The following is a 55,808-nucleotide window of genomic DNA, read 5'->3' as shown; positions in this document are numbered from 1 at the left end:
GGGCGGTTCAGGTCAAATGGTCGAAGTCTCCTCGCGCCCAAGCAGCGTGCCGTTGGGCGGAATCGTGGAGAACCGCCTTGGCTCCGGACGCGATTACATTATTGAAGTTGCCGTAGATCCTGTCGAACTTGAGCTCTCCGAGCTGCGCGGCGATTCGCAACGCCACCGCGCCGGATAGCGGCAAATGATTCGGGTAGCTGCGCATGAAGGCGATGGAGCGACGGTCCGGATTCGGGAACACGCTGTCGCCGGTGAGCAGAACTCCTCTGCCGGCCGCTCCGGCAGCCCAGTGCACCACTGCGCTGCCGGAGAAGTGCCCCCCGGTCTGGTGCAGTGTCAATCCTTCGGCGATGGTTTGACTGCCGGACCAGTATTCGATGATCGGATCATTGCGCCCCAGCCATCGCCGGTCTGCGTCCGCCACAAGGACAGGGACGCTGCCGAGCCGGTGCGACCATTCGACCTGCACTCCAAACATGTGCGGATGGCTAGCGGCGATCGCCAGGACCGGGCCTCGCTCGAGCACTGCGTTCACGGCGCTGTCATCGACATATCCGACCGGATCCCACAGCAGCGAACCCTTTGGTGTCACCACAAGCTGAGCGGTCTGGCCGATCCCGACTTTCGGCTCCGTCCTGATCCCGATAAGTCCCGGCTCGTTCTCCTTCAACAAGATCTGCTGGCTTTGCCGTGCCAGCGCGTCCAGTGTGAGCCACTTTTGTCCGTCCTCGGGCACGTACTGCCGCTCATCGGTGCAGATCGGGCAGAGTTCCGGGGTAGGTTCGTCGCGTTCGACGGCGCAGGTTGCGCAGATCAGCATGGTGGTCCCTTCCAAGCGTCTTGTGGCCCGCTTTCCCGCCTTCTTCACCTTCGGCCGCAGGCTGGCGTGCCCAGACTATGGCATGCCAAAGTCTCCTAGGAAGAGAGATCCTTGAGGTACCGAGCCAAGCTCGGTGGAGAGCCGATGCTTGCCGGGGATGTTTAGGGCAGACTGGTGGCGTGAACGGAATCCAGTGGGTGCTGCACGTCGATCTCGACCAGTTCATCGCGGCGGTCGAAGTGCTCCGGCGGCCGGAGCTTGCGGGCAAGCCGATCATTGTCGGCGGTCGGGGCGACCCCACGGAACGGGCTGTGGTGTCCACCGCATCCTACGAAGCCAGGGCGTTCGGTGTGGGTTCCGGAATGCCCCTACGCATTGCGGCCCGGAAAGTGCCCGACGCCGTGATCCTGCCCGTCGATCAGGAAGCTTACCTCGCGGCGTCTGAAACGGTAATGGCCACCCTGCGCGCGCAGCCCGGCGCCACCGTGCAGGTACTGGGTTGGGATGAAGCCTTTGTAGGCACTGAGACAGAGAATCCGGAAGCCTACGCCCGGCAGGTGCAGGCCGCTGTCCTGGAACGAACTCAGCTGCATTGCAGCGTGGGCATCGGCGACACCCTGGTCCGGGCCAAGGTCGCCACCGGTTTCGGCAAGCCGGCCGGCGTCTTCCGTCTCACTGCCGGGAACTGGCTCGACGTCATGGGCAGTCGGCCCACCAAGGACCTGTGGGGCGTCGGAACCAAAGTGTCCGGCCGGTTGGCGAAACTCGGCATCAACACAGTCGCCGAGCTCGCGGCGACCGACGCCCAGGACCTGGTCCCGGAGTTCGGCCCCAGGATGGGTCCCTGGTACGCGGAGCTCGGACGCGGCGACGGTGCAAGCGTTGTGGACGACACCCCGTGGGTTGCCCGTGGGCATAGCCGGGAGACCACCTTCCAGCGGGACCTGACCGAGCCCGCCCAGGTGGTCGACGCCGTGAGGGAGCTGGCAGCGCGTGTCCTTGAGGATGTTGTGGCCGAAGGACGGCCCGTCGTCGGGCTGACCCTGAAGGTTCGGTACGCACCGTTCTTCACGAAGACGCACGCGAAGAAGATTCCCGAGACATTCGATCGGAACGAAATCCTGGCGCGGGCCTTGGACCTCGCAGCCGGAATCGAAGCGGACCGTCCGATCCGACTCCTGGGCCTGCGGGCCGAAATGGCAATGCCCGACGATGCCCGAAAGGGACATACGCCGACGCGCGGCGGTTGGTGACGGCGTTTTATGGCAGTCCGTAGACCCTGCGGGCGTTGTCCCGCGCGACAAGCTCCACAACGCGGCGGGCATCGGCCTCCGACCACTCGTCATCGTCAATCCACCGGCCGAAGATGGATGTGATCGCGTTGCGCCACAGCCGCGCGCCGAGGTAGTGGAGTTCAGCCGGGCCGATGGCATCGGACGAGTAGAGGATTTTAGTGAACGGGGCGAGTTCGAAGGAGCGCGCGATGAGGCTCCGGCTTCGGACTCCGACGTGGTTCACCGCCAAGCCGACGTCGAGGTAGACGTTGTCAAAGGCCTGGGCGAGATAGCCGGCCTCACGCTCGAACGGGTAGCAGTGCAGGAGCAGGACGGGGACCTTGCTGGCCTCCACCGACCGGAGAAAGTCGAGCAGAAGCAAGGGGTTCGCCTGGTCAAGGTCCAGCTCCCGGTCCCCGAACCCGACGTGGAGCTGGAGTGGAAGCCCGAGTGAGATGGCGCAGTGCAGGCCGAAACGGATGAGGGTAAGGTCGTCAAGGCGCACCGCCCCACCGGAGTCGATCCGCTGCCGCCACAGCTTCGCGGACTCAGCTACCTCGCGGTCGGCCGGCCGGGTGAGGTCGTGCTTGAAGCCGGCCCGATAGGCAAGAACCGACTTCGCCCCCACGACAATTTGAGGATGGTTGGCCAGCAGCCCGGTGAACGCGTCCACGTAGCCGCCCGGATCATGGTCCGATTGGATCAGGGTTTCGGCGAGGGTTTCCAGGCGAACGATCTCGTGGACCGTGGCCCCGGTAATTTCCGCCATTCCGGGTGGATCGAGCATGGCACCGGTCTTGAAGCCGGCATCGATTAGCCAGTGACTGACTCCGGCTGTCCGAGTCATCCGTCGGCTGATTTCCAGTTCGCCGAGTTCGCTGCGGCGGCGCCAGTAGAGCTCCGCCGTGACGTGCCGGGGCAGGTCGATGATCTCGGCGCACCAGCGGCGGAGGGCGAAACCCAGCTGGGAGTCGTAGGCCGCCGACGGTTCTGCGAGGAGTTCGCTGTTGCCCTCGTTTAACGAATTCTGAAAGCGTGCTTCGTCGCCGTCGACTGCATACGCGCCGTGCACGTGATGGTCGATGAGCCGCACGGCTTCGACAAATCCGGCGAACGACTCCGCCATCAGATCGACCAGGCCAGGCGGAAGAGGGCCGCGAGTTCCTTGGGGTCCCTGGCCCCGTGCGTCTCCTGCTCATGGCGCCGCACCGCAACGGTGGCGTCGACCACCTCGTTGCCCAGCAGCCTACGGGCGTACGCGGAGTTGTCCAGGGCCGTGATGATGGCCGCCGGTGAGTCCGAGACGGTGCCGATCCCTGCGGCCTCCCTTTCGGCCGCGGTGAGGCGGCTTGGGTCGCCGGCGACTTCATCGGGCAGGCGGCTTCCAATGGCAATGCCCTCGAGTGCGAGGGCCAGGATGGCGGCGGATGCCAGGTACACGTTGGCGGACGGGTCAATGACCTTGACTTCGACGCTCGCCCCGTAGGGGTTGCCCGCACCGCCTTCGACGAAACGGACGGATGCTTCACGGTTTTCCAGGCCCCAACACAAGAAGGCGCCCGACCATGCTCCGGGCGCCAGCCTGATGCCGGACAGGATCGAACCGGTGAGCACTCCCTGCACCTCGGGAAGCCCTTGGATGATTCCGCCGATCGCGGCCCCGCCCTCCTCGGTGATGCCATGCGGACCGGCACCGCCGCTGAAGAGGGGCGCCCCGCCACGGGAGAAGGAGAAGTGCTGGTGGGCGCCATTGCCGACCGAGCCGGGGAAGGGCGCGGGAGAGAAGGAGGCCTGCAGCTTGTGCGCACGGGCCACCCGACCGACAATGATCTTTGCCAGCACCACAGTGTCCGCTGCTTCGAGCGGCTCCCCCGGCGCAAGGGAGATCTCAAACTGGTTGCGGCCGTATTCAGCGTGAAGCTGTTCAACCTGAACACCCGAATCGTCCATGGCGGCCAGCAACTCGGCCAGGAATTGCTCCCGGTCAAGCAAACCGGTCAGCCCATACGGAGCCCAGGGGGCGTCGTCGAGCGCCGTCCCGTCGGCGGCCACGAGAACGAACTCCAGCTCGTGGCCCACCACTGCCCGATAGCCGGCGTTCGCGGCCCGCTCCTGGACGCGGGCCAGCGTGCCACGCGTACAGGCCGGATCCCGGCTCCCGTCCTGAAGGAACATGTCCGCGGGCGCCCACGCCAGGCCTCCGCCGAGACTGCGCACCCCGTTGGGATCGATCCTCAGGCGCAGGTCGCCAACGGCGCTGATGCTGTCCGTGAAGGCGATTCCGCCGTCGATGCAGAACACATGCCAGACCGGAGCGGCACCCATGCCGGCCCGGTGGAACGAGCCAAGCCGGGCCACCGGGACACTCTTGGCAAGCGTGATTCCGGCGGCATTCACCACTGATCCGATGACCAGTCGGACGCCGGCCTCTTGGAGTCGGCCCGCTGCCTGATCCAGGCCGGACGCGTCGAGAGCAGGGAAACCCGAACCATCGCTCATACGGATATTCTGCACCTTCGTCGACACCGCTGCAGGTTCCTCGACGACGCGTCGTCGTTGTGGTTTCTAGCCCGCCAACCCGCCGCTCTCAGGATTTGTCGGTCGGCGTGAAGGTCCAGGTTCCTGCGTGGACCCGGAAGTCACGCGACGCAGGTCTGTCGATCGAAGCCGTGCTGGAACGCACGACGGCGGGTCCCGCCGTCGGCCCCTGGATTCCGTAGGTGCCGGCGGGGAGCCGGACGGTCGCCGTGACGCCGGCGGGTACCGTGCATTCTTGCTGGGTTCCCGCGGCGGTCCGCCGCCACGCGGCGTTGATGGTGCCGTTGGGTAGGGGGAGCCTTCCCTTGGCGTGCTCGAGCCTGCAGTCCGGCGGTTCGATCAGCAGCTCGCTGCCGCCGGGAACAGTCACGCGCACGCCGAGCAGGGACTCCAGGATTTCCTTGACTACAGAGGCGGACCAGGCGTGGGACTGGCTGTAGTCGGTGCCGTCCTCCAGTTCCCAGGCTTCCCAGGTGAAGCTGGCGCCTTGGTCGAGGAGCCGCGCCCAGCCGGGCTGGCCTGGGTTGGTGAGCAGGTCAAGGGCGGCGTCCGTGAGGCCTTCGGACAGCAGGGCCCGCACCAGCCGGTGCACGGTCATGGGTCCCTGGCGCATGCCCTGGCCGGCGATCCTGTGCGCATCGGCACCAGCGTGCGCAGGATCGGTGATCCCGAGGGACAGCGGGAAGGACGTTGCGTGCTGGGAGGCGTGGGCACTGGGTGTTCCGTCGGCGTGCAGTCCGTCCACCATCACGCCATCCACGCGCAGGCGGATGCGGATGGTTTCCGCGAGGGCAGTGGCATGGCCGGCGTACCGCACGGCTGCGTCCTCCTGGCCGGCGACGCTGCAAAGCCGCGCCGTGGATATGAGGGCCGAGTAGGCCTGGGCGTTGACGGTGGTCTTGACAGCGCACTGCATGTCGTAGCCGAAGCGGCCGGGGGCGGGCCAGTCCACGATGCCGTGGAGGTACGGGCCGGAGCCGCCGCCGAGTTCGGTGACCAGACCCGCCGTCGGGCCTTCCGTCGCGAGATACCGCAGCGCGTAGTCGGCGGTGTTCCGGAGGTGCGGGAGCAGTTCCGTCACGAGCGCGAGGTCTCCGGTCCGCAGGTGGTATTCCTCGGCCCATTCCGGCATCATGAGCGAGAAATCGGGGATGTCCCTTTTCCCGTCGCCGTTGGGGTAGACCGCGTTGTACCGCCCCCGGTCCTCGCCGGCGGTCCAGTAGCGCGCCGCCGACCAGCCGAACTCCCGCAGGGCCTGAGCCGTGTAGGCGTGCTCGCCAAACAGGGCCATGGTGGCGTAGGAGATGTTGACGGCGTCGGCCAAAAACTGGCCTTTCTCCCGCGTGGGCGTATCCACGAACTGCTCCTGGACCCCGTACAGTGCCGAATCGCGCAGCAGCCCGAACACGGCATCCAATGTGGGGTCCGAGCTGCTGAAGCTCCCCTCCTGCGGGTGCCGGCCATGGACGACGACGGCGCCCACCCGGGACAGGTCCGACGCCTCCACGCCGGGCACTTCCAAGTACCGGAAGCCCAGGTGCACGCTGGCGCGGAACTGCTGCGGGCCCTCGGCTTGGGTATAGGGGAAGGACATGTCGGTGTTCTGGCTGGCCGTTTTAGCCCTGTCCACCCTGCCGTCCGCGTCCAGGGAGTAGCCGGCCCTGATCGTCACGGTCCGCCCGGCCACGCCGGCGCGGAAGTCCAGTTCCGGGCGCGCCGGGATGACCCGGCCGAAGTCCGCCACCAGCGTTCCGTCGGCCGCCTTCACGAAGGCCTCCGGGGCAACAAAAGTCCCGGACAGGAAAGTGCGCCGGGGGTGCAGCGCCGGAAATTCCGGGACAGGGTGGGGGCCGTAGCTCAGGGCCGGCGGCCCGTCCTGGCAGGCCTCGAGGGCTGCCGCGGCCTGGCCGTCGAGGTGCTCGACGGGATCGCCTTCGTCGTTCCGGTAGCCCGCCTGGCGATATGGGGCCTCGGTGGCTGTCCAGTCCGGGCCGGAGCTAAAGATCTCGCGGCGGTCGTCGGTGTAATCAACGCTGAGGCGGACCAGTAGGCCGGGAAGGCTGGCGGCCCTGCCCTGGCCGGGGCCGTACCAGTGCAGGAGGGCCGTGAGCGAAACCTCCGCGGGCTGCTGCTGGACGGGCTCTGTCGCTTGGCCGGGCCGCGAAGGTGAGTCTTCCGGTGTGCGGGCTGCGAGGAGCGCGGTGACGTCGGCGGCGTCGTAATATCCCTCGCCGGGGTAGCTGAAGGAGGTGGTGCGGAGGCAGGAGGTGCCATTCACGGCAAGCTGGGCGTGATGGCTGGCTGCGGCGAAAAGACGCGCACGGGCAACCGAACCGGTGAGCCGGATAGTGGTGCGGAAGAGCGTCCATTCATCGGGCTGCCGGTGAGCCGTGGTGCACGCCCAGTGGCTCAGGACGGCACGGGCTTCCTCCGGTCCGTCGTCGAACCTGTGGTCCAGGAGCACCATGCAGCTGATGGCATCCGCGGTGCGTGTGGGAGCAGCGTCAGGTGTTAGCCTGGCTGCGGTGACGCGCAAGGTGGCGTACTCGGCCTGGCTGCGGGGTCCCTGGTGGAGTGCCAGCGATCCCTCCATTCCGGCAGGGGAGGGTTCAGCTACGGTAAGCAGCTCAACGCCGTCGAGGCTAACGCTGATGCTGACGCCGTCGTCGGTGACCGTAAGGTCCTGCCACGTGCCCGGGAGCAGGTCCTTGCCGGGCAGTCGCTCCTGGCTGGCCACGGCGTCGCGTTCCAGCTGCGCGCTGGCCAGGACTTCGGTGTCGGGAGTAGCAGGGGCGGGGATTTCCCAGGCCGGGGCACGGCGGAGCACAACGCTGCCCGCCGTGTTCAGTTCCAGCAATAGTCCTGTGCCTGGGCCGCTGCTGCGGAGAAGCAGGCCGGCCCACCCCATCACCGGCCGGAGTCGAGCCGCCAGAGTGAACTGCCGGACGGGCCTGCAAGGGACGGGAAGGTACGGCGAGCCCGCAACACGAAGGGCACCGTTCAGGACGTCCAGCGGAGCCCGACCGCCTGCCGCCCCGTGGATCCAGTGGGCGCCCCACCCGCTGTCCGAAAGTCCGGTACTGAGAACCGCCGCGTCGGACCAGGGGCCGGGGTTCCCGGCGGCGTCACTCACGCGTACACGCCAGCTGTAATCCGCGTCCTGGGCCAGGCCAGGTCCACCGTAGGGGATCCCGGATTGGCGCGACGACGGGACGGGCCCGGAATACCAGACCTCGGCGCCTGCCGCGTCCTCGACGGCGATGTCGTAGCCTGTCTGCCGGGCAACGGCGGGCCCGGCGCCCTCCGGCTGGCTCAGTTGCCAGCCAAACACCGGATACCGCGACGCCGTGAGGCAGGGCGAGAGCCCGTCGGTCAGCAGGCCGGCAGCCTGGAGTTCGCCCTGGCACGTAATGGGAGGGATTGCTTCGGTGGGGGAGAGGCCCATCAGGTAGCGGTTCCGTACGATGGGCGAACCGGCTCGGCGGCGGTGCCCGATGGTGTTCTCAATGGATCTCCGTTCCTGCCCGCTACTACCATGAGCGCCGTGGATCCGCGGCAATCCAGAAAACGCTTTCTGCGATCCAAGTCTGGACCATGAGTGAGGGCGAGTCAAGGAATGTAACGATTCAAAGAAGCCGCCGCAGGCGTCCATCAGCTTCCTTAGGGTTTGCGCGGCCCGGGCCCGGGCACGAACAAATCATGCGGCGGAAACTTTCGTGCAACCTTGAACGTGCACTCTGTGAGAGCGGAACGCTTCGGAAAGGATGCGACTCATGACCATGAGTGAAGAAACTGTTGTGGGCACCTGCCATGAACTCGCTGCCGGGGATTTCATCGTCGCCCGGCACAAGGGTGCCCTCGTTCACCGCGGATGCGTGACCGAGCGGGTCCCGGACCACGGCCTGTTCTGGATCCTGGACGAGCTGACCGGCGGGCGGCGTTTGCTGGACATGGCCGACCTTGAGATCGCCCTCGTATGCAGCGGCATCACCGCACCGAAGGCCCCGGACACTGAATCGGCCGCCGCCTGACGAAGGCAGGGTTCTATGAGCTCGGCACGTTTAGTGAGGGCCTCCCGCGGTTTTTGGACCAGAGGCTCACTTTGATGCACCACCGGCGACGTCGGCCTGGTCCGGTCTCCTAGGGGATTTCCTGGTGCCGCGTTGGCGTCCCGATGGTCTGCGTTGATGCTGGCGGAGAGCGAGCAGCGGAAACAGGAGTACCGAGAGCATTCCTGCTCCAACGAGTGCCGATGCGATTCCGCCTGAGATCAGCCCCTCGTCCCGCCCGATGCCTGTCACCGCTACGATAATCGGCAATCCCGTTGCCCCAAACAGCATGACGGCCCGCTTATTGGCTGGGCTGGAGTTGGGGGGAGCCGCGAGCAACGACGGCAGGCCACGGATGATCAGCAGGAGGAGCAGGAACAGCGGTACCAGCCCGAGAGCGGCCGGGCTTGCAGTGAGGGCGCGTAGGTCGAAGTCTATTCCGGTGTCGATAAAGAAGATCGGCACCAGGAACCCGAACGCGATGGCGTCGATTTTTGTCTCGATGACCTTCCGGTCCTGTTCGGGAGCGCGCGCGATGGCAACCTTCCAGAGGACTCCGGCGGCAAATGCACCCAGCAGCATGTCGAGTCCCAGAACCATGCTCAGCACAACGAGCACGCTGAGGATAAACATGATGGACCGGACGGCGAACTGGCCGCTGGTGTGGAGGGTCCTGGTGACCTGGGAGTGGAGCAGTGAGTGCCGTGCGCGGGAGGCGAGATAAATCGCCAGGCCGGTCAGGAGAACAAACCCGAGAAGTACTGCTGTTGCCGGTCCCAACTGCCTGCCACTAAAGAACAGTGAGATCGCAACCAGAGGACCAAACTCACCGGCCGCACCCAGTGCGGTGACCGCGATGCCGATCGGGGATTTCGATTCGCCGGCGTCGCGAAGGATAGGCAGCAGCGCGCCCAAAGCTGTGGAGCACAATGCGACGCCGATGATCACGGCAGCCTCCGGTGTGGGGGCCAGGAGGAGGCCAGCACCAATGCCTGCCGCCAAGGAGATTACCCAGCCAGCAGACGCACGGTTGGCGGGCCGGCCGCGGATCAGGGCGAAATCAATCTCGTTGCCGGCAACGAAGAAGAGCATGGCCAGCCCGAATTCGGCCAGCGTATCCGTGAACTCGGTGGACTGTATCCACCCCAACAGGCTGGGGCCGAGCAGGATTCCGAGGACAATCTCGAACACCACGATCGGCACCTTAACCACACGGTCAAGAAAGCGGGCCGCAAGGGGCGCAGCGACAGCCAGCAAGGCGATCAGAACCAATGAAGTGGACAACCCTTGCATCAGCGGTACCTCCGGCACCTCGGCTGCTTCCTAGGAAAAGTATTCCAAAGCTACCGCCACCGTAGGCGGTGGCGCCATAACAGCCAACCGCCAAATGCCCCAGCAGGACCACTCAGCATCGGAACTGGTACCCCAGGCTGGATCACCCCCGGGACCGTACTGTTGTCGCTCTCGGCACATACGTGGGGTGAGACCCGCGTATATTGGCTTCGGGCTAATTATGAGACTGGGGGACAGATGCGGCTTCGTTCATGGGTGCGCGCCAAACAACGGGCACTGGCAGCGGCAACAACGTTTTCCGCAGTTGGACTGCTTGTTGCAACGGCAGTTATCCACCCGGGGTTCACCAGCACGCATGTAGACCTGAACGACGGCGGTGTGTGGGTGACCAATTCCGGCAAGAACCTTGTGGGCCACCTGAACTTCCAGTCGAAAACCCTGGACGGCGGCCTCATGGCAGCCAGTGGCGACTTCGATGTCCTCCAGCACAGCAGCAGTGTGCTCGTCTCGGACCGCGGCAATGCCTCCTTGGGCAGGGTCAAGGTCTCCAGCGTCACTCTCGAACAACCCCAGCAGCTTCCGGGAACCCCGGTCCCGGCCTTCGGGGTAAAAGCGGTTGCCCTGGCTGATCCGAGCTCGGGCCGTCTCTGGGTGACGCAGAGCAACATGCTGGGTTCCATCGACTACGACACCCAGGAACCCGTGGTTACCGACGCCCAGGGAATCGTCGCGACAGTCGGAACTGACGACGTCGTCCACGCCGCGGATCCCGCACGCGGGGAGGTGACCTCCCTCAGGGTGAATGCAACCGGTGGAGTGGACTCCCGGGACTCCGTCCAATACGGGGCCATCCGCGACGTCGAGGACCTGCAGATCGCCGCAGTGGGGGACAAGCCAGTCCTATTCGACCCCGGGAACGGAACACTCCACCTTCCCGGCGGCCGCCAGGCGCAGTTGCCCGACGCCAAGGACGCAAAACTGCAGCAAAGCGGGCCCTCCGCCGGCTTCGTCGCCGTCGCCACGAAGACGGGCCTCATCAAGCAGCCTCTGGACGGCTCGGCCGCAACCATTGTCGAACTCGGAACCTCCGGAACCCCTGCCACTCCGGTCCACGTCAACGATTGCGTCTATGCGGCCTGGTCCGGCGCAGGCAAATACCTCCGCGAATGCACGAACCCCGCCAATAGCAGCAGGGCCGACATCCCGGGCGCAAGTGCCCGGTCCAACCTCGTCTTCCGGGTAAACCGGGACCTCGTGGTCCTCAACGATGTCACCACGGGCAACATCTGGCTGGTCACCGAGAACATGAGGCTTGTAGCCAACTGGGACGACATCATTCCGCCGCCGGACAAGACCGAGGACCAGGACGAACCGGCGGCTGATGACAACCCGGTGAATACCCTCCCGGACCGCACCAAAGAGAACCGGCCGCCCTCCGCTGTTGACGACCAGTTCGGAGTCCGCCCCGGCCGGACCACCCTCCTGCCGGTGCTGGACAACGACTCCGACCCCGACGGCGACGTCCTCACCGCGCAGGTCCAAGGCGACAACCCCGCCGTCGGAACCGTGCAGGCTGTATACAACGGAACCGGTCTGCAAGTGAAGGTTCCGGCCGATGCCACCGGAACGTCGCAGTTCCAATACCAAGCCAGTGACGGCCGTGGCGGGACCGCCGGCGCCAAGGTGACCTTAACCGTCAAGGACCCTGCCAGCAACGAGGCGCCGAAGCAAAAAAGGGTGCCCACGATCATTCTGGAACAGGGCAAGAGCATCTCCCAGAACGTCCTCACCGACTGGATGGACCCCGACGGCGACGACCTGCTGCTGCTGGGTGCCCGCGCCACTAGCGACGGCGACCAGGTGCGGACCCGGGCCGACGGCCTCCTGACGTTCCAGGACGTGGGGGCAAGCCTGGGCAAGAAGGACGTGGCAGTCACTGTCTCCGACGGCCGTGACCAGTCCGAGGGCACGGTGGTTGTGGACGTCCGCGCCAAGGGCAACCTTCCGCCGAAGGCCAACGCAGACCACGTTTCGGGCGTCGCGGGGCAGGACATCCTGGTCTCTCCGTTGAAAAATGACACGGATCCGACCGGAGAAGGACTCCGGCTGACCCGCGTGGCAGGACCTCCGGAACAGGCCATCACCCCTGATTACCAGGCCGGGACATTCACCTTCCGTGCGACAAACCCTGGAACGTACTACGTGACGTACCTGGTAACGAACGGACCGGACAGCTCTGAAGGGCTCGTCAGGATCGACGTCAACGCCGCCGGAGGAGAGGGCGAGCCGGTGGCCGTCGCGGATCTGGCGCTGCTGCCGGTGGGCGGCGAAGTGCTGCTGGACGCTCTTGCCAACGACTCCGACCCGGCCGGCGGCGTCCTCGTCATCCAATCCGTGGGCCTGCCCGGGAACTCAGCGGTCTCGGTTGCCGTCCTGGACCACCACATCCTGCGCATCACCGATGTCCGCGGCCTCAGCGCGCCCACCAGCCTGACCTACACAGTGTCCAACGGCGTTGCCTCCGCCACCGGCGAAGTCACCATCCTGCCCATTCCGGCGCCCGCCAAACTGGTCCCGCCCGTGGCGGCCCCGGATGAAATCACCGTCCGGGCGAACGACGTCTCCACCATCGCAGTCCTCGCCAATGACTCCCACCCCAATGGCGCCAAGCTTCAGCTCAAGCCGGTCCTCGTGCAGGGAATCGACCCCGCCCAGGGCCTCCTAGCCGTATCCGGGGACGTGCTGCGATTCAAGGCAGGCGGAGCAGGCGGAACGGTACACGCCATCTACGCAGTCACCGGCCCGGACGGGCAGGAAGACTCGGCGCAGGTCACCATCCACATTCGGGGAGAGGGCACGAACTCCAGGCCGCTTCCCCAGCATGTCACCGGTCGGGTCGTTGCCGGCAACACGACGAGGATCGCCATTCCCTTGGACGGCATTGATCCCGACGGCGACTCGGTCACCTTGGTGGGACTGGAGCAGGCGCCGCGCAAGGGAACAGCGGTGGTGGGCGCCAGCTACGTGGAATACACGGCGCCGACGAACGCCTCCGGGCAAGACAGCTTCTCCTATGTTGTTGAGGACCGGTACGGGGCACGATCCACAGCGCTGGTGGCGGTAGGCATCGCTCCCGCGCCTGGATCCAACCAGAGTCCGACGGCCGTTGAGGACAGCATCACCGTTCTCCCGGGCCGCCACGTCGCAGTGGACGTGCTCGCCAATGACTCTGATCCCGACGGCGACAACGTCACCCTCGCAGCCAACCGGCTGGAAGCTGCCGCGGAATTGAAGGCCGACGTCATCGACGGACGGGTGCAGCTCACTGCCCCGTCGCCTGCGGGCACCTCCGCGACGGCGATCGTCAGGTACGAGATCAGCGATGGCCGGGGCGGCACCGCCGTCGGCACCCTTAAGGTCCAGGTGCGCAGCGATGCCGCCGCCCTGGCGCCCATCGCACGGGACGACCGCGTGACGTTCGCCGAGACCCTGGGCAAGACCGTCATCGAAGTTCCCATTCTGAAGAACGACGAAGACCCGGACGGGGTGGCAAGTGAACTGCGGATAACCTTCCCGGAGGGCGCGCCTACGGCCGGCATCTCAGCCCCGGGCAAAGTTTCCGTGCGGCTCGCGGACCAGCCGCAAATCATCGCGTACACCGTCACGGACATCGATAATCTCAGTTCGACGGCGTTCATCCTGGTTCCCGGCCTCGAAGGGCAGGCACCCGCGCTGCGGAGCACTGCCCCGCTGGAAGTCCTCAGCGGCCGGCAGCTGACCCTGAACCTCCAGGACCTGGTGGTTGTCCGGCCCGGCAAGAGTCCACGCATCACCCAAGACTCGAAGGTACAGGCTGTCGCTTCCAACGGAGCGCCGCTGGTGAAGGACGCCACCACCATCGTGTTCACCTCTGCGGACGACTACACCGGCCCGGCGGCTGTTTCCCTCGAGGTCACCGACGGCGCCAGCGTCGACGACCCTGACGGGCGCACGTCGGTACTCACGATCGGCATCACGGTCCTGCCCGACCCCACCCGCAACCATCCTCCAACGTTCCCCTCGAGCATCCTTGAGGCAGCAGTCGGCGAGGACTCCAGCCTGGAGCTGCGCGACGTTGCCTCCGACATCGACGACGGAGACAAGGACAAGCTCACGTTCGCGCTGCAAGGCACGCCGCCTGCCGGGATCAAGGCCGCCCTGGACGGCAGCCTCTTCAAGGCCACCGTCGATGGCGCAGCCAAGGGCAGCACACTCTCGGTCCCGGTCACCGTCTCGGACGGGCGCAGCGCCCCTGTTGCGAGTGCCGTGAACGTCCGGGTGGTTGCGTCCAAACGTCCTCTGGCGTCGGCCAACGACGACGTCATCGCCGGTGCCCGGGCCGGACAGTCCCAGCGGGTACAGGTGCTGGACAACGACATCAACCCGTTCCCGGAGGCACCGCTGAAAATCCTCAGCGCCGCCGTCGAAACCGGAACCGGTACGGCCACTGTGGACAGTGAGGCAGTCACTGTCACGCCCGCAGAGAAGTTCGTGGGCACCATGGTGGTCCGCTACCGGGTCCAGGACAAGACCCAGGACGCCGAACGCGAAATCGACGGCCGCATCCGGCTCACGGTCAAGGACAAACCGGATGCTCCGTCGACGCCGACGGTCGGCGAGGTGCGTGACCGCACCGTTGTCCTCAACTGGTCGCCTCCCGCCAACAACGGTGCAGCGATCACGGGGTACAAGGTCAGCGGCAGCGGAGGGTTCTCCCAGCAGTGCCCCGCCACCACCTGCACCCTCACGGGCCTGACCAACAATGTCGAATACACCTTCACGGTGGTGGCCACGAATGAAGTGGGCGACTCCGCGCCGTCTCCTGCTTCCGCGCCTGCCCGCCCGGATGCCAAGCCGGACACCCCGGCAGCTCCGACGCTCGTTTTTGGCGATCGGTCCCTCACTGTGAACTGGGTTCCGCCAAACAGCCCCGGCTCACCGGTGGAAAGCTACAACCTGGAGATCTCACCGGCGCCACCCGCCGGAAACATCCGGGCAAGCAACCTCACAGGCACGTCCTACCACTGGTCGGGCCTGGAGAACGGGACGCCCTACCAAGTCAGGATCCAAGCCTCCAACAAGGCGCCGGACCCCTCGGAATGGAGCCCCTATTCAGAGACGGTCATCCCTGCCGGTGTACCCGGCGCCCCGGGCAAACCGACGGTCACCCGTTCCACCTCGGGCGGCTCGGAATCGATCATGGTGGTGTCATGGGCTCCCGCGGCGGACAACGGAGCCTCCATCGACACGTACACCGTGAATGCCTTTCAGGGAGGAACCAGCGTTGCAAGCAGAACGGTGTCCGGCAGCCAGTTGAGCGTGCCCGTGACAGTCAGCAACTCCACCAGCGATTACTCCTTCACGGTGGTGGCCAAGAACAAGGCCGGCACTTCGGCGGCCAGTCCGCCGTCGGACCCCCGCCGCGCATTCGGCACTCCCGGTGCCGTTCCCAGTGTCCGTGCCGATCCGCTCGACAACGCGGTGCAGCTTTCCTTTGGGGCGGCCGCCGGCAACGGCGCAACCCCGAGCTACCAGTACCAGGTCAACGGAAGCGCCTTCCAAACCGTGCCCTCGGACAGGGTCATCCGCACAGGCGTGCCCAATAACGGCAACTACACCATTGGCGTGCGGGCCGTGAACAGCATGGATGGCGCAACCTACGAAGGCCCGGTCACCAACTCCAATGCGGTGGCTCCGTACGGCCAGCCGCACGCCGCGAGCATCAACCCCGTTACTGTCACCACGACGGTGAGGTTCGATGTCGGCGCCGTGGTCAACAACGGACGCCAGGTCGTGGCGCTGGAATACCAGTCGTCCGACGGGAAGTCGGGCTCGCTGGGCGCCGGGGGAGGATCCGTCACCACGGGGAACGGGTACGACCAGTCCATCTCCATCACAGTCACCGTCGTAGACGACCTCGGACAGCGCACGGCTGTGTCGGCGACCGGAAGCACGGCTCCCGCGAAGTACCTCACGGTGGACAACGGTTCAGCCAGCCCCGGCACCTGTGAATGGCCCACAAACGGCACTTCAGCTTCAGACACGCCAGCGAACTGCGCCGCCGGAGGCGGAACGTTCGTGGCCCAGGGCTCCCGGGTGCAGGTCCAATGCGTGACCACCGGTGCCTCGTACACCATCTACGACGGAACCACCGGCCAGCCCACGGGGGCCACCAGCAATGTTTGGTACAAGGTGATCAACAACCTCTGGATCCGCCCGACCGACGGACCCGTGGATTCGGGGGTCCCCGCCTGCTGATGCAGCTTCCGGACCGCGATGGCGTCGCCCGGCAGCTCAGTGGCCGGCGTGCATCCGATCGCGTGCGCAATTCACAACGGCGGACAAGTCGAGCCCGTAGGTCGGCCCTTCCCCGGAACCGTACTCCTCGAGGCGGGACGCGCCGCGTTCGAAAAGCCGGAGCGCGCCAACGCTGTTACCCCGGGCGGCGTGGGTCAGCCCGACGCAGATTTGGGCGAGTCCTTGCCAGAGGTTGCGTTCTTCGGCTGGCCCGGCTTTCCAGCGGGCCTCGAGTACCTCATGGGCGGCGAAGGCCCGGCCGGCTTCCACCAGGCTCCGGGCTGAGACCAAAGTCTGCGCCGGAGGCAGCGGCTCTTCCGAGACCGGTTCGACGCCGGCGCTTCCGTAGGGCAGCGGCCGCCCCAGCGCGTCACGCGGCCGGGCCTGTCGCGGACGCCTTGAAGCGTCCCGATCCCTGTCACCGGTCATTGCAGTTTCCGCCCTGAGCTTCCCTGGACTTTACGAACCTTCATACGCCCATGCTACGACCCGGCCCACTGGAGGTCTCCGACCCCGCCGGATCAAGGACACCTGCTGCTCCGAAGTCGAAGGAGATGTTTAGGCATGGGATGCCATGAAGGCACTGACGGCGGCCTGGGCTTCTTCGCCTGCCGGTCCCTGCCAGAACAGGTGGCTGGGCGCCTACAGCTCGACGAGCACGGCACCGGGGATGGTGTCCGCATAGTCCTCAGCGTGGGCGAAAGCGACACCGGCATCCTGGCGTGAGCCGGTCACCAAAGTCGGACGGCTGGTCCGGGTTTGGACCAGCCGTCGGTAAGGGGCACGATCGGGTCGGGCCTGGTGCAGATCGTGTGAAGGGCCTGCATGCCACCGAAGGAGGCTTGTCCCCGGGCCGGTACATGACTTAAACAGGTCCAACCCTAAGGTGCTCGTCTCGAGCCCCACCATGGGAGCGACGGTCAACGCATTCTTTTCACCAGAATCTAGCTTCCGGGATCCCTTGGTTCAGCGACATGGGTTGTCTCTCCCTCCCGGGCTGCGAGGCCGCGCACGATCGCCTGCAGTTCTGTACGCAGTGTGTCGGTGTCGACGTCCGCGTTTGCCAGGACTGAGCGCTCCAGGTCGCGTGCGTCTTCGCGTGCCGAAGTGCCGGCGGCGGTGATGGACACGACCTGGCTGCGGCGGTCGGACTGGCTGCGCTGGCGAACGACATACCCGTACGCCTCCAGGCGCATGAGGGTCTTGCCGATAGTTTGGGCCTGCACCCGGACGATCTGCGCAAGTGAGGCCTGGGTCATGGGGCCGCTAGCCGCCAAGACGTCCAGCGCGATCACCCCGGCATGGGTCAACCCGATATCGCCCAGCTTCTCGTTCCACGCGTGCTCGACGAGCCGCGCGGCGGTCGACAACAGGCGGCCTGTGGGCCAGATTCTGATATCAGGCATAGGCGCAGTATAGAACCCGGCGGGTCTGTATGGGGGTGCCTTTCGTGTGGTGCAGCCAAAGTGGACATGAGAAGCCCCGTCGATGGGGGACCGGCGGGGCTCCGATGAACATTCCGTGAACACACTGGCGGGGAACGCGGGGGTAGGAGCCCGCAAATTTCCCCTGCCTGCACCGCATATCTGCAACGCGGCTAGGTCCGCCATGCGATTGGCCGCCTGGGATGGGTAACCCTTCGGCCTGCATCGGAGGTCTCTGCGGCAAAAGCTTTCGTGGACCTGGGAAGTTGGTCATTTGCCCGTGGTTTCGTGGGCCACACTTAGCACGTGCGTACTTTTGGTGTTGAGGAAGAATTTTTGATTGTTGATCCCCGCGATGGCGGTCCGCTGCCGATAGCAGGCGAGGTCCTACGCCTTCATGATTCGGGCCGTGCGGCCGAGGCTCCTCCCTCGTACCCGATGCTGGCTGTTGAGCTCCAGCAGGAACAACTCGAAGTAATCACGGGACCGCACAGTCGCCTGGGCGGGCTGGTCGCCGAAATACGCGCCGGACGCTCCTACGCAGACGCGCTGGCACGAAAAGCAGGCGCGAGGATCTCTGCCCTTGCCACGTCCCCGCTGCCGGTAACGCCCCGGTATACCCGCAACGACCGGTACGACGCCCTTCTGGCAAAGTTTGCGCTGACGGCACGGGAGCAGCTGACGTGCGGATACCACGTCCATGTTTCCGTCGGATCGGACGAGGAAGGCGTCGCCGTCCTGGACCGGATCCGGTCCTGGCTCCCGTCGCTCATCGCATTGAGTTCGAATTCCCCGTTCTGGAACGGCACCGACAGTGGTTACGCCAGTTTCCGCACGCAGGCCTGGAATCGGTGGTCCACGGCCGGTCCGACCGATGTGTTCGGCTCGGCAGATGCCTACCACTCGCTGGTGGAGCGTCTGTCGGGCACCGGAGTCGTCGCCAGCCCGGATTTTGACGCCAGGCTGTCTGCCCGATACCCAACTGTGGAGATCCGTGTGTCCGATGTGTGCCTTGATGTCCGGGACGCCGCCCTTATCGCGGCTCTGGTACGGGCATTGGTGGAGACCGCGGCCAGGGAATGGGAGGCCGGACAGCCGGCGGACACGGTTCCTACGGCGATCCTGCGACAGGGGGCCTGGCTGGCAAGCCGGTTCGGTATCGACGGGAACCTGCTCCATCCACTCGCGCACAAGCCAGACACCGCCAGAAACGTTGTTGATGCACTTTTTGACCACGTCCGGGACGCCCTCGACGCGACCGGGGACACTGCCTACGTTGAGGAGTCCCTGCACCGACTCCTCAATCAGGGCACCGGCGCCACGCGGCAGCGGGAGGCGTACAGACGCAGCGGCAGCCTCGCAGATGTGGTTGCCCACGCCACTGGCGTCACCCACGATGAAACCGACAATCAGCACGTCCGCGGGGAACGGTTCTTCAGAGACGCAGAGAACGCCGACCGACGTTCCGACCTGGTGGCCCTCTCGCGCTGATGTAGCTGTCCCGGGCGACCTGCTGCACGGCGTCGTCGATGGGCTGGTCATCGTCGCGGAAGAAGCGGCCCTGCCGGAAGATCGGTTCGGCTTCGTCGTCGCCGAGTGCCCATTCGTTGAAGCCTTGGGACGTGTCGCCGAAACTCATGCAGCCCAGGGCGATGCGGCTTTCAGGCCGGACTGGCCCAGGCGTGTGCACTCCATATCTCAGCCCTCGATCCCGGTGCTGAGGCTGAGGTCCCGCCATTGCTCCAGCTCCGCGCGCTGCGCCTCAGCAACGGCGGCGAACGCGCCAGACGCGTCCTGTCCGAGCACTAAGAGCGACGGCGGGTTCGGACTTTCGACGACCGCCAGGATGGCTTCGGCGGCCTTCGCCGGGTCGCCCGGCTGGGTGCCGTGCATCGTGTCGTTCTCCTTGCGCCGTTTCCCGGCCGTCTCCGCGTAGTCCCCGATCGGTGTCGCCGACTGGGTCAGTGAGCGCCCGGCGAAGTCCGTGCGGAACGCGCCCGGCTCGATGACGGTGACGTTGATTCCCAGCGGCTGCAGTTCCTTGTGGAGTGATCCGGACAGGCCCTCCAAGGCGGCCTTGGTGGCCGAGTAGTAGCCGGAGCCGGCCGGTGAGATGCGTGCTCCGATGGAGGAGATGTTCAGGATGGACCCTGACCTGTTCGCACGCATGCCGGGGAGGACTGCCTTGATCATGTCCACCGCGCCGAGAACGTTTGTGTCGAACAATTGCCGGATGTCGGCGTCGTCCGCTTCCTAAACCGCACTGCGGTAACCGTAACCGGCATTGTTGACCAGAACGTCGACGCTTCCGAAGCGCGTCTGTGCCTGCTCGACGGCCGAGCTGATCTGTGCGTTGTCGGTGACATCGAGGGGCAGGGCCAGCGCCGTGTCGGGGAAACCGGACGCGATGTCTTCCAGCGTGGCAGCGTTCCGGGCGGTGACGACGGCGTTGTGTCCGTGGGCGAGGACGGCCTGGGCGAGTGCCCGGCCAAGTCCGGTGGAGCATCCTGTGATAAGCCATGTAGCCATTTGTGTATTCCTTTCGTTGGAACGGGTGGTGGCGCGTTACGGGCGGACGGGGGCGGGGCCGCCGGTGAGGGTGATGTCGGGCCCGAACATGGAGCCGAAGCCGGTCGGGGCGTCCTCGTACTGCGGCACGCCGACCCGGCTGATGACGCCGCCGGGTCGTAGTACGCCAAGTGCCTGGTCATAGGCGGGGCGGTGTCCGACGCACTCGAGCACGGTGTGGGTGCCGTCGCCGATGACTGTGACAGTGGTCCGATTGGCCAGAAGCCGCCGTGGCGGCAGGAGGTCTGCAGCCCGTCTCGGCAGAAGTCGCAGGTGCCGTCGGACCAGGCGAATGGGGCGATGAAGAAGTTACCCTCTTTCAGGGTCGAGACGTCCATCCCGGTCTCCTCGACGACGCCGATGAACTCGTGGCCCATAGGCGACCCTTGTTGGGGCTTGGGCATGCTGTGGTACGGGTGCAGGTCCGAGCCGCAGACGCAGGACCGCACAATGCGCACCAGCGCGTCGGTCGGGTCCTGCAGCAGCGGGTCGGGCAGCTGAGACCGCGACCAGGACACCGACGCCGAGGGCACTCCCGATCTGGTGTGAGGTGTTGACCAGTCCGGATGCAGCTCCGGCGTCCTTGGCGCTGGCGCCTGCGATGCCGGCAGAAGTGAGCGGGGCGAAGGCGAGGCACACCCAAGAGGTCCTGTGGCCCTACTCCAAGGAGACGCCAACAAATAGCATTGCATCATGGAACAGCTGCAGGAGACGAGCCCTGACGAACCGGTCTTGTCTGCCACCACGGTTTTCGCCAGCCTCGCGGAATTGAGGGACGCCCCCGGCTATAGCCCAAAGGCAATAGCCGAACGGCTAACAAACTCGCTGGGCTCGGATGCTGCCGCACCCCTGCTGGGCGTCAGCGTGGAAGTTCTGGATCGCTGGATATCGGGCCAGGATGCGCCGGATGCGGACGGCCGGCTCCGGCTTGCGGACCTGGACGCCCTTGTAGGGCATCTCCACAGTGCTTTCACGCCGGCCCAGGCCATGCACTGGATGTGCAGCCCGAACGTGCAGCTGGGCTCCAGACCAATTGATGTTTACCGCATTCGGGGATCGGCGCCAGTAATCGGCGCCATCCGTGCCCACGTCCAGGATGCTTTCGGCTGACTGGCCTGCAGCGATCGCGGGTCCGGCATCCGCTCACCAGTGACCGGTGCTGGCGAGGATGTAGTCGGTGGCGGCGGGCCCGGTCATGGTCAAGTGGTTGTGCCTGGGGTTGATGCGGTGTTGTTTGAGGGCCGCCCAGAGCGAGCGGGCCGGCTCTGGCGTGGCCTGATTTAGCAGGCACCAGCTGGTGTAGAGGCCGTAAAGTTCGTCTTTGCCCAGTCCGGTATCGGTCTCCCGCTCCGTGATGAGGGATTCCCGGAGGAACCGGTCAAAGTGGGTTGAGGTCATGTCAGTTCCTTTCCTGCCTGGCATCGGATGGCCCGGATGGGCCCCAGTTGAAATCCCGCCCTCAGGGCTGGGGGCCGTAGATAAAGTCCTTCGCATGGCTGACGGCTTTTCTGAAGGCGTCATTGCGGAGGGAAATTTGCTCTTGAGTACTTGCCTGTCCGTTTTCGGTGTAGGCGGTGAGCCCGGGCCGCAGCACCCAGATGTCCCCGTTCGGAGGGAGGTAGAAGACCCCGAAGGAACGGTGACGGGGGTCCTCGGTCCAGATGGGGACTACGGCGAGGGCCGCGCCGGTGTCCGGGTTGATCCATTGGGCCCGCGGCAGGGGTTGCTCGTGCACTTCGGGGTCAAGGAACGGTGCAGTACCTTTTCCCCAGCGTTGTTCGAACCGTTCGTAGAATGCCGGCAACAGCTGGCTGTCGTACGGGCGCCAGGCGCTCATGATGGACTCCTTCCCGGATAGGGCGGCTGAGTGGGGAGCGGTGCCGGTCAGGTTCATGACAGTTTGTTCCGGATGGCGCGGAACCGGGCCGGTCACTGTGGATGCTCAAGCTGTCCGTGCCGCCACGGGATGGTCCCCGATCTGCGAAGGGCCGGGGGCCATCCCTGTGCGAGGCGTCTCCGGTCAGGCGTTGATTTCCTGGCGCCGGTTCTTGTTTGTTTCGACCTCGATCCGGCGGGGTTTTGCCTTTTCGGCCATCGGGATCCGCAGCGTCAGCACTCCGGCGTCGTAGCCGGCTTTCACGGCGTCGGCGTTGAGGGCGTCGCCGAGGATGAGCTGGCGGCTAAAGACTCCGCGGGGACGCTCTGCGGCAATGAACTCCGTATTCTCGGCCGTCGGGCTTTTGCGTTCGGCCCTGACAGTCAGGACATTTCGTTCGACGTCGATGTCCACCGAATCGACGTCCACTCCGGGCAGGTCGAACGCAACAACGAATTCTTCCCCTTCCTGCCAGGCGTCCATGGGCATCGCGGCCGGCCTGGCCGTCGTCCCGAGGACCTGCTGGGTGAGCCGGTCGAGCTCACGGAACGGGTCGGTTCGCATCAGCATGTCTTCCTCACTCCTTACAGATCGTGTATGACTCATATTTCCCTAGCCAGATTATCTGTCGTGGCTGGGATAGATTTTTTATAGCACCCGTGTGAGACTGTTGCAAGAGGGTATTTTGGGTTTCAAGGAGGGGCCGATGGCGCAGGACAGCGGCAGGGTCACGGGGGTTTATGCCATCTCCGTGGCGGCTGAACTGGTGGGGATGGGGCAGCAGAACCTGCGCCTGTACGAGCGCAAAGGGCTGCTGGAACCGGGGCGGACCGTTGGCGGAACCCGCCTGTACAGTGAACAGGACTTGCTGACACTGCGCCGGATCAGCACGCTCCTCCAAGAGGGGCTAAACCTTGCCGGCGTCCGGGCAGTCCTCGAACTCGAATCCGCCAACCGGCACCTGGAACGCGAACTCGCTGCAGTCAGGGCACGGCGCAAGCGCTGACAGGGCTCGGGGGAATTCGGCGGTACTGTGAGGCGCATGGAAATGCGCCTTGAAGTTGTGCAGGTACCGGTAGCCGATGTTGACCGGGCGAAATCGTTCTACACCGAGAAGCTGGGCTTTGTTCTTGATCACGACGTTGAGTACATCCCCGGGATGAGAGTGGTACAGCTGACTCCGCCAGGTTCGGCTGCTTCGATCGTGATTGGTACGGGGATGACCAGTATGACGGCGGGCAGCCTCGAGGGGCTGCAGCTCGTCGTTTCCGATCTGGGCGCTGTGCGCGCCGAGCTCCTGCGCCGCGGCGCCGACATCAGTGAGATCCAGGATATGGGCGGTGTGCAGTTCGCCTACTTCGGGGATCCGGATGGGAACCGCTGGGTTCTCCAGGGCGCAACACCTCCTGAGGTCAGGGACGCACACCTGGATGGATCCGCGTCCTAGGGCGTCAGACGGCCTGCGCCCCGTGGCAAAACTCGAACTCGCGGACCAGCGTGTTCCCTTTCGCCACGTCAGGGTTGGACGTCGGTGGAAGGCGGCGAAGCCGGCACGATGCTGCGCAGAGTCTTCAATGCGGCATCCAATCCCGGCCCGGTCTGGCCCTGATCGCGAAATTGTGTGATGGACCCGGGGCGCCAGCCCAGACCCTCTTCGATTTTGCGCCGCACCTCCTCCCCGGGCCACCGATGACCCTTTTCAAAAAACCGCAGGGTTTGCGTCCGAAGCCCCGCAAGGAGAGCGAAGTCCTGTTGGGAGTGGCCCAGTCGGAGCCGATGCTCCCGGACAAGCTCTCCTATTATTTGCAACGCCCTCGCGTCGTTCATCCCGGCGATCCCCCTTTCGCGCTTCAGCGGGTCGTGACGCACCACGGTTGATGTCCGCTGTTAGCGGCCGGACTGCGTGCCGCAGGCGATCCGCCCGCTGCCCACCACATCATCGTAAGCCGGACCCTTGCCATATGCTAAGGGTGCTGATTAAATCATGCACATAGCGTCACTACGACGCTGATGTTCCAATCGGAAGGAAGTGCGTCATGGGAATTCTCGGGTTCCTCCTGCTCGGCCTGATTGCGGGAGCCATCGCCAAAGCTGTACTTCCCGGCAGGCAGGGCGGAGGCTGGGTAGTCACGCTGGTTCTGGGCGTCGTCGGAGCGATCCTCGGCGGCTGGATTGGTTCACTGATCTTCGGCGGAGGCCTTGGTGACTTCTTCGACCTTCGGACCTGGCTGCTGTCCATTCTCGGCGCTGTGATCGTGCTGGGGATCTTCGGCGCCGTCACCCGCAGGAGCCGCGTCTGACCCCCGGCAACCCGGCCGGGCTCCGCGATCGCATCGACGCCTTCCTCTCGTATGACGAAGCCGTGCCGGTCGGCCACGGGCCCGGCAGCCGGGCGTCGACCCTAAAAACCCGCTAAGACCCGGCCCTACCGAATGGGGGACCGCTGTACTGGCGGCGACCTTCGGCGGGCAACACCACTTGCCCGCTTACGTGGATCCGCTCCAGTCCGATTACCAGTTCAGCATCCTCGCCCCAAGAAGCCGGAGTCCGCGCTGAGGGTCTGGTGCTGGCAGCCTGACGATGGCGTCACCGCCCCCGGCGTCCGGTGACGGCAGCACTTTCATCGCAGCACGGCGGCTACCGCACTGATCTCGACGAGCGCGCCGGGAACGCCCAGCCCTGCAACACGCGCGCCGGTCACCAGAGCCGGTTCATCGGACGCAAGCTCCGATGCGATCGCCCCGTACGCCGCTGCGAGGTCGACGCCGTCGACGAAGAGCACCGTCCACTGGACGACGTCGCCGAGGGTCGCGCCGGCCGCGGCGAGGGCGGTCCTCGCGTTCTCGAGGGCGCGGGCGGACTGCACGGCCACGTCCCCTGCTCCGACCAGTGAGCCGTCGACGTCGACGGAGTTTTGACCGCCAACGTAGATGGTGGTCGCTCCGGGCGGCACGATGGCGACGTGGCTGAATGCCGGGCTGGAGAAGAGCCCTTGGGGGCGGATGCGCTGGATGGGTGCCATGCCCGTATGATCTCACGGACAGCCGAAACCGGGGCCGCCCGAGTGGACTCGCGATGGCGCCCGGTGATGATTCTTACTCGTACTCTGCAGCCGCCCGCTTATACGACGCCGAGACCCGGCGGTAGACCGGGGTCAGGAAGGCCAGCAGCGCTGCCGCGATCATGATGATCCCGGCGATGAGGAACACGAGGGCGACGCCGCGGGAGTTGCCTTCGCCCAGCAGCGGGGCCAGTTGGGCGGAGCCCTCAGCGGACCGCGCGTACGGGATGATCCAGACCTGGGCGATCGGCGCGATGAGGAAAGCGGTGATCGGCGCTGCCGCGGACTCGAACGCCATGGCGAACCCGAACACCCGGCCTTGCCGCTGTAGGGGCACCACCTGCTGGATGACCGTCTGCTCGGCTGCCTCGACGAAGGGCACCAGGACCAGGTATAGCCAGATGCCGGCGATGTACAGCCACGCCCACTCCCGCAGCGTGAACACCGCACCGAGGACGCCCATGACGATCACCGCGATGAGCATGGTGCGCAGTGGGTTGGACCCGAGTCCGAACTTGCCGATCAGCGCACCGCCCACAAGGAACCCGGTAGAAGCAACAGCGAAGAAGGTGCCCCACAACTCCACGGGGAACATCTCCAGGCCATATGGATCCATCAACGCCATGTAGACGCCACCGATGAAATTGTTGAACGTGGAAAACAGGATCAGCGCGAACAGCCCGGCAATGGCCAACACGGCGGCGAGCGAACCGCGCAGGTCAAAGCCGCCGTGTGCATCCGTGGCCGCCGCGCGCACCTCTTCGGGCATGCGCAAGGTGAGAAGGTGCGCGAAGGCCAGCGCCGTGAGCACCAGGGCGACGACGACCGTCCAGCCCATGCCCAGCAGCCCGACCGACAACCCGGACAGCACCGAGGTGACGATCAGCATCAGTCCCTGCACCATGCCCACCAGCCCGTTGGCATTTGCCCGCCGGTCCGGCTCGATGAGGATGGTGACCGTGGTGGACAGGGCGATGTTCCGCATATTTTCCACCACCGCACCGACCAGGACGATCACGGCGAAGATCCAGAACCACGGCTGTGTCAGGTCCAGCATCGAGGCGGAGGGAGTTAGCAGGAACATCACTCCGGACAGCACGAACATCACCAAGGTAAAGCCGGCGGCGAAGCGCATCACGGCCAGCTTGCGGTAGCGGTCCACGAAGGTGCCGAAGCTGATGCTGGAAAGGGCGATCAACAGCATGTACGCGCCGCCGATCACTCCGGTGGCGATCACGTTCCGCGTTTCCAGGTACACCCAGAACGTCAGGGCGAACCACAGGTAGCTGGTGGTGATGTTGGCCAGGGCGGTGTTCACCAGGATCCCGGCGAACGTGCGGGACCGCTGCGCCGGAGTGCGGAGGGAGGTGTCTACGGCGCCGGGATCCCCCGCGCGAGGGGCCTCGCCCTCCTCAACCTGCGCTGAGGTGACGGCCGCGTCCGCAGCGGCCCCGGGCGGGGCCGGTTCCTGCTCGGTCATGCGTCCCAGTTTACTGACAACTGACGGACGCGGACATGGTGGCTGCGCGGTAGGGAAGTATGCACAAAGGAGTCGAACGTCAGCCCGCGGCACGGGCGCAAGTGATGAAGTGATCGACCAGCAGTCTGCACTGTTCCAGGAAACACGCGGCCAGCCTCCGTCAAACAGCAGCCACGGCTATGAATTACTGTGCCTGGCGTAGTTCCCCCAAACTCAAGGACCAAGGACTGGGGGGACCTGGACCTGTCCGTTGTGCGGCAGACCATCGCTAACCTCAGCTGGGCATAACCATGGGCCACGTCCTCGATCCGCGGGTCAAGTATGGGCTGCACTGCACAGGTTAGGCCAGCGTGCTGTGCGACCTCTTGCGGGGTCCATCCAGTGTGCTTTAGCCTGTGGGCTCAGGCCAAAAAGAGCCTGCACAACTGGGGGTGTGGCATGACTGAAATAAATGCAGTGCTGGCAGGGCTGACGTTCGAAGAGCTCGAGGAGATCAAGGCTCTGGGGCCCGGGGGACATCTGGGACGGGATCTGATCGCGGCCGTTGACCGTGCTGCCGGAGGTCCGGATGCCGGGAGGGGGTTTTACGTCCTGGACGGCATGGTCAATGGTAACGGCGGACAGTTCCACGTTCTCCGCAATGACGTCAGTGACCGTATTTTCCAAACGCAGACAGCCCAGGGCTGAAGCTGGCCGGCCCTCCCTGGCCGCCTCCAAAGGGCGGCCAGGGAGGTCCGCCAACTGATGTGGGGGAGAATGCGTTCATGACCAATGACGATCTTCGGCCTGTCTACTTCCTTTCGGACAGCACCGGCATCACCGCGGAAACCCTCGGCAACACCTTGTTGACGCAGTTCCCCGCTAATAACTTTGACCGCATCACGGTCCCCTTCATCACGACCGTCGAACAGGCCAGGACGGTGGTCGGCACTATCGACAAACTGGCCGCCACCGGCCCCCGGCCGATCGTCTTTTCCACCGCTGTCAGCAGCGAGATCCGCCAGGCGCTGGCCACGTGCCAGGGCATCGTCGTGGACCTTATCGGGACGCATGTCGGACAGCTGGAGGAGGCCCTCGGCTCAGCTGCCAGCGGCGAACCGGGCAGGGCCCATGGCCTGGGCAACGCTGAGCGGTATCAGTCGCGGATGGCCGCGGTCGAGTACGCCATGGAACACGACGACGGCCAGAGCCTGCGCGCGCTGGAAAAGGCGCAGGTCATCCTGGTGGCGCCGTCCCGCTGCGGAAAAACACCCACAACCATGTATCTTGCGCTGCAACACGGAATCTTCGCCGCGAACTTCCCGCTGGTGGACGAGGACTTTGAGCGGGAGGGGCTCCCCAAGCCGCTGCGGCCTTTCGTTGAGAAATGTTTCGGCCTCTCCTCGAACCCCCTGCGCCTGAGCCAGATTCGCACTGAAAGGCGTCGCGGCTCGCCCTACGCGTCGCTGCGGCAGTGCGGCTTTGAGCTCCGTAGCGCCGAGCAGCTGTATGTCTCCCACCGGATTCCGTACCTGAATTCAGCCACGGTGTCCGTGGAGGAAATGGCGGCCACTATCCTGCAGCGTATGAACCTCAAGCATTAGGGAAAATTTTCACAAACTCGGTGTGGCGCAGATCATGTGGAAAGAGCGCTCCAGACCTGTCAGTGTGGACAGGATTCGCGCCCACCAACCGGCCATCGCCGCGAGCGGGGCGGCACATCTGCATGCCATCATCTGCAAAGGAGCAGTAACCATGACGACAGACATCCTGTGGTTCTCAGAACTCGGACTCAAGGACCTGGACCGGGTGGGCGGAAAGAACGCCTCCCTCGGAGAGATGGTGCAGAACCTGACCTCTGCCGGCGTCCAGGTCCCTGACGGCTTCGCCACGACAGCGGACGCCTACCGGACCTTCCTTGCAGACTCCGGCCTGGACCAGAAGATCGCCGACCGCCTGGTCGGCCTGGACACCGACGACGTGACGGCCCTGGCGGCCGCGGGCAAGGAGATCCGCGCGCTGATGCGCGAGACGCCCTTCCTGCCGGACTTCGAAACGCAGATCCGGAACTCATACCAGCAACTGGTGGACAAGCACGGGGGCTCCGAGGACCTCTCCTGGGCCGTCCGTTCCAGCGCGACGGCGGAAGACCTGCCCGATGCCTCCTTCGCCGGGCAGCAGGAAACCTTCCTGAACGTCCGCGGGATCGAGAACATCCTGGTGGCCATCAAAGACGTCTTCGCGTCCCTCTACAACGACCGGGCCATCGCCTACCGGGTGCACCACAAGTTCGAGCACGCTGAGGTGGCGCTGTCGGCGGGCGTCCAGCGCATGGTTCGTTCCGACGTCGGCGCCTCCGGCGTTATGTTCACCATGGACACCGAATCCGGGTTCCAGGACGCCGTCTTTGTGACCTCCTCCTACGGCCTCGGCGAGGCCGTCGTCCAGGGTGCAGTCAACCCGGACGAGTTCTACGTCTACAAGCCCGCACTGGAGGCTGGCCGCCCGGCCATCCTCAAGCGTGGACTGGGCGAGAAGGCGCTCCAGATGACCTACACGAACAACCGCGAAATCGGCCACACCATTGACTTCGTGCCGGTGGAGGCTTCCCTGCGGAACCGCTTCAGCCTCACGGACGACGACGTCGAGCAGCTCGCCCGCCATGCCGTCGCCATCGAGAACCACTACGGCCGCCCGATGGACATCGAATGGGGCAAGGACGGGATTGACGGTGGCCTGTACATCCTGCAGGCGCGCCCGGAGACAGTGCAGTCCCGCCGCGCCTCCGGAAGCCTGAGCCGTTTCCGCCTCAACGGGTCCGGCCGGGTCCTGGTCGAGGGCCGCGCCATCGGCCAGCGCATCGGCGCCGGAAGCGTCCGCATCCTCACGTCGATTGACCAGATGGCCGCGTTCAAGACCGGCGACGTCCTCGTCGCGGACATGACCGACCCGGACTGGGAACCGATCATGAAGCGCGCTTCCGCCATTGTGACCAACCGCGGCGGACGCACCTGCCACGCGGCGATCATCGCCCGCGAACTGGGGATTCCCGCCGTCGTCGGCACCGGGGCCGCCACCGACGTGCTCGCCGACGGACTCGAGGTGACCGTCTCCTGCGCAGACGGCGAGACCGGCGTCATCTACGAGGGCCTCCTGGACTTCAGCGTCGAGGAAACCGAGATCACCCAGCTGCCCGAGGCCCCGGTCAGGGTCATGATGAACGTCGGCACCCCCGAGCAGGCGTTCACCTTCGCGCAGCTGCCCAATCACGGAGTGGGCCTGGCCCGGCTGGAATTCATCATTAACCGCCAGATCGGCATCCACCCTAAGGCACTGCTGAACCTGGACAGCCAGCCGGCCGACGTGGCCACGGAAATCCGGGAACGGATCGCCGCGTACGGCAGCCCGCGCGACTACTACATCAAGCGCCTGGCCGAAGGCGTGGCGACGATCGCCGCCGCATTCGCGCCGGAACCGGTGATTGTGCGGATGTCCGACTTCAAGTCAAACGAGTACGCCAACCTGATCGGTGGACCCGCCTACGAGCCGCACGAAGAGAACCCGATGATCGGCTTCCGCGGCGCCTCCCGGTACCTGGAGCCGTCCTTCCGCGATTGCTTCGACCTCGAGTGCGAGGCACTGTCCTTCGTCCGTAACGAGATGGGGCTCACCAACGTCAAGCTGATGATCCCGTTTGTGCGGACCCTCGACGAGGCCCGCGGCGTCATTGAGCTGCTGGCCGAAAACGGCCTCACCCGCGGCGAAAACGGCCTCGAGGTGATCATGATGTGTGAGATCCCGTCCAACGCCCTGCTCGCCGCCGAGTTCCTGGACTACTTCGACGGATTCTCCATCGGTTCCAATGACATGACGCAGCTGGCCCTGGGCCTGGACCGGGATTCCGCGATTGTCTCGGGCAGCTTTGATGAACGCGACCCCGCCGTCAAGAAGCTCCTCAGCATGGCCATCAAGGCCTGCAAGGCGCGCGGTAAGTATGTCGGCATCTGTGGGCAGGGGCCCAGCGACCACGCGGACTTTGCCCAGTGGCTGGTCGAGGAAGGCATCGATTCAGTCTCCTTGAACCCGGACACCGTTGTGGATACCTGGCTCCGGCTCGCCGGCGCAGCAGGTGTAGCCGAGGTCGGGGCAGCAGTCGGCGCAGACGCGAACTGACTCTCTGAGCCGAACTGAGTGCCCGCCCGGGGAAACCCCTGGGCGGGCACTCCCGTTAGTTCAGTGTGCAGTCAGGCCGGGGTTATGTCAGGCGCGTCTTTGTCAGCTGGGCCGTTCTCTGCCCAGTGACGCGCGGCGGTACCATCCGGTGGTTGGCTTCGTGAGCTTGCTGCTATTGGCACAATTCCGGTTACTGCAGTGCGACGGGATTTCGTCCTGCGGCCCTTTGGCGCCCGGCCCCTCGTATTTCAACCTTTCCAAAACCACGGCTGATCCACACGCGGCACAGATAAGAATTGACCGCATGGTTATTCGCCGCCTGTTTCGGCCGCGCAACCCCTTCGGCGGATAGCGTTTGATTCGCGGATGCCGTCTTTGGCCTTGTCTTCCATATGTCCCCCTGAGTTGGCCTGCGTTTAGCGTACCGCGCTCGGGGCCGGGCACGCCCTCCACTGCATAGCCACGCCATGGCAGCGGCCGGACGGCGGCCCGGCATTGGGCGCAACCCCGGACAGCTCAGCGGATCCCGCTGTCAACAATCAGTGTGATTTGAACAGGATTGTCCGAGACGAGCACGGCCTCGGAAGCTGTTGACGCATAGCCGCCGACGTTGGTGGCCCTGATGACATAACGGCCGTCTGGCAGCGCCAGGCGGAAGGCACCTGCCGTATCCGTGAGCGTTGAGCCCCGGACGCCGTCTCCGTCCAGGGCAACGACCGTTGCGCTGGGTACGGGGCGCGGCGGACACTGCTGGCCAACACGTTCGACCGGACAGACCGGTCCCGTCAGGACGTGACCCGTGACCACCCCTGTATGGCCCTGCACCCGTCCGGACTCGTCGGCGCACCCGCACAGCAGGAGGGTGGCCGCGACCACCAGGGCCAGGTCAACATGTTCCACCATCACTCACCAAGCAATCCTGAACACCCCGACGCCGGTTCCAGCGATTGCGCAGGTAGGAGCGCCCTCCTGCGGGTGGAACCGCTTTGTGTACAACACCGAGTATCCACGCTTCCCGCGTCGGAATACAGGGATTCCCAGCGAAGCCCTGACGTCTGGTTGAGGGCCTTCCCCTACAACTACGACGTCGGTTGGGCCTGTGCAGGGTTGGTGGCCGCTGGCTTGTGCCGGAGGAGTCCTTTTTCTGGTAGAGGTCAGCGTTAGGCGTATTGGGTGACGCGCAGGCTGTTGACCGTTGCCGTCCCACCGCTGGCGTACACAGCCAGATCGGTATTACCGGGTGCCGGGAAGATCAGTTCCGTCATGGTGACCAGGCCGTCCTGGGCGAAGACTTCCACGGAGCAGTGGTCAACGTAGATGGTGAGCTCGTAGGAACCGTCCGCAGTCCGGATCGGGGCGGTGTCGACGGAGGCGAAGGCTTCATGAAAGCCTGTCTGCCCGGAGTCGCGGCGGTCAACAATGAGGGCCCCTTCAGCGGGCCTGATGCCGATGCGGGTACCGTGGTCGCCGTCGCCGCGGACTATGAGCCCGAATTCCCTCGCACTGCCGGTCGTCAAGGCGATGTCGATGCGCTGGACGCGGCCCGCTGCACCCTCCAGGATGTGGATACCGTCGGATATTTCGGAGTCCTCAAGGCTGAACGTTCCGGCCGGGGCGGAAAGTGAGCGGAAATTGCCGGCTGCCTTTTGGGTAAGACGCGGTTTACCGCCGATGGTGTGCAGGGAAATCTCGCGGGCCAGGGTCATGGGGCTGCGCCAGGGTGAGGTGGGGATGTGATTGGCGTATTCCCAGTTGTTCATCCAGGCGATCATCAGACGGCGGTTGTCGGGTACGTCGCTGAAGGAGACAGCGGCGTAGTAGTCCCGGCCCCAGTCCAGCCACTGGTATTCGCCCAACCGTTCCGGGTCCTGGGGGCCTTCTGTCACGGTGGTGGCAGAGGTGAACGTGGTCCCGTCGAAATCGCCTACGAAGTACTGCCCCGCAGAGCCGTTGTTCGGGCCACCGGGGTTGAGGTTCACGGTGAGGACCCACTGAAGGTTGTTCGGGTCGCCGTCGACGGGGAGGGAAAACAGGTCAGGGCATTCCCAGACGCCTCCGGTAGCGTTGGCCGGTCCGAACGTGCTCAGCGGCTCCCAGTTCTTGAGGTCGTAGGACTTGTAAAGCACAACCTGGAAGTCTGTGGCTTCGACGGCGACCATCACCCAATAGCTGCCGGCGTCGCCGTCGTAGCTGATGACTTTGGGGTCGCGGAACTCCGCTGACCCGCGGTTCAGGACGGGGTTGGCGGTGTGTTTGGTCCACGTGTAGCCTCCGTCCAGGCTGTAGGCCAGGGACTGCGCCTGGATGCCCTGGTGTCCGGAGCCGGGTTTGAACGCGCTGGTGTAGACGGCGACCAGGGGCGGAGCCGAGTCGGTGCCGAATCCGCTGGTGTTGTCCCGGTCGAAGACGATGCTGCCGGAGAAGATGTCTTCGTCGTCGTCGCAGGCGATGGCGACGGGGTGTTCGGTCCAGGTGAGCAGGTCCGGGGAGGTGGCGTGTCCCCAGGACATGTTGCCCCAGACATTGTCCAGCGGGTTGTTCTGGTAATAGAGGTGGTAGACGCCGTCGTGGAAAATCAGGCCGTTGGGGTCATTGAGCCATGTGTTCCGGGCGGCGTAGTGCAGGGCCGGACGGAAGGTGTCGGCCGTGGTGGCGGTCGCGGCAGTCATGAACGCGGAGTCTCGTTTCTGTGCAGGTATGGGGACGCGTATGCGGAAGCTTGGGGCCGGGTGGGCCGGCGCGGACCGGCCCACCCGGTAGGTCAGTCAGAGCTAGGAGTTCTTCTTGTAGCGGTCGTAGGCCTGCTGGTAGACCTCGATCATTTTGTCGACCCCGACGTTCTTGAGCTGGGTGACGTAGCCGTCCCATTCCTGATCGATGCCACCGGAGACGATCCACTTGGCGACGTTCTGCTTGACCAGTGAGGTGGCGTCCGTCTGGATGGTGCTGATCTGCTGGAGTTCTTCGTTGGACAGGGCGACCGGGGGGTAGCCGTCGTTGCCGGCGAAGGGTTTGTAGAGTTCGTTGACGGTCTTTTGGCGTTCAGCGGCGCGTGGTTCGGGTGCGACGACGGTGGTGAAGTTCTCGGCGGTGTTGGCCTTCGGGCCGCCGGGGGCGACCTTCTGACGGCGTTCGCCTTCGCTGGTTCCCGCCGGGGCGGGGATCTGGGTCAGGAGTCCGCTGGCGTCCTTTTGCAGGGTTTCGCCGATCGGCCCCCAGTTGGCCTGGGCTGACTGGGTGGGGTCGTAGAGGTTGTCGGCCCAGCGCATGGTCGCTGCCGGGTATTTGTTATTCCGGGTGATGGCGAAGGCGCCGCGGGCGATTTCCTGGTTGTTGGACTGGCTGGCGATCCGCTTGCCGTCCGTGCCCTCAAGGACCGGGACCAGGTCGTAGTTGCTGGCGCGGTCGGCGCCGACCATTTCAGGGACTTCCCACCAGACGAAGGAGCCGAGGTTTTCCGTGGCGGCCTTGCCCTTGGCCAGGTACGCCTTGTCGTCCTGGGAGAACGATTCCGGATCGATCAGGCCCTCCTGGTACCACTCGTGCAGGGTCTGGATGGCCTTCTTGTAGCCGTCCTGGGTGGGGGTGAAGATGACTTTGTCGTCCTGGACGATCCGGTGGTCCATGTTGTCCGGCACTCCGCCGAGGGCGGCGATCAGGTCAACGATGTCCCCGCACCAGGAGCCTGGCATGAAGCTCAGCGGTATGGTCTTGCCGGTCCCGGACGCGTCCTGGGTCTTGAACGCGAGCAGGGCGTCGTGGAACTCACCGATGGTCTTCGGCATCGGGATGTTGATCTTCTTCAGCCAGGCGGTGTTGATGGCCAGCTCGTTGGGGAACTGGACCAGGCCGAGCTCTTCCACGGACGGCAGGGAGTAGATGTGCCCGTCCGAGGAGGTGATGGCTGCCTTGATATCGGGACGGGCGGAGAGCAGCTTGGAGAGGTTGGGCGCGTTCTTCTCAATGAGTCCCTCGAGGGGGATGAGGGTGCCGCTGGCGGAGTAGGTGGCGATCTCGGCGTCGGTGAGGCCGGTGTTGAAGAAGGCGTCGGGAAGGTCACCGCTGGCCAGGATGAGGTTCTTCTTTTCCTGGAAGACCGTTTCGGGCAGGTTCTCCCAGTTGATGTGGACGTTGGTGGCCTTTTCCCATTCCTTGACCACGGACATGGTGTTGTAGTCAGGGGCAAGTGCCGCTTTGGTGCCGGAGAAGGTCAGGTCGAGTTGTTTGCTGACGATCGGGAAGCCTGTTTCCTGGAACCCGAAGTCGGCGGAGGCGTCCTTGATTTCGGTGGTGCCGGAGCCGCCGCCGGAGCAGGCGGTGAACGTCAATGTTCCGGCCAGGACGGCGCCGAGGGCGGCGTATTTACGGCTGAATGCCATGGTCATTCCTATTCTGAGGTGGGGTTGCTGCCGTCCGATGGCGGTTGCCCGGGCGGTTGATATGGGGAGGAGCTATTTGACGGCGCCGATCATGGCGCCCTTGGTGAAGTGCTTCTGCATGAATGGCAGGGCAATCATGAGCGGCAGGCTCGAGACGACGATCATGGCGTACTTGGTGAGCTCCGCGATCCGTTGCGCAGCGGCATAGGATTCGATGTCTCCGCCGGTGGTTCCGGTGGAGGAGACGTCTGACTGGATGAGGATGTTGCGCAGGACGAGCTGCAGCGGGTACTTGGAGTCGTCGTTGAGGAAGATCAGCGCGTCGAAGAACGAGTTCCAGTGCGCCACGACGTGGACCATGATCATGAGCATGATCAGCGGCTTGGAGAGGGGGAGCACCATCCTGAAGAAGAATTTGAAGTCGGTCGCCCCGTCCATCTGGGCGGCCTCCCGCAGTTCGTTCGGGATGGTGTGTTCGAAGAATGACCGGGCGATGATCAGGTTCCAGACGCCCACTGCACCGGGCAGGACCACGGCCCAGACGGTGTCCAGCATGCCCAGGTCACGGACCACCAGGTACTTGGTGATCAGTCCGCCGTCGAAAAACATGGTGATCACGAACAGCAGCATCAGGATCTTGCGGCCGGGCATGTCCTTGCGTGACAGTGCGTAGGCCCCGCAGAGGATGGTGCTGACGCTGATGGCGGTGCCGAGGACGGTGTAGACGACGGTGTTGCCCAGGCCGTTCCAGATCCGGCTGTCGGCGAAGATCCGCTCATAGCCTTCAGTGGTCACCCCGGAGGGGAACAGCCAGACCTTGCCTTCGTAGACAGCGTTGGGGTCGCTGATCGAGGCGATCACGATGAAGTACAGCGGGTACACCACGGCCAAGATGGACAGCAGCAGGACAGCGGTTGCGGCGACGTTGAAGGCACGGTCACCGTACCTGTCCCTGAGCGTCGGTTTCGGCCGGGGGTGGCTGCCCCGGCTGACGGTCCGGTTCGGGTTGTCGATAGTGCGGGGGTTGGTTGTCAATGACATTTCGGCATCACCACAGGGTCGCTTGGTTGGCCCGGCGTGCCACCGTGTTGAAGAAGAGCAGCAGCGCCAGGTTGAGGAGGGAGTTGAACAGGCCGATGGCGGCCGAGTAGCTGAACTGCGCCTGCTGCAGGCCTGCGTGGTAGACGTAGGTCTGGATGATCTCAGAGGACGAGAGGTTCAGCGGCGTCTGCATGAGCAGCGCCTTCTCGAATCCGACATTGAGCAGGTTGCCGATAGCCAGGATGAACAGCACCGTCACCACCGGCATGATGCCCGGCAGATCGATGTGCCGGATCCGCTGGAGCTTCGAGGCGCCGTCCACCTTGGCCGCGTCGTGAAGGGCCGGGTCAATTCCGGCCAGGGCCGCCAGGTACACGATCATGGAGAAGCCAGCGTTCTGCCAGACATCCGAGATCACGTAGATGGGGCGGAACCACTCCGCGGAGCCCATGAAAAAGATCGGCTCGCCCCCGGACAGCTGGATCGCGTTGTTCACCAGCCCCGATCTGGGGGAGAGGACCACGAACATGATGCCGACCACCACGACAGTGGAGATGAAAGCGGGGGAGTAGAGCACCGTCTGGGTGAACTTCTTGAACCTCTCGCTCTGGAGCTGATTGACCAGCAATGCCAGGATGATCGGGATCGGGAAGGCCACCAGCAGGCCCAGGACCGCGATCCACAGGGTGTTGCCGACGACCTGGCCGAACTGGTACGAGTTCACGAACCTGATGAAGTGCGTCAGGCCGACCCACGGGCTGTCGGTGAACCCGTCCACCGGGTTGTAGTTCTTGAAGGCGATCTGCACGCCATACATGGGCCAGTACTTGAAGACCAGAATGTAGACGATCGCTGGAGCTAGTAATACGTATAACTGCCACGCCCGAGAAATCCTCTTCATGCGGAGCGAAAGAGAAATTTTTCGATGCGGCAACGGTGCCGCCGACGGACGCCCGCGTCGGGCCGGGATGGTGCGGCTCATGGCATCTCCTTAGGATGGGTCACTGACATGCGTTCAACAAGAGGGCAGTCCATCAGCTCGACCCGGCCATCGGGTTCCGCGTCCTGGAGGATCAGTTCAACCGCGCGCCGGCCCATGGCGACGAACGGCAAGTCGAGGGTGGTCAGGCCCGGGCGAAGGTGCGGCGCCAGGATTGCCTGGTTGTCGAAGCCCACGATGGATACATCCCCGGGGATTGATAGCCGCAGGTCGGACACCGCCTGGTAGGCACCCCATGCACCACGGTCGTTGGCGCAGAAAATTGCGGTTGGCGGCGTGGCGGCGGTCAGCAGCTCCATCGCATACTTGTAGCCGTCCTCCTCGCCACCCCCGCCGAAGCGGACCAGGGCGGGGTCCACTTCCAGACCCGCGTCTTCAAGGGCCGCCGTGTAGCCCTGGTATCGGCCGACAGCAGCAGGCAGACCGCTTTCCAGGGTCTCGATATTGATCAGCCCTATCCGGCTGTGGCCGGCATCCAGCAGCCGGCGGGTAGCAGTGTAGCCGCCCTTCACTTCGTCGGGGGCAACGCTTGGGAGGCGGCCGGCACGGTCCTGGGAGTTCAGCACCACAGCCCGGACACCCTCCAGGGCCTCCGGAACGTCCAGCTGCCGGTGATACATGGCGGCGTAGACGACGCCCGCGACCTTGTAGGAGAGCATGGTGTCCAGGGAAGCAGCCTCGAGCTCCCTATCTCCGCCGGTGTTCACCGTGAGCAGGAGGAGCCCGTCCTCCCAGGCCCGCTGCTGCGCGCCTTCAATGATGGCACCGGCAAACGGGGAGGTGGCGACGGAATCACCAATGAACCCGATCATTCCGGCCACGCCTTCGCGGAGAACCTTGGCGTGGGCGTTGGTGCGGTAGCCGAGCCGGTTCACAGCGTCCCGGACGCGCTTGCGGGTATCCTCGGAGAAACGCGAGCCGGTGGCCGAATTCAGCACCAAAGACACGGTGGCCTGTGAAACGCCGGCAGCAGCAGCGACGTCGTGCATTGTCGGTCCTGACTTTGGCCGTGATCCAGCCATGGGCACCTCCTCGGGCCAATACTCGTTCTGGGGTTATTCGTATAACTGGATCAACTGTAGCGGGCGTCACATCGAGCGTCAATAGGGGCGAAGGCGTCCAGGGGAGACAGGGTCTGTGCAGGTTAGTTGACCTTCCGGCACCCCTGGTCCTGACCGCCCCACGGGGTTGCTGGCGGATTCCGTGTGACGGTCAGGCGGCAATTCGGTTTCGGGATTCAGTGAACGGCTCGGCTGTTCGGGAGCGTTGGCGTGTACTGCCTATTTCTTGTGGACGATGTAAATGGCGCCGGTCGTGACATCCTCTTCGAGCGCTTCGAGGGTCCGGCCCCGGGTTTCGGGGACCTGGGTGTAGATGAAGATCAGCGCCAGGATGCCGACGATGCCGAACAGGAAGAAGGTCCCCGTGATGCCGACCGCCGCCACCAGTGACGGGAAGAACAGGCCGAGGAAGGCATTGGCGATCCACAGGCAGAAGATGGAGATACCGATCGCGAAGCCGCGGATATGCAATGGGAAGATCTCCGAGAGCATCACCCACACGGCGACGTTGAGGAACGTCTGCATCGAGCCCACGAAGGCAACCACCAGGAACAGGATCACGAACGGCCGGGCGGGGTCTCCGACCGGCAGGGCGATCGAGGCAATGCCGATAAGGAAGTGGCAGATCGTGGTCAGAATAAAGCCGGTAATCAGGGTGGTGCGGCGGTTGATGCGCTGCATCAGGGAGAGCCCGATAACCCCGCCGACGACGGCGATGACGCCCGGGGCGATATTGGCGATAAGCGCGGCGCCCGAGTCGAAACCCGCCTCGATGAGCACGGACTGGCCGTAGTACATGATCGAGTTGATTCCGGTGAGCTGCTGAGCGACGCCCAGGCCGATCCCGACGAGCAGGATGCGCAGGATCCACTTGTTCTTCAGCGCGCCCCAGCCGGACAGGTTCATCTGCTCTTCCTCTTCGGTGAGGTGCTTGACGTCGGCCATTTCTGCGGCGGCACGCTCGGGCGAACGGATTGTGGAGAGAACATCCAGAGCGTCCTGGGTGCGGTGCTTGGAGATGAGCCAGCGTGGGGACTCTGGCATCCGAAGCATGCCAACGAACAGTGCAATGGCGGGCAGCGCGGCGACGGCGAGCATGAAGCGCCAGACCCCGGGGTGTTCGCCCCAGACGTTGCCAATGATCGCGTTGACGACGAACGCCGCGAGTTGGCCGATGACGATCATGAGCTCGTTGCGGCCAGCTAGCGAGCCGCGGATCTCGTAGGGGGCGAGTTCAGCGAGGTACACCGGGACCACCGAGGAGGCGCCGCCGACGGCGAGGCCGAGGATGACGCGGCCGACGACCATGACCTCGAAGTTCGGTGCGAACACGCAAGTCAGGGCGCCGGCGAGGAACAGGACGGCCAGGAGGATGATCGTCTTTCGACGCCCCCATGTGTCGGAAAGGCGGCCGCTTCCCACTGCGCCCGCTGCGGCGCCAAAAAGCAGGGAGCTTGTAACGACTCCCTCAGTGAGCGCGGTCAGGCCGAGTTCGGCGGTCATCGGTCGCAGCGCGCCGTTGATTACGCCGGTGTCATAGCCGAACAGCAGGCCACCGAAGGTGGCAACCAGGGCAACCATGCCAAGGCGCTTACGGTGAGGCCCGTCAGTCAAAGGCGGGAGCGGGGTAGGTCTAGACGTTCCGCTGTGCACACTTGCAGTAGCCATCAGGACTCCTTTGTCAGGGTTTAGCGGTCGATGTGGTCCGCGTCTCAGCAATACTAACGCGCGAAAGACCCAAATGTAAGGTCAAACTGTCAAATTTTCCAAACTTTGTGTTCATGCAAGGATGGAAAGGTGAATCACGCAACCTCTCCGGGCCGCTCCCGGCCGGTGACGCAGGAGGATGTTGCCCGGGCGGTGGGTGTTTCCCGAACGCTCGTTTCGTTCGCGTTCCGTGGCGCCCCTGGTGTCAGTGCCGAAATGAGGCAGACAATCCTTGAGGCCGCCACACAACTTGGGTATAGGCACAATGCAGTAGCCGCCGACCTCGCCAGCAAGCGCGCGTCGGCCATCGGGCTCTTCCTCCTCGACCTCCGAAACGAGGTCTATACGGACATATTCCAAGGTGTGCGGGAGGCAGTCGGTGAAGGCCGGAACCGGCTCATCCTTAGCGTTTCACACTCCACCGGCGGGATAGATCGGGAACCCGCCAATTCCCTCATCGAGGCTCGTGTGGGCATCATCATCGCCGCGACTTTCCTCGACACCGATGCCCGGGTGCGGGAGCTGGCAGCGTCGGTTCCTGTGGTTAATGTCGCCCGGCGGGTTGCCGGCGTTGACAGCGTTTATTCGGATGACTGGGCGGGCGCAGCGGCGGCGACGGATCACCTGATCAGTCTCGGGCATGCACGGGTTGCCCACCTGACGGCGACGGCGTACGACGGACACGAGGAACGACGCCGCTCATATGCAGCCACCATGCACAATGCCGGATTTGCTCCCGAGGTTGTCAGCGCAGACAGCTACACACAGCAGGCGGCGGAGCGGGCAGCAGCCGTTTTGCTCAAGAGACAGGACCGCCCCACGGCGGTATTTGCGCATAATGACGAAATGGCGCTCGGCGTCCGCGAGGCAGCCTACGCCGCGGGCCTCTCCGTACCCGAGGATCTCTCCATCGTTGGCTACGACAATTCCAGGATCTCCCAACTCCACGGCATCGACCTGACCTCTGTGGACCTGCAGGCGCGAGAACTAGGCCGGGGCGCCGGCGCTGCTGCCCTCAACCGTCTGGCCTTCCCGGACGCCCCCACAGTCGATGAAAGCAGTACGCCGCGCCTCATCGTCCGAAACTCCACCGCCCGGCGGTAGCGGGTGGTTGCGTTTGCTCTCCTTTTCAGCCGCCATCGGCTCGATTGGCGCGGGCTGTGGCATGGGAGCCCCCGGTCCTATCATCCGCGGCACGTCAGGCGTAATCTGGACGGAATTCACGGTTAGGAATAGCCGAAACAGGAAGGCGGTACACGCGGACGTGAGCCTCAGGGACGAGTGGGACCGACTCGACACAGAGACACGGACATGGCTTCTGGAGAATCCGGGATGCCTCGTCGTGCCCAGCGCCATGTCGGCCAAAATCAAGAAGGAAGCACACGGCGACCTTGCGAGTGACCCGCACGGGCAGGTTGTACTCTCACGGGCTGACCACGATTTCATCCGCGAGAAAGCGGAAGCCGCCGGAACGATCCGCGTCCCCGTCGCGGACGACTACCAGTTCTTCGACACCGCAACATTGCCCGTTATCAGGGAAGCGCCGCATGGAAGGCATGCCGCGGCTTCGCCGGATGAGGCTCCGTAGTTCGCTGACGGCTGGCCAACGCGGCCCCTTGAACGTCTGACCGCTCCAGGGATAGCATTGCCGGCACGGGCGTCGGCCGCGCACCTGAACGGCGTGGTGCCGGCCAATGGCTCGGGGGTGGCTTGGCCCGACCCGGCCGGGAAACGGTACTCCTTGAGGGCCCAGCGGACACTGACGTCGATTAATCGAGGAGACGGCCATGAGCGAGACAACTGCAGCGGCGTCATCATCGGACCTGATGGTCGACCTGATTATCTCCTTGGACGGGTATGCCTCGGCCGAGGGATGGCCCGGCTGGTGGGGTCTGGAGGGGCCGGAATACCTGGCTTGGCTCGGGCAGGAGGGGGAGAAGGGCTACACCTTCCTTTTCGGGGCGAATACGTATCGGCTGATGTCCGCCATGTCCGAGGAGGCCGCGGCCGGAGGCTCGGGATTCTCCGATGACGAGGGGGCCAGCCTGACCGGTCTTGCCGCCGTCCCCAAGGTCGTCTTCTCCTCCACCCTGCAGGCGCCCTTGACGTGGCCGAATTCGAAGCTGGTCGCCGGTGACGCGGTGGAGGCCGTGACGGAGATGAAACGGACCGGGACCGGGCCCTTGAGCACCCTGGGCAGCCTCAGCCTCTGCCGGTCGCTGCTGGCCGCCGGTCTCGTGGACAGGTTCCGGGTGGTCGTCTTCCCGGTGATCACGGGCCGTACCGGGCGAGAGCGGATCTACGACGGCTATCCGGATGTCAAGCTGGAGATGGTAGATAGCAGGACTTTCGACGGTCGGCTCCAGTTGCTGGAGTACGTCCCCACCGTGCTCAGCGGTCCGCCGGGCAGCAGTACGTCTTGAGTCAATCCGAGACCTTCTGACTGGCCACGTTCGCGCGCCAGCCCCGCCTTCCAGGCTGTGCCAACTCAGACGGCGCCTGCCCCTCCAGATCGCATAACCGTCCTGGAACCCCGCCGTCGGGCCCTTGACCTTCCCGTTGCGTAAACCTTTAGAGTCGGCTTATCAGGCCGGAGGAACGGGGAGGAGGAACGGATGGACTGGTCGATCCAACAGATAGCAAGGATCGCCGGCACCACAAGCCGGACGCTGCGGCACTATGACGACATCGGCCTGCTGAAGCCGAGCCGGATTGCCCATAACGGCTACCGGCACTACGACCAGGAGGCACTGGTCCAGCTTCAGCGGATCCTGCTCCTGCGCGAGCTGGGACTTGGTCTGCCGGTGATCGCCGAAGTGCTTGGCAACGAGTCGGACGCCGGCAAGGCCTTGGGCGGCCATTTGAAGTGGCTTCGGCAGGAACAGGACAGGCTGAACCGACAGATCGCGTCGGTCCGGCGCACCATCGAGGCAGTGAAAGAAGGTGGAGAACTCATGGCAGAGAACATGTTCGACGGCTTTGACCATACCCAGTACAAGGACGAAGTGGAGCAACGCTGGGGCAAGGATGCTTACGCCAGCAGCGACGCCTGGTGGCGTGGAATGGACGCTGCGGAAAAGGCGGCCTGGAAGCACCGCTCGCAACAGCTCGGCAGCGACTGGATCGCCGCCGCCGGCGCCGGCATCGCGGCAGACAGCGCGGAGGCCCAGGACCTTGCGCGGCGGCAGGTCGAATGGCTCCGGGGGATCCCAGGGACGCCGGCAGCAGCGCCGGGCGGTGACGTGAAGGGTTACGTGATCGGCCTGGGCGAAATGTACGTCGCCGATCCGCGTTTCAGCGCAAACTATGGCGGCGAATCCGGGGCCGGTTTCGTCCGGGATGCCCTGCGCGTCTACGCGGACGCGAACCTGTAGCCCACTAGGCACTAGGCACTGGGCACTAGGCACTAGGCGAACGGTGCGGCAAGCCTCGCGCCGGTAGGCAACTCCGTGGACGGCTGCGCTGAGGGGGTCAGCGCAGCCTGGCAGTGCCCGTGTAACCGCAGGCCCCGCACAGGCGCCGGCGACGTGCCCAATTTCGTAGTCGCGACAATCCTCGCGTCAATGCCGCTCCGACGCGCGGCTGCGGCGGTGATCCCCACCGACCCGATCTCGGGGTCGGTGAACGGGACCTGCGGCAACGGCGCCGCCGCCGAGCTGACATGGCATTCCCTACTCGTCATGGCGGTGACCCCTAAGCACCGATCCCCGAATGGCCTAGCTTGACATTTTGGTAGCCAGGGCTTCCAATGTTCTGACTACTAACTTTAGAAGTCAGGAGGGCGGCCGTGTCGATCAAACCGATCAAACTCAATGGCGTTCTGGAGGATCGGTCCCTGTGGCGGGTGGAGAACTGCTCTATCGCCATGGCCATGGAAGTAATCGGTACCCGGTCCTCGATGCTTATCCTGCGTGAAGCGCTGTACGGCACCACCCGATTCGACGACTTCGTGAAACGCACGAGGGGGACCGACGCAATAGTTGCGGCCCGGCTAAAGCAGCTCACGGACATTGGTCTCTTCGAAAAGCGGCCGTACCGGGAAGAGGGCAAGCGGACACGCTACGAATATGTGTTGACTCCGATGGGCGCAGATCTTATGCCGGCCGTGTTCGCTCTTATGCAGTGGGGCAACCATTATTTGCAGCCCGAAAATGGTGGACCGCTGCATCTCGTGAAGCGCGGGACCAGCATGCCGGTGATTATCGGCCCCCTTCCCGAGTCCGACGCTGAGCTCGGGATTGATGATCTGGAGATTGTCGCAAACGGCGACTGGATCGACCGAGGACACGACTAATCAACCACGCGGTGCTGTCCCTGGGGCTCCGGACCACAACATACAAATCAACAAACTGGCCGGCATGCCTGTGACCGGCTGAACAGGAACCTTTCATGTCATCAACACAGTCAACCCTCGACCCATACATTCCCCCCGCCCGCAGTCGCGCCAGGCTTCCCCGCGGGTTGGCGTTTGCTGGCAGCGCGGTCACCTTCATCAGCCTGTACGTGGGGGCCGGTGCACCGACGCCGCTGCTCGCTTTCTATCAGGAGCAGTGGCATTTTCCCGCGGCGGTCCTGACCCTGGCGTTCGCCGTCTACGCGATCGGCTTTCTTGCGGCCATGCTGACTGTCGGTTCACTCTCCGATCATGTCGGTCGGCGTCCCGTGCTGATCGGAGCACTCCTCGTTCAGCTCGTGTCGACCTTGATGTTCCTGGTAGCGACCGACATCGGGTGGGTGATCGCCGCTCGCGTTGTGCAGGGCCTTGCCACCGGTGCTGCAACCAGCGCATTTACGGCCGCCCTTGCCGAACTCGCCCCGCCGAACCGGAAGAAATTGGGCAGCATTCTTGGCAGCGTCGGCATGACTGCGGGGCTCGCCGTCGGCGCACTGCTTGCGGGGTTCGCCATCCAGTTCGCGCCCGGGGCGAACACGATCATTTTTGCCGTGCTCACGATCGTGACCATCCTGGGAATCGTCGTCGTCGCGTTCTCTCCCGAGAGTGTGACACGCACCCCCGGAGCGCTACTTTCCCTGATCCCGCGGGCTTCCGTACCGGCGGCTGTCAGGAAGGAATTCGCCGCTGCCGCCCCCGTGATAGCCGCAATCTGGATGCTTGCGGGTCTTTCCCTCGGACTTGCGCCGACAATCGTACGTCACGTCTTCCACCTGAACAGCGGCCTGGTCAACGGCCTCACTGGATTCATTGCGCCGGCAACTGCTGCTGTCGTTGCTGTCGCCTTCGCACGGCTTGACCCGCGGCACGGAATGACTCTTGGTATCTACGCCGCCATCGCCGGAACCATCGGCATCGTGACGGCCGTGCTCGCCGGAAGCCTTGGGCTTATGCTCGCAGGCCTTGTAGTCGGGGGCGTCGGCTTCGGCGCAGCCTTTTCCGGATCACTGCGCCTGATCATGCCGCTGGCCGGCCCCCAACAGAGAGCGGGAATCGTCTCCGCATTCTACGTTGTCGCCTACATCGCCTTCGGCCTGCCGGTCATCATCGCTGGCCAGCTTGCCGCCCCGCTGGGTCTCATGCCGACCGTTGTCGGATATGGAGGCGCGACCATCGTCCTCGCACTGATCAGCCTTGTCGCACAGAACCGCATCGGCCGCCGCGCCCAAGCGTTAAATACCCCAGAATCATGACGAAAAACTCAACATGACCTTCACGCCGCCAACCGCACTTTCCATCGAAGAGGAGGCCCTCCGGGGCGAAGAAGCCAGGCTGACGAAGTCCAACATGGGCAAGACCACTGAATAGGGGCGACACCCGCTCCGGAATAGCGATGGGATCCCGCACGCCACCCCTGGGAGGTTTGGTCGTGCCGCGTGGGTTCACCACCTTGAGGAACAGATGCAATTGCGTAAGAACAACTGAGGCGGCAGTGGGGCGGCGGGTGCGTTCGACTCCGTACTGGCAATCCATGACCATCCGGCCGCCCACGATGGCCTGGCAAAGGCCATGTGGTGGCTTCGGGACGTGGACCAGGCGATTGCCCAGCGCACAGCGGCCTACACCGGTTTTCGCCGGCTGGGGGAGGACGCGCGGGCTGCTGCGCGCTGACCCGGCAATGACGCGGGACGACGCCCGGACCGCGCTGGAATTCGCGCGCCGCTGCGACGATCCGGATCTTGAGGCGACGGCCCTGGCGCTTCTGGGCCTCGGCACAATCGCTGCGGGCGACGTACCGGAGGGGATGGCGATGGTCGATGAGGCAATGGTGGTGGTAACTGCCGGCGAGGTTCGCGACGACGTAGTTTTCGGGGACGTCTGCTGCATGGTCACGCGTGCGAGCGAAGAGGCCTGCGACACCTCCAGCTGGGCCAGTGGAACAACGTCTTTCTGCATTTCATGCAGCGTACGGGGCATCCGGCACTACTGGAATTCTGTGGCACGTGCTGTGCAGAGATCCTTCTCGCTTCCGGCGACGTTGCTGGTGCCGAGGGCTGGCTCAGCAGGACCCTCGGCGAGCTGGAACAGGGCGGACACGGTGGCCGATGTGTGCACCCGGCGGCCAAGCTGGCGGAACTGCGGCTACTCCAGGGCCACGTGGAGGAGGCCGGCCGGCTTCTCGCGGGGTTCGAAGACCGCCCAGACGCGTTGCGGGCGACGGCGGCAGTCCGGCTCGCCGCTGGTGACACATCCGTGGCAGCGGCACTGCTGCACCGCCGGATCCACCAGGTCGGCGAGGGACTGCTCGCCGTTCCGCTGCTCGCGCTGCCCGCCGAGGCCGAACTGGCACAAGGCGTCCCCGACCAGGCCCTGGCAACGGCAGGGCGCTTGGACGAGGTTGCCGCCGCGACACGCTGGCCCCGCGCCATTGCATCGTCGCATCTGGCAGGCGGTCGCGTTGCGGCCGCCGTCGGCAACCTGGCATCGGCACAGGAACGCCTGAACGCGGCAATCGCGATTTTCGGCGAGCTCAACATGCCGCTTGAGGCAGCGCGGGCACGGCTCGCGCTGGCCGAAGCCGTGCGTGATTCGGACCGTGAGGTTGCCGTGCACGAGGCCGGAGTGGCCTTGGCAGCGTTCGACGACGCCGGCGCCGGCGGATTGGCCGACAAAGCCGCGGCGCTCCTCCGGGCCCTGGGCGGCCCGGCCCGTACGGGACCGAAGGCGCTCGGCCTGTTGTCGCGACGGGAACGCGAAGTCCTCGCGCTGCTCGCCGAAGCCATGACGAACGCCGAAATCGCGGACCGCCTTTCTATCAGCGCCAAAACGGCCGAGCATCACGTGAGCAGCATCCTTGCCAAGCTGCATCTGCGCAGCCGTGGTGAGGCGGCCGCATTCGCCCTTCGCCGTGCCCTCATGGAATAGGACCATAAATGGGGGATACTCCCCATCCTTTTGTTGCGACGGCATCGCATGCTTGGAGTGTCCGTAGGACATCGCGGCTCATCGCGGCGGCGGAAACCGCAGTTCGGCGTAACCCCGCCCCAAGACAAGGAAGGAATGGGACGATGGCAAAGCTATCGAGCAATGACGAAACCGCGCGCGTGAAGCGCATGACCGGCTACGAGGGCCGCTACAGGGAGTCTGATGGCTACACAATCGCCTTCGAAAAGTTCGAAGAGGGAGGCGACTTCACACCGTTCTACAAAGGCCTGCCGGATGATCTGTGCCAAAGCCACCACTGGGGATACGTTGTACGGGGCCGGCTCATAATGCACACCCCGGCGGGAGACGAGATCGTCCAAGCCGGCGAGGCGTACTACACCGCACCCGGCCATACTGATGAGCTTGATCCCGGGACGGAGCTGGTGGAATTCAGCCCGACCGAGGAACTCGCCCGTACGCTGGCGGTGGTGGCGCAGAACCTGGCATCTTGACATGGCCTACCGCCGCGAGCACGCTGATAGCGCTAGGCGCGCCCCGGCAGGCGCTGAACGGACACCAGGCAGTCCCTGCCGAACTCCTTCCCGGAAAATCTGATCCAGCCTCCGGATGAACAGTTGTAATCGCTCCACTTTGAGGAGGGCAAAAATGCCCGCAGTGACTGTCAAGACCCTTGAGTCGAAGTCATTCAATGAACCCGACGAAAAGCGCCGACCGCCGAAGACTGAGGTTGACGTGGTCACCGTCGGAGATACCACCCTGGGCCGGTTCACATTTGAGCCCGGCTGGCGGTGGTCCGAGACCGTCAAGACCGTGGTTCACACCGACAGCTGCCAGAACAACCATCTGGGGTTCTGCACCGGCGGAACGTTAACAGTGGAGATGGAAGACGGAACGCGTACCACGCTCCGTGCCGGCGACGCCTATGCAATTCCCGCCGGCCATGATGCCTGGGTGGAAGGCGACGAGGCGTTCGTGGGCTACGAAATCATGAGTGCGGCCACATTCGCCAAGCCTGCCTAGCCCCCGAACAACCAAAACGCGAGCACCGGCCAGCCGACTGTGTTGGCCGGTGCTCCGTCTTCTGAACGTCCGCAAAAGCATGGTCACACCAGGTTTTTCAACCACACCCTACTGCTGTCCGTACATGTTCACGCTGCCGTGAGGTGACATGATGTGGAAGTGAGCCCGGACCTTCCTACTTTAGGTTCTGTCGGCGCACCATCTCGTTGATCCAGATGGGCGCGAACGGCGACGTGCAGTTCGGGGGAGTCGGGTAGTCCTTGAGCACCTCTAAGCGCTCACCGACGTCGATTGCGCGGGCGCGGTGCTCGTGATGTTCGATCCCGATCTGGGCCAGACAGTGGTTCATCGCCCACTGCAGCCGATCAGGGGCATCCTTCATCTCCGCCTCGATGACGTCGAGCAGTCCTGCGAGGTCGAGGCCCGTGGGGTTCTTCGCCACGCGTTCGGTGGTCAGCGCCCAGCCGGCACTCGCGACCACTGGATCCGGATCGGCGGACCAGGCCAGGCGCAGCTCTTCCTCGTGCGGGTTCTTTTTCACCACGTAGTTCACGAGCCAGTCGTGCACCTTGGGCGTGCGCGCCGCGCGCAACATGGCGTCCAACTCGTCGCGCTCGAACGCCTTCGGGCGGCAGATCAACATCGCAAGCAGTCTCGCAGCGGTGTCGTCCGTGTCCCAGAGCTGGCGCGCGAGTTCCTGCCGCGTCTTCAGCCGCTTTGCGAGCTCGCGCAGTTCGCCGAGGTTCACACCGTGATCGTCACCGTGCTTCTCGTTCACCCCGCGCGTCTTCGGGTCCTCGAGCGCGGTCAGCTCGGCCATCACCTCCGTCAGCGCCGTCCCGGTCTGCGTCATTTCGGCCACCTCAGCTTCCTGTCCATCATGTGTGGGATTCAGCCTAGTAGGAAAGCACGGTCAAACGGATGCCGACTCTGTCGGAAGGATTTGTAGCGACGTTCGTTAGGCACCGCCCTTCCATAGTCGCTTCACAGGGGTTTATGGATCTGTTCTCAAGGTGCGGCATCATGATCGGGTTATGAGGCTTTGGACAAAGACCGTGGTTCGTGCACTTGCAGCCCTGGCGGTTGTTCTCCTTGCTGCGGCCAGCGCTGCCGGGATGGACCAGATGGCAAATACAAAAGGGGCGAATACGGCAACAGCCGCCATCCCGGCTGTCGCTGATAACCAGCCAACGCTGCGGCATTTGGTCATTCGTGGCCTAGCTGAGGGAGGCCTTCCTGGGGGATTCCCATACGACGAAGCGCGTGAAGAAAGATACGACGAGAACTATCAGGAAACACTTCATATTGGGCCGGCCACCCCGGCATAACACGGGGTCTGCATAGGGGCGGGGTGCGCCGGGACTTAAGCAGTATTCCCAGCAACCCCAAGGTCCAACCGGGCATAATGGATCGAAGCTTCGGTCAACCGCTATTTGACCGGAGCTTCGCCAATTGAGGGGTGCGGCCTTGAACCCGCGGGACGGCGCTCCATCACCTGACCGGCTGCAGGCGGCCAATTTCTCCATTTTTGTCAGTCAAAGCGATCTTTTCCGGGAAATCCACCGGAAGAATAGATATCCCAGCCGGGCGATCCGCCGCCGTCAGATCCCCGTCTCAGATCATGGATGAAGAGTTCGATTTAAAGGAACCAGGACCGAGGCAAACTAGCCTTCGGTCCTGATTCTTTTGTTAAGTTCTTATCGAGGAGCGAGTTGTTGCAGGTGTTCCCTAGTGGGCTGCTTCGTAGCGCGCCATTACGTCAGCCTGCACGCGGCCCCGACTGCTGATGGCGATGCCGTTTTCGATAGCCCAGGCCCGGACAGCCTTGGTGTCGCTGCCGCCGATCACGGCGCCGGGTTTCCGTGCCGGCCGGGCGCGTCCGGTTGTCTTGCGCGCGACGGAAGTGTACTTGTTCATTGCCCCGCGCAGTTCGGTAGCGTGGGCATCATTGAGATCAATCTCATATTCCGTGCCGTCGATAGAGAAATTGATTGTTTCAATCGCTTCAGAACCGTCAAGATCATCCTCAAGCGTGGTTATTACTCGTTTTGCCATGCCCGACAGGTTATCACTTATTGCGAAAAACAAATCCGGTATCGATATTGCCTAATTCGAGAAACGCAGTAGTGAATTTCGGCTGAGGAATTAGAATCTCTTCGTGATCGAGGGCCTAGTCGGGTCCTGAACCCGCCGGTCCAGAGAAGCGAACTGGCGGTGTAGTTGGCGGGGTTGCCCCCCGGAGCATAGGCCGGTTGCCTATAGGGTCGACTGGATTTGTGGGCGTCAGCGCCAGAACTCCGTGAGCTGCCCGGCAAGGGCTCTGCCTTGCCCGTAACCGGCCCGGGCCGCGGGCGGACGCAGCGACAGATCCATCGCATTGACGCCGAACATGTGCTCGGAGCTGCTGTCCGGGAAGATCGTCTCGACTCTGCTGCCGCGTGCGCGTAGCTCGTCGACCTGCGCCGCGAGATGCGTGCCCCAGTCCACCGGTGCCAGTGATCTGCCGCCGAAGGGTGACAGCACCAGCACCCGCCCGTATCCGGCTGCCAGATCGGCATTCTCGGCGTTGGACCGGTAACCGCCGTCGATGTACCGGCTGTCCCCGATCCTGTAGGGAAGGCCACTGGCACAGCTGGCGGCAACGGCGTCCGCAAGGTCGATTCCGCTGTGGCGGTCGAACACAACCGGTTCACCGGTTTGGGCATTGACCGCCGTGATGAGCACTGTTCGTTGCGGCCAGCGCTGACTGGGCAGCCGCGAGGCGACGGTGGCGCGCCACTGTGTTTGCCAGGAGCCGTCCGACGCCGCATCCATGTCGAGTGCCGCCGCGCCCATTCTGCGGCGCATGTCAGCCGCATCCTCGGCGGAGGCGATGATTTTGGTTATCCTCTCCAGGTGGTCCGTCACCGGCCTGATCGGAACGGGTCCGCGGTCGGATCCGACCGGACCGGTTCGTTGCTGAGGCACAGCGGCAAGGATGGCGGCAAGCAGCTCAGTCGGGGTGGCGCCACTTATCTGGGCCGCGGCTGTCGAGCCGGCTGACGTGCCGATGGTCAGGTCGGCTGTGGTCACGTCCAATCCGGCATCGAAGAGTCCGGCGATGACGCCGATCAGCCACGCGTTGCCTGTCGATCCGCCGCCACCGAGGACCAACGCCGCTCGCCCGCGGCGCGCGCCGGCTCTGGGGCGTCGACCTCCGGCTGATCCTGGCCGGACCCCGGCGGGTCGGAGGCCGGCGTCGAAATGGAATGCAGAGGTGAAGAAGGTGTTGTGTTCATGGGAGTCGCCTTTCGCGAATTGCCTGGTGAGGCGCTCCCGGTGGCGACTAGCTCAGTCGCGCGATCGTGGACTGCAGGGGAGCATCCATTGCGGATACTGCGTTCATGGGACTCACCTCCTGCCGATAGATCACGATCGTTAAGACGCTAGCACCCGGCTGCGGGAGTGCGCAATCGGCGTCAGGCCGAGCGAGGTCGCGCCATCTGACCAGGACATGTTTTGTAGAATCGATGGAGTAAAGCTACTGTTCCTTGACTCCAGGGGCCACCGGGTGCCGCCTATGACCCTGACGCCGCAATGAGGGAGAACGAACGCTACCGCGAACGGCGTACGATCAGCGCGCAGACCCGTGCGCTGCTCGATGCCTCACCGGCTTCATCAGTCAGGACGGCACCGCCACTATTTCCGCGGGAGGGGCCATACTGGACGGCGGCTGCCGGGCGATGAGCGGACATTGAGGAAGAGTAGCCGAAGCCTCGGCTGACCAGGCCTGCAGTACGGGGTGCTGATCAGGTCAGGCGGGCGACGCTTCGGCGGGTGGGCCGCAGGATTGCCCCGTCGGAAAAGAGCTGCGGAGTGGCCTGCTGGATCCGTTGCACATCCTCAAAAACGCCTCGCAGGTGCAGGCGGAGGGAACTGTCGGCGTCCGTCAGGTTGTTGGCTTCAAGGGCGTCCACCACTGCGGTGTGTTGCTGGATCAGCGTTGCGATAGGCCTCGCGTCCAGCAGGCTCAGGCGCCGTGCGCGGTCGAGGTGCGCTTTGGCGGAGTTGACGGCAGCCCAGGCGGATTCATGACCCGCAAGCCGCAGGAGCTCGCGGTGGAAATCCTCGTCCAGCCGGAAGAACTCCTCAACGTCGCTGGCGGCATCAGCTTCCGTTTGGCCGTGGAGTATCACGCGAAGTCCAGCGATGCCTGCACTGTCGACAGCGAGGTCGCGCAGGGACGCACATTCGATGGCCTCGCGAACGAACTGCGCTTCTGAGACCCGCCCCAGGTCCACGAGCGAGACGAAGGAACCAATCTGCGGGTAGACCTGGACGAGTCCCTCTTCCCTGAGCAGGATGAGGCTCTCGCGCACGGGGGTGCGGCTGACGCCCAGTTCCTGCGCGAGCTCGTTCTCCGAGAGCGGTTCACCCGGGGGGAGCTGCAGGGAAATAATGCGACGCCGCAGTGTTTCCAAGGTCTGGTCACGCACGGACAGTCGCGGTGCCTGTCCCTTGCCGCTTTTTTCGGTTGCCATGGCTCCAGTCTATTACTCTTGACACACTAGAATGGTAGTGCTTGTATGGTAGTAGTTCACGAGGGGCTGCCGATCACAACTGCGGATCATCAGGCCAGTTCCTTCCCCTCTCTCCCGTTCGTTTTCATCGCCTGCAAAGGAGCATCAGATGAGTGAGCAAATCGCGCCACCCACCACCAAGCCGGAACTAAAGCCCACCCGGGAACTGGCCAAAGTGGCCGTTTCCGGTTGGCTTGGAACGGCCATGGAATTCATGGACTTCCAGCTGTACTCGCTGGCTGCAGCTATCGTTTTCAACAAGATCTTCTTCCCCGACGTCAGCCCCATGATCGGCCTGATAGCCGCAATGGCAACCTACGGCGTGGGCTACGTAGCCCGCCTCGCCGGCGCCGTCTACTTCGGCCGGATGGGCGACAGGATCGGCCGCAAGAAGGTCCTCTTCATCACCATCGCGCTCATGGGTGCGTCGACAACGCTCATTGGTGTCCTTCCCACCTACGCGATGATCGGTATCTGGGCTCCCATCTTCCTGGTCGCCCTGCGCCTGCTGCAGGGCTTCGGCGCCGGCGCCGAAATCGCAGGCGCCACCGTGATGCTGGCTGAGTTCGCTCCCGCCCGCCGCCGCGGCCTCATTTCCTCCCTCGTATGCCTCGGCACCAACTCCGGCACGCTCGCCGCCTCGGCCATCTGGGCAATCCTCGTCTCCACGCTGCCCGAGGACCAGCTCCTCAGCTGGGGCTGGCGCATTCCGTTCCTGCTTAGCTTCGTTCTGATGATTTTCGCGGTCTGGGTCCGCCGTTCACTCAAGGAAAGCCCCGTCTTCGAGGAGCGCGCCGACGTTGTGGACGGTGTGGCACTGTCCAGGCGGGAAATTGCCGCGGCAGAAGAACTTGTAAAGACCAGCACCATTGAAGCCGCACTGCACCAGCGCAAGGGCAAGGCTTTCCTCATCGCCCTCGGCCTGCGCTTCGGGCAGGCCGGCAACTCCGGGCTGGTCCAGACCTTCCTCGTCGGCTACCTCGCCACCGTCCTGCTGGTGGACAAGAGCGTCGGCACAAGCGCCATTATGTACGGCTCCATCCTCGGCTTCCTGACCATCCCCGTCATGGGTCTGCTCGGTGACCGCTTCGGCCGGCGGCCCCTCTATCTGGTCCTGAGCTCGCTCACCGCGCTGTTCGCCATCCCCATGATGCTGATGGTCACCAGCGGAAACACCGTCCTCATCACGGTCGCCATGGTCATCGGACTCAACCTGGGCGTGCTGAGCCTCTTCGCCATGGAGAGCGTCACCATGGCTGAGTTCTTCGGGGCCCGCACCCGCTTCACCCAGCTCGCGCTGGCCAAGGAAATCGGCGGCATCCTCGCCACCGCGATCGGTCCGCTGCTGGCCGCCACCCTCACTGCGATCACCGGTCACTGGTGGCCGCTGGCCGCGATGCTCATCGCCTACTCGCTGATCACCCTGATCTCGGCTTTCGTCGGTCCCGAGGTCCGTGGCCGCGACATGGTCCGCCTGGAAGACGCAGTATGAAAGCCGTCGTAGTCCATGGCTCGAATGATCTCCGCATCGACGAACGGCCGGAGCCGATAGCCGGCCCCGGGGAAGTAGTGCTTGACGTCGAATGGGGCGGCATCTGCGGATCTGACCTTTCATACTGGCGCCACGGTGCCTCCGGGACGGCGGCACTGAAGTCGCCGCTCATCCTTGGCCACGAGGTGGCCGGCCGGATCGCCCAGCTCGGCACCGGCGTCGAAAACCTCGACGTCGGCCAGCCGGTCACTGTCCATCCCGCCGAACTCGTAGGGAACGGCATCATGCCTGAGCGGCTCAAGGGCCGGACCAACCTCTACCCGGAGATCCGGTACTTTGGCTCGGCGGCCTTCGATCCCCACACAGACGGCGGCTTCAGCGAGCGCAAGCTCGCCAGGGCCTCCCAGGTCCGGCCGCTGCCCGACGGCGTCAGCACGCTCCATGGTGCGCTGGCCGAACCGCTCGCGGTCGCCATGCACGCGGTCAGCCGAGCCGGCGACGTCAGAGGGCGGGACGTCCTGGTCAACGGTGCAGGACCCATCGGCTCCCTGGTGGTGGCAGCGGCCAAGTACGCCGGGGCCCGGACCGTCATCGCCGCCGACATCAACGACGCGGCGCTTGCGATCGCCAAAGCCATGGGCGCGGACGAAGTCCGGAACGTCTCCGGCGGCGGCAGCTTGCCTGAGGATATGGAGCTCGTGTTCGAGGCTTCCGGCATCCCCGCGGTGTTGGGCGGCGTCCTGCGCGCCACCGCACGCGGCGGCACCCTGATCCAGGTCGGAAACCTGCCGGGAGCTCCGAGCCCTGCGGCGCTCGGCGATCTGGTCACGCGGGAAATCACCTGGATCGGTTCCTACCGTTTTGTGGACGAGATCAGCGACGCCCTCCGCGCCATGGCAGCAGGCCTGGACGTTTCCCCGGTCATCACGCACACGTTCGGGATCGACCAGGCAGCCGAAGCAATGAGGGTCTTCGGCGACCCTGCCTCCGGCAGCAGCAAAGTGATGCTCCGGCTCAGCCCAACTGAGTAGCAGCAGGTGTCGTTTTGGCGGCTCAAAACGACACCTGCTGCGACGTACTTGAATACATTTCCCACTCACCTGAAGGACCAGCCAGTGAAGATCACCGACGCACGGGTAGTGGTTTCGTCGCCAGGACGGAACTACGTCACCCTCGTAATCGAAACCGAGGACGGGATAACCGGCATCGGCGACGCCACCCTCAACGGCCGCGAACTGGCGGTTGCGTCCTACCTTTCCGAGCACCTCTGCCCGCTGCTGATCGGCCGCGACGCACGCCGCATCGAGGACGCGTGGCAGTACTTCTACAAGGGCGCCTA

50 protein-coding genes and 3 pseudogenes are annotated in these 55,808 nt (G+C 64.6%); 25 read left to right on the top strand and 28 right to left on the bottom strand.

What is annotated here, in order from left to right; all coding sequences use genetic code 11:
- Positions 1–7: 7 nt before the first annotated feature.
- Positions 8–820, bottom strand: a complete 813-nt coding sequence (locus AB0N24_RS15285) for a hydrolase (protein ID WP_364125819.1) — start codon at positions 818–820, stop codon at positions 8–10.
- A gap of 197 nt (positions 821–1,017) precedes the next feature.
- Here AB0N24_RS15285 and AB0N24_RS15280 point away from each other — a divergent pair, with 197 nt between their 5' ends.
- Positions 1,018–2,073, top strand: a complete 1,056-nt coding sequence (locus tag AB0N24_RS15280; RefSeq protein ID WP_364126131.1) for a DNA polymerase IV — start codon at positions 1,018–1,020, stop codon at positions 2,071–2,073.
- A 7-nt stretch (positions 2,074–2,080) separates the two neighbouring features.
- Here AB0N24_RS15280 and AB0N24_RS15275 read toward each other — a convergent pair whose 3' ends face one another.
- From AB0N24_RS15275 to AB0N24_RS15265, 3 genes are all read right to left on the bottom strand, one after another.
- Positions 2,081–3,220, bottom strand: coding sequence for an amidohydrolase family protein (locus AB0N24_RS15275; RefSeq protein ID WP_364125816.1), 1,140 nt, complete (start codon positions 3,218–3,220; stop codon positions 2,081–2,083).
- On the bottom strand, positions 3,220–4,593 hold the full coding sequence (locus AB0N24_RS15270; RefSeq protein ID WP_364125814.1) for a glutamine synthetase family protein: 1,374 nt from the start codon (positions 4,591–4,593) through the stop codon (positions 3,220–3,222). Before AB0N24_RS15270 ends, AB0N24_RS15275 begins: the two co-directional genes overlap by 1 nt.
- Before the next feature lie 88 nt (positions 4,594–4,681).
- A complete protein-coding gene (locus AB0N24_RS15265) occupies positions 4,682–8,077 on the bottom strand; it encodes a family 78 glycoside hydrolase catalytic domain (protein ID WP_364125812.1) in 3,396 nt (1,131 codons plus the stop codon).
- A 334-nt stretch (positions 8,078–8,411) separates the two neighbouring features.
- Here AB0N24_RS15265 and AB0N24_RS15260 point away from each other — a divergent pair, with 334 nt between their 5' ends.
- Positions 8,412–8,663: a hypothetical protein gene (locus AB0N24_RS15260; protein WP_364125809.1), complete on the top strand. Its 252-nt coding sequence runs from the start codon at positions 8,412–8,414 to the stop codon at positions 8,661–8,663.
- Between the two features lie 66 nt (positions 8,664–8,729).
- Here AB0N24_RS15260 and AB0N24_RS15255 read toward each other — a convergent pair whose 3' ends face one another.
- Positions 8,730–9,974 (bottom strand): cation:proton antiporter, encoded by a 1,245-nt coding sequence (locus AB0N24_RS15255; protein WP_364125806.1) that lies wholly within the window; start codon positions 9,972–9,974, stop codon positions 8,730–8,732.
- Between the two features lie 255 nt (positions 9,975–10,229).
- On the opposite strand from AB0N24_RS15255, the gene AB0N24_RS15250 reads away from it, so the two are divergent.
- Entirely contained in the window at positions 10,230–16,271 is a 6,042-nt protein-coding gene (locus AB0N24_RS15250; RefSeq protein ID WP_364125804.1) for an Ig-like domain-containing protein, read from the top strand.
- 36 nt (positions 16,272–16,307) lie between these two features.
- Here AB0N24_RS15250 and AB0N24_RS15245 read toward each other — a convergent pair whose 3' ends face one another.
- Positions 16,308–16,739, bottom strand: a complete 432-nt coding sequence (locus AB0N24_RS15245; RefSeq protein ID WP_364125802.1) for a DUF309 domain-containing protein — start codon at positions 16,737–16,739, stop codon at positions 16,308–16,310.
- A gap of 135 nt (positions 16,740–16,874) precedes the next feature.
- On the opposite strand from AB0N24_RS15245, the gene AB0N24_RS15240 reads away from it, so the two are divergent.
- A complete protein-coding gene (locus tag AB0N24_RS15240) occupies positions 16,875–17,036 on the top strand; it encodes a hypothetical protein (RefSeq protein ID WP_364125800.1) in 162 nt (53 codons plus the stop codon).
- A gap of 218 nt (positions 17,037–17,254) precedes the next feature.
- Here the strand turns inward: AB0N24_RS15240 and AB0N24_RS15235 are convergent, their stop codons facing one another.
- Entirely contained in the window at positions 17,255–17,716 is a 462-nt protein-coding gene (locus AB0N24_RS15235; protein ID WP_364125797.1) for a MarR family transcriptional regulator, read from the bottom strand.
- Between the two features lie 324 nt (positions 17,717–18,040).
- On the opposite strand from AB0N24_RS15235, the gene AB0N24_RS15230 reads away from it, so the two are divergent.
- Entirely contained in the window at positions 18,041–19,225 is a 1,185-nt protein-coding gene (locus tag AB0N24_RS15230; protein WP_364125794.1) for a glutamate--cysteine ligase, read from the top strand.
- On the opposite strand, the gene AB0N24_RS15225 is transcribed toward AB0N24_RS15230, so the two are convergent.
- The 3 genes and pseudogenes from AB0N24_RS15225 to AB0N24_RS15215 all read right to left on the bottom strand — a co-directional run.
- The gene (locus tag AB0N24_RS15225; RefSeq protein ID WP_364125792.1) at positions 19,170–19,373 is read right to left on the bottom strand and encodes a hypothetical protein; all 204 of its coding nucleotides are present in this window, start codon (positions 19,371–19,373) and stop codon (positions 19,170–19,172) included. The two genes, AB0N24_RS15230 and AB0N24_RS15225, sit on opposite strands and share 56 nt — an antisense overlap.
- 59 nt (positions 19,374–19,432) lie before the next feature.
- Positions 19,433–20,263 (bottom strand): annotated as a pseudogene (locus tag AB0N24_RS15220) (oxidoreductase).
- A 42-nt stretch (positions 20,264–20,305) separates the two neighbouring features.
- Positions 20,306–20,835, bottom strand: a pseudogene (locus AB0N24_RS15215) (alcohol dehydrogenase catalytic domain-containing protein); the annotation flags it as partial.
- 160 nt (positions 20,836–20,995) lie between these two features.
- Between AB0N24_RS15215 and AB0N24_RS15210 the strand changes: the two are divergent.
- A complete protein-coding gene (locus AB0N24_RS15210) occupies positions 20,996–21,412 on the top strand; it encodes a helix-turn-helix transcriptional regulator (protein WP_364125790.1) in 417 nt (138 codons plus the stop codon).
- 33 nt (positions 21,413–21,445) lie between these two features.
- Here the strand turns inward: AB0N24_RS15210 and AB0N24_RS15205 are convergent, their stop codons facing one another.
- From AB0N24_RS15205 to AB0N24_RS15195, 3 genes are all read right to left on the bottom strand, one after another.
- Positions 21,446–21,700: a hypothetical protein gene (locus AB0N24_RS15205; RefSeq protein WP_364125787.1), complete on the bottom strand. Its 255-nt coding sequence runs from the start codon at positions 21,698–21,700 to the stop codon at positions 21,446–21,448.
- Positions 21,701–21,761: 61 nt separating this feature from the next.
- On the bottom strand, positions 21,762–22,139 hold the full coding sequence (locus tag AB0N24_RS15200) for a hypothetical protein (RefSeq protein ID WP_364125785.1): 378 nt from the start codon (positions 22,137–22,139) through the stop codon (positions 21,762–21,764).
- A 183-nt stretch (positions 22,140–22,322) separates the two neighbouring features.
- Positions 22,323–22,748 carry an Hsp20 family protein gene (locus AB0N24_RS15195; protein ID WP_364125782.1) on the bottom strand — a complete coding sequence of 142 codons (426 nt, stop codon included), beginning with the start codon at positions 22,746–22,748 and terminating at the stop codon, positions 22,323–22,325.
- A gap of 136 nt (positions 22,749–22,884) precedes the next feature.
- Between AB0N24_RS15195 and AB0N24_RS15190 the strand changes: the two genes are divergently transcribed.
- The gene (locus AB0N24_RS15190) at positions 22,885–23,184 is read left to right on the top strand and encodes a MerR family transcriptional regulator (RefSeq protein ID WP_364125780.1); all 300 of its coding nucleotides are present in this window, start codon (positions 22,885–22,887) and stop codon (positions 23,182–23,184) included.
- 36 nt (positions 23,185–23,220) lie between these two features.
- Complete coding sequence (locus AB0N24_RS15185; RefSeq protein WP_364125777.1) at positions 23,221–23,625, top strand: VOC family protein; 405 nt, start codon at positions 23,221–23,223, stop codon at positions 23,623–23,625.
- Positions 23,626–23,693: 68 nt separating this feature from the next.
- Here the strand turns inward: AB0N24_RS15185 and AB0N24_RS15180 are convergent, their stop codons facing one another.
- Positions 23,694–24,005, bottom strand: coding sequence for a helix-turn-helix transcriptional regulator (locus tag AB0N24_RS15180; protein WP_364126128.1), 312 nt, complete (start codon positions 24,003–24,005; stop codon positions 23,694–23,696).
- Between the two features lie 209 nt (positions 24,006–24,214).
- Here AB0N24_RS15180 and AB0N24_RS15175 point away from each other — a divergent pair, with 209 nt between their 5' ends.
- Positions 24,215–24,478 (top strand): GlsB/YeaQ/YmgE family stress response membrane protein, encoded by a 264-nt coding sequence (locus tag AB0N24_RS15175; RefSeq protein ID WP_364125774.1) that lies wholly within the window; start codon positions 24,215–24,217, stop codon positions 24,476–24,478.
- Positions 24,479–24,798: 320 nt separating this feature from the next.
- Here AB0N24_RS15175 and AB0N24_RS15170 read toward each other — a convergent pair whose 3' ends face one another.
- Both AB0N24_RS15170 and AB0N24_RS15165 read right to left on the bottom strand, forming a co-directional pair.
- Positions 24,799–25,200 (bottom strand): RidA family protein, encoded by a 402-nt coding sequence (locus AB0N24_RS15170; protein ID WP_364125772.1) that lies wholly within the window; start codon positions 25,198–25,200, stop codon positions 24,799–24,801.
- A 73-nt stretch (positions 25,201–25,273) separates the two neighbouring features.
- Entirely contained in the window at positions 25,274–26,719 is a 1,446-nt protein-coding gene (locus tag AB0N24_RS15165; RefSeq protein WP_364125769.1) for an MFS transporter, read from the bottom strand.
- Between the two features lie 438 nt (positions 26,720–27,157).
- On the opposite strand from AB0N24_RS15165, the gene AB0N24_RS15160 reads away from it, so the two are divergent.
- The 3 genes from AB0N24_RS15160 (at position 27,158) to ppsA (ending at position 30,871) form a co-directional block, all read left to right on the top strand.
- Complete coding sequence (locus AB0N24_RS15160; RefSeq protein WP_364125767.1) at positions 27,158–27,406, top strand: hypothetical protein; 249 nt, start codon at positions 27,158–27,160, stop codon at positions 27,404–27,406.
- A 77-nt stretch (positions 27,407–27,483) separates the two neighbouring features.
- The gene (locus AB0N24_RS15155) at positions 27,484–28,302 is read left to right on the top strand and encodes a pyruvate, water dikinase regulatory protein (RefSeq protein WP_364125765.1); all 819 of its coding nucleotides are present in this window, start codon (positions 27,484–27,486) and stop codon (positions 28,300–28,302) included.
- Between the two features lie 151 nt (positions 28,303–28,453).
- Positions 28,454–30,871: a phosphoenolpyruvate synthase gene (gene ppsA / locus AB0N24_RS15150; protein ID WP_364125763.1), complete on the top strand. Its 2,418-nt coding sequence runs from the start codon at positions 28,454–28,456 to the stop codon at positions 30,869–30,871.
- A 516-nt stretch (positions 30,872–31,387) separates the two neighbouring features.
- Here the strand turns inward: ppsA and AB0N24_RS15145 are convergent.
- The 7 genes from AB0N24_RS15145 to AB0N24_RS15115 all read right to left on the bottom strand — a co-directional run bounded on the left by AB0N24_RS15145 (position 31,388) and on the right by AB0N24_RS15115 (position 40,020).
- Positions 31,388–31,774: a carboxypeptidase-like regulatory domain-containing protein gene (locus AB0N24_RS15145; protein WP_364126125.1), complete on the bottom strand. Its 387-nt coding sequence runs from the start codon at positions 31,772–31,774 to the stop codon at positions 31,388–31,390.
- Between the two features lie 257 nt (positions 31,775–32,031).
- Positions 32,032–33,540 (bottom strand): glycoside hydrolase family 32 protein, encoded by a 1,509-nt coding sequence (locus AB0N24_RS15140; protein ID WP_364125761.1) that lies wholly within the window; start codon positions 33,538–33,540, stop codon positions 32,032–32,034.
- A gap of 102 nt (positions 33,541–33,642) precedes the next feature.
- Positions 33,643–35,250, bottom strand: coding sequence for an ABC transporter substrate-binding protein (locus AB0N24_RS15135; protein WP_364125758.1), 1,608 nt, complete (start codon positions 35,248–35,250; stop codon positions 33,643–33,645).
- 72 nt (positions 35,251–35,322) lie between these two features.
- Positions 35,323–36,291, bottom strand: a complete 969-nt coding sequence (locus tag AB0N24_RS15130; protein ID WP_364125756.1) for a carbohydrate ABC transporter permease — start codon at positions 36,289–36,291, stop codon at positions 35,323–35,325.
- 7 nt (positions 36,292–36,298) lie between these two features.
- The gene (locus AB0N24_RS15125; protein WP_364125754.1) at positions 36,299–37,273 is read right to left on the bottom strand and encodes an ABC transporter permease subunit; all 975 of its coding nucleotides are present in this window, start codon (positions 37,271–37,273) and stop codon (positions 36,299–36,301) included.
- Complete coding sequence (locus AB0N24_RS15120; protein WP_364125752.1) at positions 37,270–38,313, bottom strand: LacI family DNA-binding transcriptional regulator; 1,044 nt, start codon at positions 38,311–38,313, stop codon at positions 37,270–37,272. Before AB0N24_RS15120 ends, AB0N24_RS15125 begins: the two co-directional genes overlap by 4 nt.
- A gap of 258 nt (positions 38,314–38,571) precedes the next feature.
- On the bottom strand, positions 38,572–40,020 hold the full coding sequence (locus AB0N24_RS15115; protein ID WP_364125750.1) for a sugar porter family MFS transporter: 1,449 nt from the start codon (positions 40,018–40,020) through the stop codon (positions 38,572–38,574).
- 129 nt (positions 40,021–40,149) lie between these two features.
- Between AB0N24_RS15115 and AB0N24_RS15110 the strand changes: the two genes are divergently transcribed.
- The 4 genes from AB0N24_RS15110 to AB0N24_RS15095 all read left to right on the top strand — a co-directional run bounded on the left by AB0N24_RS15110 (position 40,150) and on the right by AB0N24_RS15095 (position 43,433).
- Entirely contained in the window at positions 40,150–41,163 is a 1,014-nt protein-coding gene (locus AB0N24_RS15110) for a LacI family DNA-binding transcriptional regulator (RefSeq protein WP_364125748.1), read from the top strand.
- Positions 41,164–41,323: 160 nt separating this feature from the next.
- Entirely contained in the window at positions 41,324–41,647 is a 324-nt protein-coding gene (locus tag AB0N24_RS15105) for a hypothetical protein (protein ID WP_364125746.1), read from the top strand.
- Between the two features lie 199 nt (positions 41,648–41,846).
- On the top strand, positions 41,847–42,482 hold the full coding sequence (locus AB0N24_RS15100; protein ID WP_364125744.1) for a dihydrofolate reductase family protein: 636 nt from the start codon (positions 41,847–41,849) through the stop codon (positions 42,480–42,482).
- 192 nt (positions 42,483–42,674) lie between these two features.
- Positions 42,675–43,433: a MerR family transcriptional regulator gene (locus AB0N24_RS15095; protein WP_364125742.1), complete on the top strand. Its 759-nt coding sequence runs from the start codon at positions 42,675–42,677 to the stop codon at positions 43,431–43,433.
- A gap of 32 nt (positions 43,434–43,465) precedes the next feature.
- Here the strand turns inward: AB0N24_RS15095 and AB0N24_RS15090 are convergent, their stop codons facing one another.
- On the bottom strand, positions 43,466–43,741 hold the full coding sequence (locus AB0N24_RS15090) for a hypothetical protein (RefSeq protein ID WP_364125740.1): 276 nt from the start codon (positions 43,739–43,741) through the stop codon (positions 43,466–43,468).
- Between the two features lie 105 nt (positions 43,742–43,846).
- Here AB0N24_RS15090 and AB0N24_RS15085 point away from each other — a divergent pair, with 105 nt between their 5' ends.
- The 5 genes from AB0N24_RS15085 (at position 43,847) to AB0N24_RS15065 (ending at position 48,418) form a co-directional block, all read left to right on the top strand.
- A complete protein-coding gene (locus AB0N24_RS15085; RefSeq protein WP_364125738.1) occupies positions 43,847–44,353 on the top strand; it encodes a helix-turn-helix domain-containing protein in 507 nt (168 codons plus the stop codon).
- A gap of 95 nt (positions 44,354–44,448) precedes the next feature.
- Complete coding sequence (locus AB0N24_RS15080; protein WP_364125736.1) at positions 44,449–45,705, top strand: MFS transporter; 1,257 nt, start codon at positions 44,449–44,451, stop codon at positions 45,703–45,705.
- Positions 45,706–46,411: 706 nt separating this feature from the next.
- Positions 46,412–47,377 carry a helix-turn-helix transcriptional regulator gene (locus AB0N24_RS15075; RefSeq protein ID WP_364125733.1) on the top strand — a complete coding sequence of 322 codons (966 nt, stop codon included), beginning with the start codon at positions 46,412–46,414 and terminating at the stop codon, positions 47,375–47,377.
- 143 nt (positions 47,378–47,520) lie between these two features.
- Positions 47,521–47,889: a hypothetical protein gene (locus tag AB0N24_RS15070; protein WP_364125731.1), complete on the top strand. Its 369-nt coding sequence runs from the start codon at positions 47,521–47,523 to the stop codon at positions 47,887–47,889.
- 154 nt (positions 47,890–48,043) lie between these two features.
- Complete coding sequence (locus AB0N24_RS15065; RefSeq protein ID WP_364125728.1) at positions 48,044–48,418, top strand: cupin domain-containing protein; 375 nt, start codon at positions 48,044–48,046, stop codon at positions 48,416–48,418.
- A gap of 175 nt (positions 48,419–48,593) precedes the next feature.
- Here the strand turns inward: AB0N24_RS15065 and AB0N24_RS15060 are convergent, their stop codons facing one another.
- Positions 48,594–49,271: a DNA alkylation repair protein gene (locus AB0N24_RS15060; RefSeq protein WP_364126122.1), complete on the bottom strand. Its 678-nt coding sequence runs from the start codon at positions 49,269–49,271 to the stop codon at positions 48,594–48,596.
- A gap of 181 nt (positions 49,272–49,452) precedes the next feature.
- Between AB0N24_RS15060 and AB0N24_RS15055 the strand changes: the two genes are divergently transcribed.
- Positions 49,453–49,746 carry a hypothetical protein gene (locus AB0N24_RS15055; protein WP_364125725.1) on the top strand — a complete coding sequence of 98 codons (294 nt, stop codon included), beginning with the start codon at positions 49,453–49,455 and terminating at the stop codon, positions 49,744–49,746.
- Between the two features lie 400 nt (positions 49,747–50,146).
- On the opposite strand, the gene AB0N24_RS15050 is transcribed toward AB0N24_RS15055, so the two are convergent.
- The 3 genes from AB0N24_RS15050 to AB0N24_RS15040 form a co-directional block, all read right to left on the bottom strand.
- Complete coding sequence (locus tag AB0N24_RS15050) at positions 50,147–50,473, bottom strand: Lsr2 family protein (protein WP_364125722.1); 327 nt, start codon at positions 50,471–50,473, stop codon at positions 50,147–50,149.
- 228 nt (positions 50,474–50,701) lie between these two features.
- A complete protein-coding gene (locus tag AB0N24_RS15045) occupies positions 50,702–51,571 on the bottom strand; it encodes a patatin-like phospholipase family protein (RefSeq protein ID WP_364125719.1) in 870 nt (289 codons plus the stop codon).
- A gap of 635 nt (positions 51,572–52,206) precedes the next feature.
- A complete protein-coding gene (locus AB0N24_RS15040) occupies positions 52,207–52,938 on the bottom strand; it encodes a GntR family transcriptional regulator (RefSeq protein WP_364125716.1) in 732 nt (243 codons plus the stop codon).
- A 148-nt stretch (positions 52,939–53,086) separates the two neighbouring features.
- Here AB0N24_RS15040 and AB0N24_RS15035 point away from each other — a divergent pair, with 148 nt between their 5' ends.
- The 3 genes and pseudogenes from AB0N24_RS15035 to AB0N24_RS15025 all read left to right on the top strand — a co-directional run.
- Positions 53,087–54,469 (top strand): MFS transporter, encoded by a 1,383-nt coding sequence (locus AB0N24_RS15035; RefSeq protein WP_364125713.1) that lies wholly within the window; start codon positions 53,087–53,089, stop codon positions 54,467–54,469.
- Positions 54,466–55,500 carry an L-idonate 5-dehydrogenase gene (locus AB0N24_RS15030; protein ID WP_364125710.1) on the top strand — a complete coding sequence of 345 codons (1,035 nt, stop codon included), beginning with the start codon at positions 54,466–54,468 and terminating at the stop codon, positions 55,498–55,500. Before AB0N24_RS15035 ends, AB0N24_RS15030 begins: the two co-directional genes overlap by 4 nt.
- An 84-nt stretch (positions 55,501–55,584) precedes the next feature.
- A pseudogene (locus tag AB0N24_RS15025) lies at positions 55,585–55,808 on the top strand (bifunctional D-altronate/D-mannonate dehydratase); the annotation flags it as partial.

The organism is Arthrobacter sp. NPDC093128 (assembly GCF_040683875.1).
In the GTDB taxonomy this organism is placed as follows: Bacteria; Actinomycetota; Actinomycetes; order Actinomycetales; family Micrococcaceae; genus Arthrobacter.
Note: the sequence above shows the minus strand (reverse complement) of the source record. Positions and strands in the feature narration are given on the sequence as shown.

What these genes read in the sequence shown, in the direction of transcription:
- AB0N24_RS15270 (WP_364125814.1), bottom strand. Translation starts at nt 4,593, where the DNA reads ATGAGCGATGGTTCGGGTTTCCCTGCTCTCGACGCGTCCGGCCTGGAT.
- AB0N24_RS15080 (WP_364125736.1), top strand. Translation starts at nt 44,449, where the DNA reads ATGTCATCAACACAGTCAACCCTCGACCCATACATTCCCCCCGCCCGC.
- AB0N24_RS15135 (WP_364125758.1), bottom strand. Translation starts at nt 35,250, where the DNA reads ATGGCATTCAGCCGTAAATACGCCGCCCTCGGCGCCGTCCTGGCCGGA.
- AB0N24_RS15040 (WP_364125716.1), bottom strand. Translation starts at nt 52,938, where the DNA reads ATGGCAACCGAAAAAAGCGGCAAGGGACAGGCACCGCGACTGTCCGTG.
- AB0N24_RS15145 (WP_364126125.1), bottom strand. Translation starts at nt 31,774, where the DNA reads ATGGTGGAACATGTTGACCTGGCCCTGGTGGTCGCGGCCACCCTCCTG.
- AB0N24_RS15120 (WP_364125752.1), bottom strand. Translation starts at nt 38,313, where the DNA reads ATGGCTGGATCACGGCCAAAGTCAGGACCGACAATGCACGACGTCGCT.
- AB0N24_RS15225 (WP_364125792.1), bottom strand. Translation starts at nt 19,373, where the DNA reads ATGAGTTTCGGCGACACGTCCCAAGGCTTCAACGAATGGGCACTCGGC.
- AB0N24_RS15260 (WP_364125809.1), top strand. Translation starts at nt 8,412, where the DNA reads ATGAGTGAAGAAACTGTTGTGGGCACCTGCCATGAACTCGCTGCCGGG.
- ppsA (WP_364125763.1), top strand. Translation starts at nt 28,454, where the DNA reads ATGACGACAGACATCCTGTGGTTCTCAGAACTCGGACTCAAGGACCTG.
- AB0N24_RS15205 (WP_364125787.1), bottom strand. Translation starts at nt 21,700, where the DNA reads ATGACCTCAACCCACTTTGACCGGTTCCTCCGGGAATCCCTCATCACG.
- AB0N24_RS15140 (WP_364125761.1), bottom strand. Translation starts at nt 33,540, where the DNA reads ATGACTGCCGCGACCGCCACCACGGCCGACACCTTCCGTCCGGCCCTG.
- AB0N24_RS15185 (WP_364125777.1), top strand. Translation starts at nt 23,221, where the DNA reads ATGGAAATGCGCCTTGAAGTTGTGCAGGTACCGGTAGCCGATGTTGAC.
- AB0N24_RS15155 (WP_364125765.1), top strand. Translation starts at nt 27,484, where the DNA reads ATGACCAATGACGATCTTCGGCCTGTCTACTTCCTTTCGGACAGCACC.
- AB0N24_RS15165 (WP_364125769.1), bottom strand. Translation starts at nt 26,719, where the DNA reads ATGACCGAGCAGGAACCGGCCCCGCCCGGGGCCGCTGCGGACGCGGCC.
- AB0N24_RS15275 (WP_364125816.1), bottom strand. Translation starts at nt 3,220, where the DNA reads ATGGCGGAGTCGTTCGCCGGATTTGTCGAAGCCGTGCGGCTCATCGAC.
- AB0N24_RS15240 (WP_364125800.1), top strand. Translation starts at nt 16,875, where the DNA reads ATGGGATGCCATGAAGGCACTGACGGCGGCCTGGGCTTCTTCGCCTGC.
- AB0N24_RS15245 (WP_364125802.1), bottom strand. Translation starts at nt 16,739, where the DNA reads ATGACCGGTGACAGGGATCGGGACGCTTCAAGGCGTCCGCGACAGGCC.
- AB0N24_RS15200 (WP_364125785.1), bottom strand. Translation starts at nt 22,139, where the DNA reads ATGAGCGCCTGGCGCCCGTACGACAGCCAGCTGTTGCCGGCATTCTAC.
- AB0N24_RS15115 (WP_364125750.1), bottom strand. Translation starts at nt 40,020, where the DNA reads ATGGCTACTGCAAGTGTGCACAGCGGAACGTCTAGACCTACCCCGCTC.
- AB0N24_RS15125 (WP_364125754.1), bottom strand. Translation starts at nt 37,273, where the DNA reads ATGAGCCGCACCATCCCGGCCCGACGCGGGCGTCCGTCGGCGGCACCG.
- AB0N24_RS15195 (WP_364125782.1), bottom strand. Translation starts at nt 22,748, where the DNA reads ATGCTGATGCGAACCGACCCGTTCCGTGAGCTCGACCGGCTCACCCAG.
- AB0N24_RS15060 (WP_364126122.1), bottom strand. Translation starts at nt 49,271, where the DNA reads ATGACGCAGACCGGGACGGCGCTGACGGAGGTGATGGCCGAGCTGACC.
- AB0N24_RS15255 (WP_364125806.1), bottom strand. Translation starts at nt 9,974, where the DNA reads ATGCAAGGGTTGTCCACTTCATTGGTTCTGATCGCCTTGCTGGCTGTC.
- AB0N24_RS15180 (WP_364126128.1), bottom strand. Translation starts at nt 24,005, where the DNA reads ATGAACGACGCGAGGGCGTTGCAAATAATAGGAGAGCTTGTCCGGGAG.
- AB0N24_RS15170 (WP_364125772.1), bottom strand. Translation starts at nt 25,200, where the DNA reads ATGGCACCCATCCAGCGCATCCGCCCCCAAGGGCTCTTCTCCAGCCCG.
- AB0N24_RS15095 (WP_364125742.1), top strand. Translation starts at nt 42,675, where the DNA reads ATGGACTGGTCGATCCAACAGATAGCAAGGATCGCCGGCACCACAAGC.
- AB0N24_RS15030 (WP_364125710.1), top strand. Translation starts at nt 54,466, where the DNA reads ATGAAAGCCGTCGTAGTCCATGGCTCGAATGATCTCCGCATCGACGAA.
- AB0N24_RS15160 (WP_364125767.1), top strand. Translation starts at nt 27,158, where the DNA reads ATGACTGAAATAAATGCAGTGCTGGCAGGGCTGACGTTCGAAGAGCTC.
- AB0N24_RS15090 (WP_364125740.1), bottom strand. Translation starts at nt 43,741, where the DNA reads ATGACGAGTAGGGAATGCCATGTCAGCTCGGCGGCGGCGCCGTTGCCG.
- AB0N24_RS15285 (WP_364125819.1), bottom strand. Translation starts at nt 820, where the DNA reads ATGCTGATCTGCGCAACCTGCGCCGTCGAACGCGACGAACCTACCCCG.
- AB0N24_RS15055 (WP_364125725.1), top strand. Translation starts at nt 49,453, where the DNA reads ATGAGGCTTTGGACAAAGACCGTGGTTCGTGCACTTGCAGCCCTGGCG.
- AB0N24_RS15210 (WP_364125790.1), top strand. Translation starts at nt 20,996, where the DNA reads ATGGAACAGCTGCAGGAGACGAGCCCTGACGAACCGGTCTTGTCTGCC.
- AB0N24_RS15100 (WP_364125744.1), top strand. Translation starts at nt 41,847, where the DNA reads ATGAGCGAGACAACTGCAGCGGCGTCATCATCGGACCTGATGGTCGAC.
- AB0N24_RS15190 (WP_364125780.1), top strand. Translation starts at nt 22,885, where the DNA reads ATGGCGCAGGACAGCGGCAGGGTCACGGGGGTTTATGCCATCTCCGTG.
- AB0N24_RS15265 (WP_364125812.1), bottom strand. Translation starts at nt 8,077, where the DNA reads ATGGGCCTCTCCCCCACCGAAGCAATCCCTCCCATTACGTGCCAGGGC.
- AB0N24_RS15075 (WP_364125733.1), top strand. Translation starts at nt 46,412, where the DNA reads ATGCAGCGTACGGGGCATCCGGCACTACTGGAATTCTGTGGCACGTGC.
- AB0N24_RS15065 (WP_364125728.1), top strand. Translation starts at nt 48,044, where the DNA reads ATGCCCGCAGTGACTGTCAAGACCCTTGAGTCGAAGTCATTCAATGAA.
- AB0N24_RS15130 (WP_364125756.1), bottom strand. Translation starts at nt 36,291, where the DNA reads ATGTCATTGACAACCAACCCCCGCACTATCGACAACCCGAACCGGACC.
- AB0N24_RS15035 (WP_364125713.1), top strand. Translation starts at nt 53,087, where the DNA reads ATGAGTGAGCAAATCGCGCCACCCACCACCAAGCCGGAACTAAAGCCC.
- AB0N24_RS15175 (WP_364125774.1), top strand. Translation starts at nt 24,215, where the DNA reads ATGGGAATTCTCGGGTTCCTCCTGCTCGGCCTGATTGCGGGAGCCATC.
- AB0N24_RS15235 (WP_364125797.1), bottom strand. Translation starts at nt 17,716, where the DNA reads ATGCCTGATATCAGAATCTGGCCCACAGGCCGCCTGTTGTCGACCGCC.
- AB0N24_RS15070 (WP_364125731.1), top strand. Translation starts at nt 47,521, where the DNA reads ATGGCAAAGCTATCGAGCAATGACGAAACCGCGCGCGTGAAGCGCATG.
- AB0N24_RS15050 (WP_364125722.1), bottom strand. Translation starts at nt 50,473, where the DNA reads ATGGCAAAACGAGTAATAACCACGCTTGAGGATGATCTTGACGGTTCT.